The sequence below is a fragment of the Streptomyces sp. MNU76 genome, from assembly GCF_020982545.1.
GTDB lineage: Bacteria > Actinomycetota > Actinomycetes > Streptomycetales > Streptomycetaceae > Streptomyces.
In genome coordinates this window covers 346,029-403,699 of record NZ_JAJKLK010000021.1, presented here as the reverse complement: position 1 = coordinate 403,699, position 57,671 = coordinate 346,029, and the positions used below count along the sequence as shown (strand labels likewise).

Genomic DNA, 57,671 nt, shown 5'->3' with positions numbered 1-57,671 from the left:
CGCCCGCAGGGCCCCAACTCCCCTGCACCGGACGGGGTTCGGGCGCCCCGGCCTCCTTGAGCGCCTGCCGCCAGCCGGCGGTACGGGCGCTGGTCCGCCGGGTGCTGGACGGGATCGCGACGTAGTGCACGGTCTCGTGACCGAGGGAGAGCAGATGGCGGGTCGCCTGGTAGGCGGCCTCGCGGTCGTCGGCCCACACCCAGGGGCGGTCGCCGCCGGGCGGGGCGGCCGGCGTCTCCACCACGCCCACGACCGGCAGTTCGGGGGGCACGGCCCCGAGGGCCGCGACACCGGCCGGATCGTAGGCGATCACGATGAGACCGCCGCCCACGTCCCCCGCGCGACGCACCTCGGCGGCGACGGCGGCCTCGTCCGCCGATTCCAGGACACCGATGCCGACCGCGTACGACGCCGACCGCGCCGCCTCCTCGATGCCCTGGAGGATCGAGGCGTAGCCGTAGTGCGTGGTGTTCGCGGTCAGGACCGTCACCGCCCGGCTGCGGCCGCTGGCCAGCGCGTGCGCGGTGGCGTTCCGCCGGAAGCCCAGCTCGTCGATGGCGGCCTGCACCCGCTCCCGGGTCGACTGCTTGACGCTGGGGTGGTCGTTGATCACCCGCGAGACCGTCTGGTACGAGACCCCGGCGGCGGTCGCGACGTCCCGGATGCTCGCCGGGCGCCTTGTGTGACCGGTCACATTCATGGCAGAATTGTGACCGGCCACACGACGGGCGTCAATAGAGTCCGACGACGTGGACTCGGGTGCGGACGACTTCGGCGGGGGCGGGCTGGAGAGCGGGCCGGAAGGTGGTCCGGAGAGCGGTGTGACCGGGTCGGGCCGCGCGGGCACATGCTTCGGATGGGGGCACCCGGCCGTCGAGAGCGTGTTCGCGACGGCTGCCGACGGGACCCTGCGGCCGATCCGGCTCGGGCCTTTCGCTGACACCGTGGATCCCGAAACCGCCCTCCCGCTCATCGAGTTGACCGCGTTCGGGCACGGCAGCGGGTGGTCGGGGCCGCGGTTCACGAGGACGGCGTTCGGGGCGAGGCTCGTGCACCGGGGGCACCGCACGGAGGTGGGCGTGGGTGCCGGCGCCGAGGACGGTGACGATGGCCATGGCGGTGATGGTGACGGCGACTGGGAGCGGCCGACCGTCGAACTCCATGATCCCGCGACCGGGTTGACCGCGCTCGTCGAGTTGTCCTCCCCCGCCGGGGTCGCCGTCCTGCGCTCCCGGGTGCGGCTGCGCAACGACGGTGCAGAGCCCCTCGTCGTGCAGTCCGTCAGCAGGCTCCTCCTCGGCGGGCCGCCCAGGACGGGCCATGACCTAGGGGGTGGGCCCGGGACGACCCGAGCCGGCACCGCGTGGGGCACGGCACCGGCTCGGACTCGTACGCGGGCCTGGCTACGGCCCGTTCGCCGACGACGTCCGCACGTCAGCTGCTGCTGACCGTCAGGTTGTTGGTGACGAAGTCCAGGCCGCCGGAGGACGAGGTGACCTCGAAGCCGAACTGGACGTCACCGATGGTCTCGTTGCCCATCCAGCCCTTGGTGTCCTTGATCCACTTGAGAATGGGGAGGATCTGGACCGTGCCGGAGTTCGAGTCCGAGGTGCGCAGGAAGGAGAAGACCTCGTTGGCCCCGTTGCTGCCCTTGTAGACGCTCCAGGTGTGGCCGCCGAGCGTGACGTTGCCCTGCGCGGTGCCGAGCGGACCGACGGCGCCGTTGTAGTTGACCCAGAGCATGATCTCGTAGTCGTAGTCCGTGTCCCAGATGTCGTACGACGAGTTGTACGCGCCCGACGACGGGACCGTGACGTTGTAGCTGCTGTTGAGCGAGCCGAGCGAGGTGATCGTCTTGTTGATCACCTTCTTGGAGTTGGGGTACGACTTGATGCCGCCGGTGTTGGGGTGGTTGGCCCAGACTCCCCAGTTGGTACCGGAGTTGGCCCAGATGCACTGGCTGCCGGCGCCGGAGCCCCAGATGTTGTTGTAGAGCGTGTAGCCGTTGAGGCCGGTGTTGCCCCACTGGTCGCACGAGTTCCAGACGGCGGCCGAGGCGGGGGCGGCGGCGAGGCCGATCGTGGCGCCGAGCGCGAGCGCGGGGGCGAGCAGGACCTTGCCGATCCGGCCCAGGGTGCGGGTGCGGGTGCGTAGTGCCATGGGTGTCGGTTCCTTCCATGGGTGGGGGACGTGCGGGGCGGGGAGCTACCGCGGACTCGTGGGGAGATCGCGGTCTTCTCCGGCGCCGGGGCCGATCACTGCGGGTGTCCGGCCTGCCGCGGCGCCGGGGGAAGTCATGAGCATGGTCACGGTCACGGCTTCAGCACCGCCACGCCGTGCCGGCCGAGCAAGAGCGACCCGGTGACGGTCGCCCCCGTCAGCAGGTCGCGATGGGTACCGGGCACGTCGACGGTGACCTCGTCGCGGCCGTGGTTGAGCACGAACAGCAGGTCGCCGCGGAGCACCGCCTCGACCCCGTCGGGCAGTCCGTCCAGCACGGGCCGTACCCCGGCGTCGGCGGCGATCCGCCCCAGCAGGGCCCGCAGTTCGGCTGGTTCGGGCAGCGTGGAGACGTACCAGACCCGCCCCTTCCGCAGCACCGCCGGGAGGCCGTCGAGTTCGCCGCCCTTGTAGGGGACGACCTGCTCCGCGTCCTCCGGCTCGATCTCCTCGGACCACAGCGTTCCCCGGAAGACGCCCCGGGCGCCGTCGCACTCGACCTCCTCCCCCGGGTCCAGCGGCCACCACTCGTGCAGGGTGCGGATGCCGAAGAGGTCGCGGAGCCGGGCGTCCATGCCGCCGGGGCGCACCCGGTCGTCCTCGTCGGCGACACCGGTCAGGAAGCCGCTGACGAGGGTGCCGCCACCCCGTACGTACGCGAGGAGGTTGTCCACGGCGACGTCCGTGAGCAGGTAGAGCTGCGGTACGACGACGAGCCGGTGGGCGGAGAGATCGTGCTCGGGGTGGGCGAAGGCGGTGGTGAGGTTGGCCTCCCAGAGCGCGCGGTGCCAGGCGCCCACGACCTGCGGGAGATCGACCTCGGACGACAGACGGCCGTCATGGGCACCGGCCCACCAGGAGTTCCAGTCGAACAGCACGGCGATGTCCGCCTGAACGCACCGGCCCGTCACCTCGCTGCCGATGGCCGCGAGTTCCTGTCCGAGCTGCTTCACCTCCTGGTAGGTGCGGCCCTGCTCGCCCGCGTGAGAGACCATGCCCGAGTGGAACTTCTCCGCGCCCTGCCGGGACTGCCGCCACTGGAAGTAGCAGACGGCGTCCGCGCCCCGGGCCACGGCCTGGAAGGACCACAGGCGGTTGAGCCCGCGGGGTTTGGGGTGGTTGACACCGCGCCAGTTGACGGGTCCGGCCGCCTGCTCCATCAGCATCCAGCGGCCGCCGCCCGCCTGGGAGCGGGTCATGTCCTGGACCAGGGCGCCGTTCTGCGCGCCGAGCGGGTCACGCGGATCCGGGTAGAGGTCGACCGAGACGACGTCCTCCTCCTCGGCCCACCGCCAGGCGTCCTGCCCCACCCACATCGGCATGAAGTTGGTGGTGACCGGCAGGTGGGGGGTGTGCCGGCGGACGATGTCGCGCTCCATGACGTAGCACTCCAGGAGCATGTCGCTCGTGAAGCGTTTGAAGTCGAGCGCATGGGCGGGGTTGCGCAGGTAGTGGGCCCGGCGCGGCGGGAGGATCTCGTGCCAGCCGTCGTAGCCCTGGCTCCAGAAGGCGGTGCCCCAGGCCTCGTTGAGCGCTTCGAGCGTGCCGTACTTCCGCCGCAGCCACGCCCGGAAGGTGCGGGCCGCCTCGTCGCCCCAGTCGTAGGTGCAGTACTCGTTGTTGATGTGCCACATCGTGAGGGCCGGGTGGTCGGCGTAGCGGGTGGCGAGCTCCTCGGTGATGGCTGCGGCGTGACGCCGGTAGATGTCGCTGGAGTGGGAGAAGTGCTGGCGGGAGCCCCACCACTCGATGCGGCCGTCCTCGTCGCGCGGGAGGGTCTCGGGGTACAGGCGCCCCATCCACGGCGGCGGGGAGGAGGTGGGGGTGGCGAGGACGACGCCGATCCCGCTCGCGCGCATCAGGTCCATCAGCCGGTCCAGCCAGCCGAACTCTCGCGCCCCGGGCCGGGGTTCGAGCTTCGCCCAGGAGAAGACACCTAGGGTGACGGAGTTGACGCCCGCCTCCCGCATCAGGCGTACGTCCTCCTGCCACACCTCCTCGGGCCACTGCTCGGGGTTGTAGTCGCCGCCGAAGAGGATGCGGCCACGGGTGGCGTCGGCCAGGGACGGTCCCGTCAGCCGCGCGGGCCCCTTCAGCCCTGTCGACCCTGTCGGTCCCGTCGACCCTGTCGGCCACGTCGACTCCGTCGGTCCCGGCATCAGATCGGCTCCCCGTACTGGATGCCGCGCCCGTTGGTGGCCAGGTACACACGGCCGTAGACGCGCGGGTCGCCGACGATGACCTCACCGGTCCAGCCCCACTGGTGGGCGTCGTCGTTGATCCGGGTCCAGGTCTTCGCGCCGTCGTCGGAGCGGTGGACGACGGTGCGGGTCTCCGTCGAACCGACCTGGTAGATCGCCGGGTAGTCGGCGCCCGGGGCCGCCTTGCCGAAGCCGAGGGTGTACGAGGCCCGGCAACTGTCGACCTTCGAGAAGGCCGCCCCCGCGTCGGTGGACCGGTACAGCCCGCTCGTCTTCGCGCTCAGCCACAGGTCACCGGTGCGTCCGGGGGCCGCGACCAGCTTGAACTGGCTGTCCCCCGCGGGCAGTCCGGTGGCCCGGGCCGAGAAGGAGGCACCGCTGTCCGTGCTCGCGTACAGCGTTCCCGTGTCGGTGTCGTAGGCGTAGAAGCGCGCGGGGTCGACCGGGTCGGCGACCGGCGTGGCGCCCTTGGGGAAGGAGGGGACCTCGGCCCAGGTCGCGCCGTTGTCGGTGGAGCGGTGGGCCACGTACTTCGTGCCGTCCCAGTGCACGAAGGACCACACCAGCACGCTGCCGTCGGCGTTCACAGCGATCGGTCCCGGCGCGTCCTTCGCGATGTCGGGCTGGGCCCCGAAGGGCTCCCAGGTCCGGCCACCGTCGTTCGAGCGGGCGCCGTTGCCGTGGTCGCCCCAGCCGGTGCGGACCACGTACGACGGCTTCGCCGCGGCCTGCGCGAGTCCGGTCGCCGATCCGAACACGGGGTTCGACGCCATGCCGCGCGACGGGGAGGCGGTGAGCCGCTCGTGGTACATCGTCCCGATGTCCCCGCTGCCGCTGATCAGGTGCGCCTGCCCGGTCGGGGGCGAGATCAGCTGGCGTACCGACGTCTCCTCCAGGCCCCTGATCTGCGGGGCCCAGTTCTTCAGGTCCCGGGTGCCGTAGAGGGTCGCACCGGTGCCGTAGACCAGGTGCTTCGAGTCGTACGGGTCGAGGGCGAGCGCCTGGATCCACCAGCCGAACTTCGGCTTGTCGGCGCCCCACTTGAGATAGGGGGTCTCGGACACGTCGAGGACTGCGGAGTCCTTGAGGGACGTCCAGGTGCGGCCGCCGTTCGTGGACCGGAACAGGGTGTCGATCTCCGCCCAGCGGTTGTTGGTGGACACGACCACCGTGCCCGGGCGGCGGGCGTCGACGGCGACTCCGCCGTAGCCGAAGGCGTCGGTGCCGCCGTCGGTCGTGGTGCCGCCCGGCTTCACGGGGGTCACTTCGGTCCATGTGCCGGTGGTGGTGCGGAGCTTGTGCACACTGCCGTCGGACTGGCCGTTGGGGCCGGGGGCGTTCGCGTACGTCACGTACAGCTCGCGGGTGTGCCGGTCGTAGGCGGCGCGGATCGGGACCTTGACGGCGACGCCGGTGGGGCTGCCGGGGACGGCCTCCCAGGTGGTGCCGTCGCTGGTGCGGTAGAGGTTCGCCGTCGCGGAGGTACCGTCGGCGTCGCCCCAGCCGGCGTACACGGTGCGGCCGGCGGCCACGAGCAGGGTGATGCCCTGGCCGGAGGCGCTCGGGGTCGCCGGGAAGCCGCTCGCGGGCGCCCAGGTGGCGCCCCGGTCCGTCGACCTGAGCAGACCGTCGTGCCGGGTGCCCAGCCACAGGGTGTCGCTGTCGCGCGGGTCGACGAGGAGCCGCTCGCCCGCGCCCCGGCCGTCCTCGTTGGCGCCGAGCTGCACGGTCAGGTCGCTGCGGGTCCAGGTGGCGCCGCGGTCGTCGGAGCGCAGGATCGCGCCGTTGCCGGCCCAGGGCTGGGTGTAGGTGCCGAGGGCGAGGTAGACGCGGTCCGGGTGGGCGCGGTCGAGGGCGATGGCCTCCACGCCGAGGAGGTTCCAGTCGTCCCAGCCGAGGTGGTCGGTCAGCGGGGTCCAGCGGGCCTTGTGGTCGTCCCAGCGGTAGGCGCCGCCGATGTCGGTGCGGGCGTAGGCGAGGCCGCGTCTGGCCGGGTGGAAGAGGACGCCGGTGACGAAGCCGGTGCCGCCGATCACGGCGTTGCGCCACCGGTAGCCTCCGGTGGTCGAGCCGCTTCGGACCTCGGTGGCGTGGGCCTGGGCCGTCAGTGCGGGGAGGGTGGTGAGGGCCGCGGCGGCTGCGGTGCCGCATGAGTACGGTGCGGCGGGTCGGGTGGGGGTGCGCATGACATACCCCGTCTTGTACGGGGAGGGTGGGGGTGGGTGGAGCGCCCACGAGCTCGGGGTTTCGGGTGCGTGGGCGAGTGCAGGTGGTTCGTGGCCTACCGCGCAGTTCCCCGCGTCCCTGAAGGGCCTACGGCCCCTTCGGGCTGAGAAGCATGGGGCGCAGCCCCTGCTTCTCAGGGGCGCGGGGAACTGCGCGAGAAGCCCCACGCACCCGCAGCCGCACCCGAACCCCCGAGCTGTCAGGCGCTCCGGTCAGCCCTTGATCGCGCCGGTCAGCATGCCCTTCTTGAAGTGCTTCTGGACGAAGGGCGAGAGCACCGCGACCGGCAGCAGGGCCATCACCATGACCGCCATCTGGATGGCCAGCCCGGACAGCTGACCGGTCCTGATCGCCTGGCTCAGTCCGACCGGCGCTTCCTGCTTCTGCACGAGCTGGATCATGACGTTCTGCAACGGCATCATGTCCTGGTCGTTCAGGTAGATCGACGCGTTGAACCAGGCGCTCCAGTACCCGACGGCGTAGAACAGCGTGATCACGGCGAGGACCGCCCGGGACAGCGGCATGACGATCTGCCAGAGGATCCGGAGGTCACCCGCGCCGTCGATGCGCGCGCTGTCGATGAGTTCCTGCGATATCCCCATGAAGAAGCCGCGCAGCACGAGGATGTTGAAGATGCTCACCGCGCTCGGCAGGATCAGTGCGAGATAGGTGTCCATCAGTCCGAGGGACTGCACCAGCAGGTAGGTGGGGATGAGCCCCGCGCTGAAGAACATGGTCGCCAGCAGCGTCATCAGGATCCAGCGGTGCCCGAAGGATCCGCTGCGCGACAGGCCGTAGGCGCACAGGACGGACACCGCCATGGAGAACAGGGTGCCGACCAGGGTGATGAGAATGCTGATGATCGCGGCGCGGGTGACCTGACCGCCGCTGAGCAGTTCCTCGTAGGCGATGAAGGTGATGCCCTTGGGCACGATCACCAGGCCGCCCGCCTCGTCGATGGTCCTGCGGGACGACAGACTGGTGACGACCACGATCCACAGTGGGAAGAGGACCGCCAGACAGGCGAACGACAGGGCGATCCCCTTGCCCGCCAGGCCGGCCTTCGTGGGCTCCTCCTCCCAGGCCGGTCGGGGCGGGGCCTGCCACCAGCGGGGGGTCCTCTCCCGCCGGTCCGGCTCGGTGTCCTGGCGCGGGCGCGCCATCACGGACGTCATTTCCTGTACACCCCCTGCTCGCCCATGAGATGGGCCACCTTGTTGGCGGCGAGCACCAGGCCGATGCTGACCACGCCCTTGACGAGGCCGGCGGCGGCCGCGTAGCCGAAGTCCTGGTTGCGTACGCCGTTCCACCACACGAAGGTGTCGAGGACCTCGCCCGCGCCCGGTCCGACGCCGTCGCGTTGCAGCAGGATCTGTTCGAACCCGACGGTCAGGGCGTCGCCGACGCGCAGGACGAGCAGAAGGGCGATCACCGGACGCAGGGCGGGAAGCGTGACGTGCCACATCCGGCGCCATCGTCCGGCACCGTCCATCGCGGCGGCCTCGTAGTGGTCCGAGGGCACCGAGGCCAGCGCGGCGAGGAACACGATGATCCCCCACCCGGCGTCCTTCCACACGCTCTGCGCGGTGATCAGGAACGGGAAGGTGTCCGGGTTGGTCATGATGTCGAGGCCGTCGTAGCCGTTCTGCCGCAGCAACTGGGACAGCATCCCGGCGCCGCCGAACATCTGCTGGAAGACGGCGATGACGAGCACCCAGGAGAAGAAGTGCGGCAGGTAGAGCACGGCCTGGGCGACGGCCCGCACCCGGGGCCGGATCACGCTGTTGATGAGCAGCGCGAGCAGGATCGGGATCGGGAAGAACAGCACGAGCTGGACGAAGAACAGCACCAGCGTGTTCTCGACGGCGTTCCAGAAGGCCGAGTCCTCGAAGATCCGCTGGAAGTTCTCCAGGCCCACGAAGGGGCTGTTCAGCATGGACACGATGCCGTTGTCGCTGATGTAGGGGTCGTAGTCCTGGAAGGCGACCACATTGCCGAGCACCGGCAGGTAGTTGAAGACCAGGACCAGCACGACGGCCGGCAGCGTCATCAGGAGCAGGACCCGGTCGCGTCGGAACCTGAGCCGCAGGCTCAGCTTCTCCGGGGGGCGTTTCTGGGGGGAGCCGGTGGTGCCGTCGGATGTCACCCGGGTCTTCACCGGCGTGCTGGCCTCGGTCTCGCTGCGAGGCACCGTGCTGTGGGACACAGCCGCTCTCCTTGCCTCAGAGCCCGGTCAGCTCGCCGCCGAACCGTTCTCGTCGAGGAGCTTCTTGTACCAGTCGCGCAGCTTGTCGCCGCCCTTGCTCTTCCAGTCGGACACGGCCTGCTGCATGTCGCTGATCTTCTTGTGCCCGCGGATGATGTCGTCCTCGAGCTGCTCGAAGTCGTTGGCGAGGTTGGTGTAGCGGGAGGGCTCGGTGATCTGCAGGCCCCAGAAGGACGACTTCTTGGTGAAGGCGCCCATCCGCTGCTGCCATTCGACCTGGGCCTTGGTGTAGTCCGGGAGGTCGGGGTGCGCGATGGTCGGGGCAGGGCTCGCCACCATGACGTAGGCGTTGATGACCTCGTTGTTGCCCTTGTCGTTCTTGACGGGGACGCCGTCCTTGAGCGTGTAGTGGGTGCCCTCGACGCCGTAGTTGGTCATCATCCACTCCTTGGTGCCGTACGGCGCCGCGGTGACGTTGGCGACCGCCAGCACGTCGCGGATGACGGACTCGGAGACCTTCTTGTTGACGAAGGCGAAGATGTTGGCCGGCATCGTGGCGTACAGCGTCGGGTCACCGCCGTCGTGGCCCCAGATGTCCATGCCCCAGACCTTGACGTCGGGGTTCTGGGTCGAGAAGGAGGCCTGGTGCCCGTACCAGCCGGACATGTCGGTGTTCCAGATCAGGAACTCGCCGGCGGCGAACTTGGGTGTCGGGTCGGCGATCTGGCTCTTGCCCAGCTTGAAGTTGGGGTGGACGACTCCGGCGGCGAACAGCTTCCGCGTCCACTCGATGGCTTCAAGGTACTCCGGGGTCTCGATACGGTTGATCAGCTTGCCGTCGACCAGGTTCCACCAGAGCGGCTTCTCACCGCCCCCGAGCACGCCGAAGTTGCTGAACGCGGTCCACTTCATGTCACCGCAGGCCCACCGCTTGGCTCTGGGGTTGGTGATGTCCTTGCACAGGGCCATGAACTCGTCGGCGGACCGAGGGATTTCGTAGCCCTCCTTGTCGAAGATGTCCTGGCGGTAGAGCGGCACGATGTTCCCGACGTACCCGGCGGGCATCGGCAGGCCCATCAGCTTGCCGCCGAAGATGGAGCGCTGCCAGGCATCGCTGGGGATCGCCGCGAGGTTGGGATACTCCTTGACCTTGTCCCCGGACAGGTACGGGCCCAGGTCGGCGAACTTGCTGATGATGGCGCTGGGTATCTTGCCCATCATGTTCCAGCCGGGGATGACGACCACGTCCGGGACGTCGCTGGAGGCGAGGACCGCGCCGAGCTTCTGGTCGTAGGTGCCGCCGTCCTGGTTGCGCCACTGGACGTCGACGCCGATCAGGTCGTTCATCGACGTGTAGTAGGCGTTGTCCTGCTTGGGCGGCGAGCCCCAGAACGGCGACATGATGGTGACCTTGCCGCCCTTGCCGAGCTTCTTGGTGACCGACGTCCTGAGGTCGGCGCTGTCGAGCTTGGCGGTGAAGCCCATCGACGAGCCGTTCTTCGCCGGGATGTCCGGCTTCACCACGTCGCTCGCCACGTATGCCGGGAGGATCTTCTTGGCGTCCTTGCCCGACGTGGTGCCCTCGCGCGAGCCGCTGTCCGAGCCGCCGCAGGCGGACAGCAGCGGCAGCCCCCCGGCGACCGCTGCGGTGGCGACCGCCGTGGAAGCGAGGAAACTTCTCCGGCTCGGGGCGGGGGTGGCGGAGTTCGGCGTCATTGCGTCAACCCTTCATGGCGCACACCAGGACACCCGGCGGTGGCCGTCGGCTGCGGTGTCTGTGAGGAACTGGCTGTGCTGAAGCGGTGAACCCTCGAGCGACGGAGGGAGGTGAGCACGCGAAGCGTTGCCCTCCACAGTCGAAGCGCTTCGATGTTGCTGCGAGGTTAAGTGAACGACCGGGGGTGCACAAGGGTCGATTCCCAGATTCCTCGGCGGTGCGGCCGACCGGAACACCCCACTCCGACCTTCGTTGTCCCGGGCTGTATGTCGGTGCGGAAACGGATCTGTTGCGCCTCGGTCTCTTGACACCCGCCCTACGGTCGAATGAGCATCGAAGCGCTTCGAAAGCTCCCCGCCCGTTCATCGCAAAGGGATCCCCAACGTGACCGCACAGACGACGCCCACGCCGCCTTTTCGCGATCCGCAGCTGCCGCTCGTGAAGCGCATCGACGATCTGCTCCAGCGGCTCACCCTGGACGAGCGGGTCGCCTTCCTGCACCAGTTCGCCCCCGCCGTCGACCGTCTGGGGGTGGCCGCCTTCCGCACCGGCCAGGAGGCTCTGCACGGGGTGGCCTGGATGGGCCCCGCGACGGTGTTCCCGCAGGCCGTGGGCCTTGGCGCGACCTGGAACGAGAACCTCGTCCGCCGCGTCGGCGAGGCCGTCTCCACCGAGGTGCGCGCGATGCGCGCCCGCGACGACCGCGTCGGCCTCAACGTCTGGTCCCCCACGGTCAACCTGCTGCGCCACCCGCTGTGGGGCCGCAACGAGGAGGGCTACTCCGAGGACCCCAGGCTGACCTCGGCGATCGCCACCGCGTACACCCGCGGTCTGCGCGGCGACCACCCCACGTACTGGCGTACGGCCCCCGTGCTCAAGCACTGGCTGGCGCACAACAACGAGACCGACCGCTCCACCACCTCCTCCTCGGTCCGCCCGCGCGTCCTGCACGAGTACGACCTGCGCGCCTTCCGCGAGACCGTCGAGGCGGGCGCCGTGGCCGGGGTGATGCCCGCGTACAACCTGGTCAACGGCCGCCCCAACCACGTCTCGCCCCACCTGGCCGAGCACCTGCGGCGCTGGACCGACGAGCACCTGCTGGTCTGCTCGGACGCGGGCGCGCCGTCGAACCTCGTCGACTCCGAGCACTACTACGCCACCCACGAGGAGGCGACCGCCGCCTCGCTGCGCGCCGGAGTCGACAGCTTCACCGACCACGGCACGGAGAGTTCGACGATGATCGGCCGCATCCGGGGCGCCCTGGACAAGGGCCTGCTGACGGAGGAGGACATCGACCGGGCGGTCCGCCGCCAGCTCTCGGTGCGCTTCCGCCTCGGCGAGTTCGACACCGAAGCCGACCCGTACGCCGCCGTCACGGACTTCGACACCCCGGCCCACCGCGCCCTCGCCCAGGAGGCCGCCGAGCAGGCGGTCGTACTGCTGAAGAACGAGGGAGAACTGCTGCCGCTCGCGGCCGACACCCGGATCGCCGTCGTCGGGCCGCTCGCCGACGAGTGCAAACTCGACTGGTACAGCGGCACCCTTCTCCACCGCTCCACCCCGCTCGAAGGCCTGTACGACCGCTTCGGCGCCGAACGGGTGACGTTCGCGGAGGGCGTGGACCGCGTACGTCTGAGGGCGCTGTCCACCGGCGCGTTCGTGTCCGTGCCCGAGGCCGCCGAGGCCGCCGACGAGGTGCGCGGCGCGGAGGGCGCCCTCGACCCGGCGCTGCTGGCCGGCCGCACCGACCTCCCTCCGCTCACCACGGACCCGGACGGCACCGAACTGGCCCTCGTCGACTGGGGCGACGGCGTCCTCACCTTCCGCGCCCCCGACGGCCGTTACCTCTCGGTCGCCGACGACGGATACCTGCGCGCCTCGGCGGACCAGCCGGGCGGCTGGATCGTGCAGGAGACGTTCCACCTGGAGCCCTCCGGATCCCACGGGAACGGGCACCTCCTCAAGCACGCGGGGACAGGCCGGTACGTCACTGTCGGCCCCGACGGCGTGAAGGTTGCCGACAAGAATCCGGAAACCTTCGAACTCGTGGTGGTGCAGCCCGGCGAGGAGGCCGTGGCCAGGGTGGCCGCCGAGGCCGACGTGGTCCTCGTCGTCGCGGGCAACGACCCGCACATCAACGGCCGCGAGACCGAGGACCGCACCGGCCTCGCGCTCCCCGCCCACCAGGAGCGCCTGCTGCGCGCGGCCCGCGCCGCCAACCCCGACACCGCGCTGGTCCTGGTCTCGGCCTATCCCTACGCGGTCGACCCCGCCGACCTGCCCGCCGTCCTGTGGACCGCGCACGGCGGCCAGGCCGCGGGCACCGCCCTGGCCCGGGTCCTCGCCGGCGACACCTCCCCGGCCGGGCGCCTCCCGCAGACCTGGTACGCCGCCGACGCCGACCTCCCCGGCCTCCTCGACTACGACGTGATCGGCGCCCGTCAGACCTACCTCTACTTCGAGGGCACCCCGCTCTTCCCGTTCGGCCACGGCCTGACGTACACGGAGTTCGCGTACGGAGACCTGGTCGCTCAGATGGGTGACGACGCCCTGACGGTCTCCTTCACCGTCACCAACACGGGCGCGACGACGGCCGACGAGGTCGCCCAGCTGTATGTCCGCGCCGAGAACCCGTCGGTCCCGCGCCCCCGCCGCGAGCTGGTCGGGCACCGCCGGGTCACGCTCGCGCCGGGCGCCTCGTCCGAGCTGACCTTCCGGCTCCCGCTCCGCGTACTGGAGTTCTGGGACGTGGCCCACGGCACCTGGCACCTGGAGCCCGGCGCGTACGAACTCCTCGCCGGCGCGTCGAGCGAGGACATCCGTCTCCGTACGACCGTCACCGTCGAGGGCGAACCCGTGGCTCCGCGCGCGGTCGTCACGCACGGCCTGGACGCGGCGGACTTCGACGAGCAGCGCGGCACGGAGATCGTCGACCGCACCAGGGAGTCGGGCGACGCCGTGACACCGACGGGCGGCGGTGCCGGTGAACTGCTCTTCCGCGACTGCGACTTCGGCGCCGGGATCACCGGGGTCGAGGTGGAGGTGTCCGGGGAGGGCACCGTCGAGTTCTCCCTGCTCGGCGGCCCGGTCCTCGCGACGCTGACATCGGACCGCCCCACCGGCGACCCGTACACGTACACCACGCTGCGCGCCGACCTGACGGCCGTCGGCGTGCACGACGTCCACCTGGAGCTGCGCGGCCCCCTGCGGCTGGCGCACGTCGGCTTCTCCGGTTGAGGGTCCGGAAGCAGGCCGACGCACAGAAGGGGCCCGGCACCGGAAGGCATCGGTGCCGGGCCCCTTCATCCCGGGATCTGACCCCAGGCTACCTGAAAACGATTGTCAGAAGCTAGGGGTGGGACGGGAGATCTCAGTGGGGCGTCAGAGCTGGAGCCCCGTCAGGACCATGACCCGCTCGTAGGTGTAGTCGTCCATCGCGAACTTCACGCCCTCACGCCCCGTCCCGGACTGCTTCACGCCGCCGTACGGCATCTGGTCGGCGCGGTAGGACGGCACGTCGCCGATGATCACGCCGCCGACCTCCAGCGCGCGGTGGGCACGGAAGGCGGTCTGCAGGTCGTGGGTGAAGACGCCCGCCTGGAGGCCGTACTTGGAGTCGTTGACGGCGGCGAAGGCCTCGGCCTCCCCCTCCACCTTCCGTACGGTGAGGACGGGTCCGAAGACCTCCTCGCAGGAGACGGTCACGTCGGCGGGTACGTCGGCCAGGACCGTCGGCGCGTACGTGGCGCCGTCGCGCTTGCCGCCGGTGAGGAGGGCGGCCCCGGCGTCGACCGCCTCCTGGACCCACGCCTCGACCCGCTTGGCGGCGTTCTCGTCGACCAGCGGTCCGACGTCGGTGGCGCCGTCGGACGGGTCACCGGTCACCTGGGCCTCGACGGCGGCGACGATGCGCGGCAGCAGCCGCTCGTACACGGACGCGTCCGCGATCACCCGCTGCACCGAGATGCAGGACTGGCCGCCCTGGTAGTTCGAGAAGGTCGCGATACGGGTCGCGGCCCAGTCGAGGTCCTCGTCGCTCGCGTAGTCGGCCAGCACGACCGCCGCGCCGTTGCCGCCCAGCTCCAGGGTGCAGTGCTTGCGCGGCACCGAGTCCATGATCGCGTAGCCGACCTTCTCGGAGCCGGTGAAGGAGATCACGGGCAGCCGCTCGTCCTGGACGAGGGCGGGCATGCGGTCGTTGGCGACGGGGAGGATGCTCCAGGAGCCGGCCGGAAGCACGGTCCCGGCTCCCGCGCCTGTCGCGGTCGCCGCGTGGGCCTCGGCCTCGGCGAGCAGCTCTCCGATGATCAGACCGGAGAGAGGGGTGGCCGGGGCGGGCTTCAGGATGATCGGCACACCGGCCGCGATCGCCGGGGCGATCTTGTGGGCGCAGAGGTTGAGCGGGAAGTTGAAGGGCGCGATACCGAGGACGGCGCCCTTGGGGAAGCGGCGCGTGAGGGCCAGCCGCCCCTGACCGCCGAGGTCGGTGTCGAGCCGCTGCGCCTCGCCGCTGTTGAACCGCCGGGCCTCCTCGGCCGCGAACCGGAACACGGACACGGCCCGGCCGACCTCGCCCCGCGCCCACTTGATCGGCTTGCCGTTCTCGGCGGAGATCAGCTGCGCGATCTCCTCGGTCCGCTCGGCCAGACTCCGGCTGACCCGGTCCAGGACCGCGGCCCGCACATGCGCGGGCGTCGCCGCGAACTCGTCCCGCACGGCGTACGCGGCGGCCACGGCCTCCTCGACCTGCTCGTCCGTCGGCACACTCACGCTGCCGACCGAGCGGCCGTCCCAGGGCGACGTCACATCGAACGTGGTCTCACCGGTGGCCCGACGGCCGGCGAGCCAGAAGGCGTGAGTGGCGGTCATAGTCGTTCCCGGCCCTTCGATAAGTGACACTTCGGCTTCCGCTCCACGGTAGGGCCGGGTCGCCGAGGGGTCGTTTGTCCGGCACGTATGAGTACGGCCGGGGGTTGCGCCGGATTGGACGAGTGGGGCACCGACACCGCCGGAATCAGGCCCATCGGACCCGACCGGAGCGCCGCCTGCGAGGATCCCCCCCCATGAGCTACGACCTCGCGGGGTGGGACGGTGCACGCCCACTCGACGACGATCAAGCGTGCTCGGTCCACGACGAGCTCCATGCGCGCCACCTGGAGTCGGACGAGGTCACCGCGCCCCCGACCCCGGCCATCGCGGCCTACGTCGAGGCACTCCTCCAGCGATACCCGGACGACATCGACGGCGACACCGTCCGGGCGTCGCCCCCGGTCGTCGACGAAGCCTCGGGGCCGATCGTCCACCTGGTCATGTCCTATCGCGCGGCCCAAGAGGTCCTTGATCACGCCGCTTCACTGGCCCACGAGCACGGGCTCGTCTGTTACGACCCACAGGTGGCGTGCCTGCGGGCGTGAGCCACGTGCGCAGGCGGGCTCAGGCGAGGGCCGCGACCAGCAGGGTGAAGGCGGCGATGATGACGGCGACGCGGGCGTAGTGGAAGCGGTCCCAGCGGTTCGCCTGCTCCTTCCAGTCCTCGGGTCGGGTCTCGGGCGTCCAGGTCTTGCCCCGGTTGTTGATCGGGACGAGCAGCAGAAGCGACATGATCACGCTGACGACCAGCAGAACCCCGGCGGTCACCACGAGACCGGTGCCGCGGTGCTGCCATCCGGCGACGGCCCAGACCGCGACGAGCACGAGCGACGTGATGTACCAGACCGGCATCGCGGCGCCGAGCATCCGGCCCCCGCGGGCGCGACCGAGCACGGCACTCTCCTCGGGCAGTCCGTTGAGGATCGGGTTGATGACGAAGGCGACGGAGAACTCCACCCCCACCATCAGGCCGATGACCACCGTGGTGAACACCTCAAGTGCGTCGAGCATGATGACCCTCCAGGAATCTAGCGTCGCTAGCTGATGAGGCGACGCTAGACCTTCCACCGCTCGATTGTCTAGCGATGCTAGGATCGAGACATGTCGGTTCAGGAACGCAAGGAGCGCGAACGGGCGGTCCGCGAACGCCTCATCGTGGCCACGGCCCGCGAACTCGCCGAGGATCAGGGCTGGGACGCGGTCACCACCCGTCGGCTCGCGGAGCGTATCGAGTACAGCCAGCCCGTCCTCTACAGCCATTTCCGCGGCAAGCGCGAGATCATCGGAGCCGTCGCCCTGGAGGGGGCCACCGAGATGGCGGCGGCGCTACGGGCCTCGACCTCGGCCGCGGAGGGCCCCCGCTCCCGGGTCACCGCCCTGGCCCGCGCCTACCTCGACTTCGCCGAACACCACCCGGCGGTCTACGACGCCATGTTCCGGCTCGACGGCGGCCTGGCGTTCGCCCACGAGGACACCCCCGAACCGCTGAAGGACGCCTTCGCCGCCCTGCTGGAGAACCTCGACGAGGTCGCCGGGGAGGGCGTCCACCCGGGACTGTTCACCGAGGTGTTCTGGGCGGCCCTGCACGGACTCGCCGGCCTCACCCGCGCCCGACGGCTCCCGCCGGAGGACACCGAACGCAGGGTGGAGCTGCTGGTGGACCGGCTCGCCATCATCTGAGGAGGCCTCGGCGGGCCCGCAGCCGCACGGGCAGAGACAGGTACGGGCAGTCGGGTACGGGTACGCGGGTACGGGTACGGAAGTGCGCCCTACTCCCCGGCCGCCGCCGTGGCCTTCAGCGCCAACCACAACTCCATCCGCACGTCCGGATCGTCCAGGGACCGGCCGAGGATCTCCTCCACCCGGCGCATCCGGTACCGCAGCGTGTGCCGGTGCACTCCCAGGTCAGCGGCAGCCGCGTCCCACTGGCCGTGGCGCGACAACCACGCCCGCAGCGAGGCCACCAGATCCCCCCGCCCCGTCGCGTCGTGCTCACGCAGCGGGCGGAGCAGGCTGTCGGCGAAGGCCCGCACGGCGTCGTCCCCGAGCAGCGGCAGCACGGACCCCGCCGCCAGCTCCTCGTGCTCGACCAGACAACGCCCCCGGCGCCGGGCCACGGACAACGCCTGCTCGGCCTGTTTGTACGCGGCCGCCGCGGCGATCGGCCCGGCCGGCGCGGACAGCCCGACGACGAGTTCCTCCTCCTCGACGCCCCCACCGACTGCCGCGGAGCCGGAGGCGCCGGCGGACACCGGGTCCCGCCCCGCCGCCCGAGCCGTCTCCAACGCCACCGCGAACTCCCCGCACGCGGCCACCGCCGCGCCCCCGTCGACGGCGAGCACGACGAGCCGCTCCCCGTCGGGCACCACCAGCACCGCCTCCCCGGCGCGCGCCGCTGCCGCCTCCACCACCTCGACGAGCTGCCCGAGCGGTTCCCCACCCGAGTCGCCACCGGCTGTCCCGCCCGCCGGGGCCCGTACGACTTCGGCGGTAACGCCCCGGCCGCGCCCGCCGCCGCGCGCCCGGACCCAGCAGCCCCTGCGCGCCCCAAGCCCGGACCGAGCCCCGTCCCCGACCCCGCGCACCCTTCGGAGGCACGCGCGCCCCCGGCCGAACTCACCGGCCCGGCCCCGACCGCCTCCTCCACGGCGCCCGCCGTCCCCACCGCACCGACCGCCCCCTCCATCCGCGCCCGCGCGGCCGAAGCCGACGCCGCCTCCGCGAGATCAGCCGGAACGGGGCGTCCAAAAGGCCCCCGTACAGATCCCCGGCGACGGCGCGCGCGTGGTCGCACTCCCCCGCCAGCAGCATGCGCAGCACCGCCGCGCCGATCCGCTGCTCGGCGGCGTGCAACGAGCCCGACCGTTCCGTGGTGAGGGTGAGGAGCGCGATCGCGGAGTGCACGGCGTACCGCTCGGCCGTACCGAGAGCCGCCGCCGTGCCGACGGCGAGGGCGGCGCGGGCCCGGCGGCCGGTGCCGAGGGAGTGCAGTTCGACGCGGTCCTCGCCGCCGACGACCGCGCTGGCCGGAGCGGGCCGGTCCCGCAGCCGTTCGACGTCGGCGACGAGCCGCCCGGCCCGCCGCTCCGCCCACTCGGGCGCCACCGCGACGACCGCGCCGGAGGCGTCGTACAGGGCCGCCCACCCGTCGACCTGCCCGGCGAGCGCGCCCAGCAGCCCCTCGGGTCCGGCCGCCAGGGCCTGCCGGGTGAGTTCGCGCTGCGCGGCGAACCCCGCCGTCACCGCCCGGTACTGTTCGGCGGCGATCGCGGCGGACACCGCCTTGCTGATGGCGAGGAAGGGCGTGCGCCGGGGGACTTCCAGCAGGGGCAGTCCCTCCCCTCGGCCGCGTCGACGAGCGCCTGGGGATGTCCTCGTAGTGCACCCCGACGGCGAACCCGAGCCCGACCACCCCGGCCCCCACCAGCCTCCGTACATAGCGCCGCATCGCCTCCGGATCCTCCGCGTCCAGCTTCAGCGCGGTGATCAGCAGCAGCTCCCCGCCCTCCATGTACGGCACGGGGTCGGCGAGCTCACTGGCGTGCGCCCAGCGCACCGGCACGTCGAGGCGCTCCTCGCCCGCCCGCACGGTCAGCTTGAGCGCGGAGTGGTGGACGAGCGAGGCGAGCGTCGGGGGCATGGGACCTTCAGGTCGACGTCGGAGGCGGGAAGAGGACCGGGCGGGGAACAGACAAGGCCTTTTGGCCGCCGCGTATGAACGGCCTGTCCCGATTCTGCCTCACCGTACGATCACAAGTCCCACGCACCGCACACCGAATGGCTCGAATCGAACGCACCCGACGACCCCACGAGCGGTCCGCCGACGATCCCACGGACGTCTCCCGACAGCTCCCCTCGGCGCGCGCCCCTCAGCCCCGCAGGTCCACCAGCAACGGCGGCGCGTGCTCGCCCCGCACGTTCGTCAGGGAGAGCACCGCGTGCCCCGGCGGCACCCCGTGCGCCAGTTCGGACGCGGACCAGCGTTCCCGCTCCACCTGCCGGACGGTGACGGCCCGAGCCGTGGGCGCGTGGCCGGTCATGACCCGGCGCAGCGCGTGCCAGGCCTTGCCCGCCGGGGAGTCGGCGATGATCTGCCGGTCGGTGACGTCCCTGGCCTCGGTCCACTCCTTGCCCCACACCTCGGCGAAGTCCTGCCCGTCCCACGGGGTGAGCCCGGACAGCGCCATCCGGCAGCCGGTGGCGCCGAGGAGCGGGCCGCGCAGCGGCCGGGGCACGTCGTCGAGGGTGCGCAGGGTGAGGACGGCCCCCGCGTTGGTGGACCGCAGCCGCTGGATGCCGCGTACGGCCTCCGGCGTGACCACGCCCGTGGCGTCGTCCAGCACGAGGCAGGCGAACAGCGACCGGTCCTCCCGGACGGCGACGCTCGCGGTGAACTGCGCGAGCACCAGCCGCGCCAGGATGCGCGAGGCGTCGGCGTGACCGCGTTCGGGGAGGTCGATCCGGACCCGTACGGGGTGGTCGAGGGCCCGCAGCGAGAAGGGCCGGGACTGGCCGGATGTGTCGAAGAACGCGGCGAAGGCCGGCCGGTCGAGCAGGGCGACCCGGTCCGCCAGGACGCTCCCGACGTCCCCGGGGTGTCCGAGCTGGCGTTCCCGCGCGTCCAGCTCCCGCAGCAGCGACTCCTGCCCGGCGTCCTGGAGGGCCGCGCGCAGCTCGCCCAGCGGGCCGGGGGCGCCGTCCAGCAGCTGCCGCAGCTGCGGCACCGACGGGAACCGTCCGTGCACCGCCCGGAACGGGCCGAGCAACTGGGCGAGGACCGTGGTCGAGCGCCGACTGTCGCCGCCGGGGTGCGGGTCGGCCAGATCACCGACGAGCGCCTCCGCGAGGACGGCGGCCGCCTCGTCGGGATCGGTGGTCCCGCCGTAGAGGTCGAGGTCGTACACGGACTCCGGGTTCCCGATCCGCACGACGACGTCGTACGCGTCGGCCGGGCCGAGCCCCGCCCCCGCCGCGCCCACGACCACCACGGCGGCCCGCCCGGCGAGCGCGTGCAGACACAGCGACTCGACGACGGGCCAGACGACACTGCCGGTCTTCCCCGACCCGGCGGGCCCGACGGCCAGCAGGGACGTGCCGAGCAGTTCGGGGCCGAGGGCGAGGCCCGTGCCCCGGTAGGCGTACGGGTTGCGCGGGTCGTCGACGGTGCCGCCGAGGCGGACCTGCCCGGTGACCAGGTCGTGCCTGGCGAGCCGGGTGGGCAGGTCCCGCTCCCCGGAGGGGTGCAGGCACGCGGCCGCCCCGTCCTTCAGCACGGCGCCGGTGAACGTCGCCAGACTGTGGCGGCCGCTGCGCACGCCCTGCCACGCCCGCATGATCCGCGCGTGGTCCACGTCCCGCATCAGCCCGGCCCCGGCCTCGGCCACGAGCCGCTCGGCGGCCTCCCCGGCCCCGGCCTCCCGCAGCTGGTTCCACTGGGCGGGGTCGTCCTGGGGCGGCGGTACGACCTGCCGTTCCCGCGGCTGCCGGAGGCGCGAGGCACCGTAACGGCGCCAGATCTCGCCCCAGCGGCCGAGCCGTCCGACGCCGACCAGGATCGCCAGGGCGACGACGATGTACCAGACCCAACCCAGTACTGCTGCGGTGTAAGAGTTGGGGGGCGCCCAGGAGTCCGGCACCATCGCGTAGAGCGGGAGCAACCACCAGCCGCCGAGGTAGCCGTTCCAGAGCAGGGACCAGATCAGCCAGCCGACGAGGAAGGCGATCAGGGCGCCGCCCAGCAATTGCCGGGCGGGGACGGTCTCCGGCTCCTCCTCCGGCCGCGGCCGGTGGCCGAACCGCCACACTCCGGGGGCCGCGTCGGGCCGGGGCGTCCGCAGCCAGGACAGGAAGGCGTTCCCGTCCGGCCGGGGCGGCACGCCCGGCATGCCCGGTGCGCCCGGCGCCCCCGCGGGCATCGGCGGCACGGGAGGTGCGGCCGGCATCTCCGGCGACCCCGCCGGACGCGGCACAGGATTCGCATGTGTGCCCCGCGCGTCCCGCGTCCCGTCGCTGTTCATCGCGCTTGCCCCCTGACCAGCCGTTCCGTCCACCATCAGCGAGCCAATCTAACGCTCCCGCATGGGGAGTTCACCGTTTACGCGGCCGGGCGGACCCGTGTGCCCACCGTATTACGCGGCAGGGCGCACACCCGTGCCCCCGTTCCTCCATGTCCAACCCGGACAAGACGAACACCCGACAACGCCCACATGGAGCATGCCCACCCACCGGCCGTCGCCCTAGCCTGCGAGAAAAGAAGCCAAGACGTCCGTACCACCCCAGGAGCCCCACATGAGCGCACTTCCCCAGGAGCGCCGCGTCGTCACCGCCATCCCCGGACCGAAGTCCCAGGAACTGCAGGCTCGCCGTGTCGCCGCCGTCGCGGCGGGCGTGGGGTCGGTGCTGCCCGTGTTCACCGCGCGCGCGGGCGGCGGCATCATCGAGGACGTCGACGGCAACCGGCTGATCGACTTCGGCTCGGGCATCGCCGTCACGAGCGTCGGCGCGAGCGCGGAGGCCGTGGTCCGCCGGGCGACCGCCCAGCTCCAGGACTTCACGCACACCTGTTTCATGGTCACGCCGTACGAGGGCTACGTCGCGGTCGCCGAGGCCCTCGCCGAGCTCACCCCGGGCGACCACGCCAAGAAGTCCGCGCTGTTCAACAGCGGCGCCGAGGCCGTCGAGAACGCGGTGAAGATCGCCCGGTCGTACACCAAGCGCCAGGCCGTGGTCGTGTTCGACCACGGCTACCACGGCCGCACCAACCTCACGATGGCGCTGACCGCGAAGAACATGCCGTACAAGCACGGCTTCGGCCCGTTCGCGCCCGAGGTGTACCGCGTGCCCGTCGCCTACGGCTACCGCTGGCCCACCGGCCCGGAGAACGCGGGCCCGGAGGCCGCCGCGCAGGCGATCGACCAGATCGCCAAGCAGGTCGGCGCGGAGAACGTGGCCGCGATCATCATCGAGCCGGTGCTCGGCGAGGGCGGCTTCATCGAGCCGGCCAAGGGCTTCCTGCCCGCGATCAGCACGTTCGCCTCCGACAACGGCATCGTCTTCGTGGCCGACGAGATCCAGTCCGGCTTCTGCCGCACCGGCCAGTGGTTCGCGTGCGAGGACGAGGGCATCGTGCCGGACCTGATCACCACCGCCAAGGGCATCGCCGGCGGTCTCCCGCTCGCCGCCGTCACCGGCCGCGCGGAGATCATGGACGCGGCGCACGCGGGCGGCCTGGGCGGCACCTACGGCGGCAACCCCGTCGCCTGCGCGGGCGCCCTCGGCTCGATCGAGACGATGAAGGAGCTCGACCTCAACACCCGGGCGAAGAACATCGAGGCGACGATGAAGGCGCGCCTGACCGCCATGGCCGAGAAGTTCGACGTCATCGGTGACATCCGCGGCCGCGGCGCCATGATCGCCATCGAGCTGGTCAAGGACCGTACGACGAAGGAGCCGAACCCCGAGGCGACCGCCGCGCTCGCCAAGGCATGCCACCAGGAGGGGCTGCTGGTCCTGACCTGTGGCACCTACGGCAACGTGCTGCGCTTCCTGCCGCCGCTCGTCATCGGCGACGACCTCCTGAACGAGGGCCTCGACATCATCGAGCAGGCGTTCACTCGCATCTGACACACGTCAGAGAGGGCCGGACACCTGCGCGGGAGCCCGTTCTCCGCACGGCGCTCGCATACGGAATCCCCCATCCGTCCCCGACGTCCCACGCTTCCCGGAACCGGAATCCGAGCCCGGATTCCGGTCCCTGCGGACAAGCGTCAGAGGGCGTGAAGAAGGTGTGCAAGGTGCATGTCGGGTCGCGATTCCACCTGTCCTCGCCGCGCTCGCTGCCGTAGGTTCGGACGCAGATGAGAGATACACCCCGCCCACAGGGGACTGTGGGTGACACCGGGTCGGGGCCTCCCCAGCTTCGCCCTGGTCGTGCCCTCGCGCACACACTCGGAGCTTCCGGCTCCGGATCTCCTCACCGATCGGATGGCCGCCCGCCCCAAACCCCCCGGGGCGTGCGGCACACCGATCCGGACGGCCGTCCTCGAACCACCCCCCCTGTTCGAGGACGGCCGACCACCCCCTCGGGCCGCAGCGCCGCCCGCCTCCTCCTTCTCGGCGGCGCCCCGGCCCTTCTCTTCGCGCTGATCACCTGGCAGGTCCTCGCGCGCGGCCCGCTGGCCCGCCTGGACGAACGCCTCAGCGACTCGCTCGTCCACCGGGGCGCCCCCACGCAGTTCCTCGCCGACCTCGGCAACATCACGGTCGCCGTCCCGGCCCTCGCCCTGGTGCTCCTGTTCGTCGCGTGGCGGGCGCGTGTCACCGGTCGGGACCACTGGTGGCGGCCGTCCGCCGCCGCGGCCCTCCTGATGGCCGCCGTACCCCTGTGGGTCGTCCCGCTGAAGGAACTCATCGCCCGGTCCGGCCCGCCGATCATGGGCCCTGGGACGGGTTTCTACCCCTCCGGCCACACCGCGACCGCCTCGGTCGCGTACGGCTCCGCCGTCCTGCTGCTGTGGCCCTGGCTGCGTGGCACCCTCGCGCGCCGCGCGGCCGTCGCCGTCGCGGTCGTCGTGAACATCGGGGTCGGCTTCGGGCTGGTCCGGCAGGGCTACCACTGGCCGCTCGACGTGGTGGCGAGCTGGTGCGTGTGCGCGCTGCTGCTCTCCTCGCTGTGGTTCGGGGTGCGGCGCCGTCCCGGGTGACGTGCGCGCTCCGTTCGACACGTGTGGGTCGGATCGACTCGACACTCGTGGGTCATTTCGACGTCCGTTCGACATCTGTTCGGTGTCCGCTTTCGCGTCGGCCGCACGGGCGGCCGACGAGAGCGGGTTGCGGCCGGGGGACGGCCGCTCGTCACGACACGGGGCGGTCGGCCCCGGCTACCGGTCTTCGTCCCTCGCCAGGCTCGCCGCCGCCTCGTGCATGGCCAGTTCGAGGAGAGCCGGGTCGATGAGGGTGCCGCTGCCGTCCGGTGGGACCAGCCAGCGGACGCCGCCGGTCTGCCGGCCCGGGTACGGCACCACGATCCAGGTGCCGCCGCCCGCGCTGCGCACCCCCGTGCCCAGCCACCGGGACGCCGTGCCCGGTGGTACGAAGAACCCCATGCGGTCGTCGCCGAAGTCGGCGAGCACGGGCCCGGTTTGATCGATGATGCGGGTCAGGACATCGAGCGTGGGATAGCCGAGTTCACCCGGCAGGATCAGCACGTCCCAGGCCCTGCCGGCCGGAAGCAGGGCGACCCCCAGGGGGTTGCGCTCCCACTCCCAGCGACAGGCCTCGGGATCCGGTGACACGGATGCCAGCCACTCGACCGCCGTCTTGGCCCCAGTCATGACAGGGACCTTCCTCTCCTAGAGCTCCTGCGGACGCGGTTTCGCGTCAGGAGCACAGACAGAGGTTCCGGCCGGGCATTACGCGGGTTCTGGCGATTTCTTGGTGGTGAATGGCGTAAGACGGTCGGGCAGGGCGCACGCCTGTCGATCACGAGTGCGCCCGCACGCCCTCTCGACCACGGGTTCCGGGTGCCCGCTGCCTCAGCTGTCGAAGCCCAGCCCGAGCCGGTCCATGGCCTTCAGCCACAGGTTGCGGCGGCCCGCGTGGGAGTCGGCGCGGGCCAGCGACCACTTGGTGAGGGCGATACCGGTCCAGGCGAACGGCTCCGGCGGGAAGGGCAGCGGCTTCTTGCGCACCATCTCCAGCTCGGTGCGCTCCGTGCGCTCCCCCGCGAGGAGGTCCAGCATGACGTCCGCGCCGAACCTGGTGGCCCCCACGCCGAGCCCGGTGTAGCCGGCCGCGTAGGCGACTCTGCCCTGGTGGGCGGTGCCGTAGAACGCGGAGAAGCGGGAGCAGGTGTCGATGGCCCCGCCCCAGGCGTGGGTGAAGCGGACGCCCTCCAGCTGCGGGAAGCAGGTGAAGAAGTGGCCGGCCAGCTTGGCGTACGTCTCCGGCCGGTCGTCGTACTCGGCGCGCACCCGGCCACCGTACTGGTAGACCGCGTCGTAGCCGCCCCAGAGGATCCGGTTGTCGGCGCTGAGCCGGAAGTAGTGGAACTGGTTGGCCGAGTCCCCGAGCCCCTGCCGGTTCTTCCAGCCGATCGACGCCAGTTGGTCGGCGGTGAGCGGCTCGGTCATCAGGGCGTAGTCGTAGACGGGGACGGTGTACGCGCGGACGCGCTTGACCAGGCTGGGGAAGATGTTGGTGCCGAGCGCCACCTGCCGGGTACGGACCTGGCCGTAGGGGGTGCGGACGGCCATGCCGGCGCCGTACGCCTTCAGGTTCAGCGCGGGCGTGTGCTCGTAGACCCGGACTCCGAGGTTCAGGCAGGCCCGCTTGAGGCCCCAGGCGAGCTTGGCGGGGTGCAGCATGGCCACGCCCCGGCGGTCGTGCAGGCCCGCCTCGAAGGTGGGTGAGGCGACCTGGTCGCGCACGGCGTCGGCGTCCAGGAACTCGATGCCGTCGGCGAGGCCCTTGCGGGCGATCTCGTCGTACCAGTCGCGCAGCTCCCAGGCCTGGTACGTCTCGGTGGCGACGTCGATCTCGCCGGTGCGTTCGAAGTCGCAGTCCAGGCCGTGGCGGGCGACCGCCGCCTCGATCTCGTCGAGGTTGCGGGCGCCCAGTTCCTCCAGCTTGTGGATCTCGTCGGGCCAGCGGGCGAGGCCGTTGGCCAGGCCGTGGGTGAGGGAGGCGGCGCAGAAGCCGCCGTTGCGGCCGGAGGCGGCCCAGCCCACCTCGCGGCCTTCCAGCAGGACGACGTCCCGTCCGGGGTCGCGCTCCTTGGCGTTCAGCGCGGTCCACAGTCCGCTGTAGCCGCCGCCGACGACCAGCAGGTCGCAGGTCTCGGCGCCGGTGAGCGCGGGCTCGGGGCGGGGCTTGCCGGGGTCTTCGAGCCAGAACGGGACCGGCTGTGCGTCGGAGAGGGACTTTGTCCAACGGTTCATGGCGCTCGGGGCCATGATTTCAACTCCCTACAGGGTCATCGAAACGAGCGGCGTCATGCCTTCTGCCGCTTTCTGCGATTTCCGATGGCCATTCCGGCCACGACGAACAGTACGGCGACCAGGAACATGGCCGTACCGACGACATTGATCTGGACGGGTGTGCCGCGTTGCGCCGAACCCCAGACGAACATGGGGAAGGTGACGGTCGATCCCGCGTTGAAATTGGTGATGATGAAATCGTCGAAGGAGAGCGCGAAGGCGAGCAACGCGCCCGCCGCGATACCGGGTGCGGCGATCGGCAGGGTGACCCGGACGAAGGTCTGGACAGGCCCGGCGTAGAGGTCGCGCGCGGCCTCCTCCAGCCTCGGGTCCATCGACATCACCCGTGCCTTGACGGCGACCACGACGAAGCTGAGGCAGAACATGATGTGGGCGATGAGGATCGTCCAGAATCCCAGCTGAGCACCCAGATTGAGGAACAGGGTGAGCAGCGAGGCGGCCATCACGACCTCGGGCATCGCCATCGGCAGGAAGATCAGCGAGTTGACGGCGCCGCGCGCGCGGAAGCGGTACCGCACCAGCGCGAAGGCGATCATCGTGCCCAGGGCGGTCGCTCCGAGCGTCGCCCAGGCGGCGAGTTGGAGGCTGAGCGAGAGCGAGCCGCACAGGTCGGCCACCCCGCACGGGTCGGTCCAGGCGGCGGTGGAGAATTCCTGCCACTCGTAGTTGAAGCGGCCTTTCGGCTGGTTGAAGGAGAAGACCGTGACGACGATGTTCGGCAGCAGGAGATATCCGAGCGTCAGCAGTCCCGCGATGACGACGAGTCGGCGCTTGAGCCAATTGACGAAGGCCATTTAAACCAGGTCCTCCGTCCCGGACTTTCGGATGTAGACCGTGACCATGAGGAGGATCGCGGCCATGAGAAGGAAGGAGAGCGCCGCCGCCGTCGGATAGTCGAGGATCCGCAGGAACTGGCTCTGGATGACGTTGCCGATCATCTGGGTGTTGGTGGAGCCGAGGAGTTCGGCGTTCACGTAGTCGCCGCTGGCCGGGATGAAGGTCAGCAGGGTGCCGGAGACGACGCCCGGCATGGAGAGCGGGAAGGTGACCCTGCGGAACGTGGTGAACGGTCGGGCGTACAGGTCACCGGCCGCCTCGTGCAGCCGTCCGTCGATGCGTTCGAGGGAGGTGTAGAGCGGCAGGATCATGAACGGCAGGAAGTTGTACGTGAGGCCGCAGACCACGGCGAGCGGGGTGGCCAGCACCCGGTCCCCGGCGGTGAGGCCGAGCCAGCTGGTGACGTCCAGGACGTGCAGCGTGTTGAGGGCGCCGACGACCGGGCCGCCGTCCGAGAGGATCGTCTTCCAGGCGAGGGTGCGGATCAGGAAGCTGGTGAAGAAGGGGGCGATCACCAGGATCAGGATCAGATTGCGCCAGCGACCGGCCCGGAAGGCGATCAGATAGGCCAGCGGATAGCCGAGGAGCAGGCACAGGATTGTCGCCGAGCCCGCGTAGAGCACCGAGCGCAGGAACTGCGGGTAGTACTCGCTCAGCGCGTCCCAGTAGGTCGCGACGTGCCAGGTGACCTGGTAGCCCTCCTCCAGCGAGCCCGTCTGCACGGACGTGGAGGCCTGGTAGACCATCGGCATCGCGAAGAAGACCAGCAGCCAGATCAGACCGGGCGCGAGCAGCAGGTAAGGCGTCCAGCGGCCCCTCTTGCGGGGCGGTTTCCCGGTGGCCGGGACCGGGGCGAGGGGTGGAGGTGCCTCGGCTTCGGCGAGGGTTCCGGTCGACATCAGACGGCCACCCCCTCGTCCACACCCGCGTCGATGTCCTGGGCGGCGTCCAGGCCGAACGTGTGCGCGGGGCTCCAGTGCAGGACGACCTCGGCGCCGGGGACGAGCCGGGTGTCGCGGTCGATGTTCTGGACGTAGACCTCGAACTCGGGGCAGACCGAGCTGTCGATCACGTACTGCGTGGAGACGCCGATGAAGCTGGTCGCGGCGATCTTCCCGGTGATGCGGTTGCGGCCGACCGGGATCTCCCCCGCGTCGTCCGCGTGGGTGAGGGTGATCTTCTCGGGGCGTACGCCGACGAGGACCTTGCCGCCGGTGGTCGCGGGCGCCGAACATCGGGCGTCGGGCAGGATCAGCTTGCCGTCGCCGGCCTTCAGCACTATGTCGTCGCCGCTGCGGGAGTCGACCTCGGCCTCGATGAGGTTGGAGGTGCCGAGGAAGTTGGCGACGAAGGTGGTCCGCGGGTTCTCGTACAGGTCGGTGGGCGAGCCGAGTTGTTCGACCCGGCCGCCGTTCATCACGGCGACCGTGTCGGCCATGGTCATGGCCTCCTCCTGGTCGTGCGTGACATGGATGAACGTGATGCCGACCTCGGTCTGGATGCGTTTGAGCTCCAGCTGCATCTGGCGGCGCAGTTTGAGGTCGAGGGCGCCGAGGGGCTCGTCGAGGAGGAGCACCTTGGGGTGGTTGATGAGGGCGCGGGCGACGGCGACGCGCTGCTGCTGGCCGCCCGAGAGCTGGTGCGGCTTCTTGCGGGCCTGCTCGCCGAGCTGGACCAGGTCCAGCATCTCCTCGACCTGCTTCTTCACGCTCTTGATGCCGCGTCGGCGCAGACCGAAGGCGACGTTCTCGAAGATGTCGAGGTGCGGGAAGAGGGCGTACGACTGGAAGACCGTGTTCACCGGCCGCTTGTACGGGGGCAGGTGCGTGACGTCCTGGTCGCCGAGTCGGACGCTTCCGCAGGAAGGTTCCTCCAGACCCGCGATCATGCGCAGGGTGGTGGTCTTGCCGCAGCCGGAGGCGCCGAGCAGGGCGAAGAAGGAACCTTCCGGCACGGTCAGGTCGAGCGGGTGCACGGCGGTGAAGGAGCCGTAGGTCTTGCCGATGCCGGAGAGGCGGACGTCGCCGCTGCCGTCGTCCGCGGCGTTCTTGCTGCTCTTCTTGCTGGTCATCGTCCTCGTCACGCCCCTGTCAGCTTCGCGAACTTCTCTTCGTACGCCGTCTCTTCCTTACTGCTGAGGGAGCGGAAGGCGTGGGACTTGGCCGCCATGGCCGCGTCGGGAATGATCAGCGGGTTGTTCGCCGCGTCCGGGTCGATCTTGGCCAGCTCCGCCTTCACTCCGTCGACGGGGCACACGTAGTTGATGTACGCCGCGAGTTCGGCGGCGGGCTTCGGCTCGTAGTAGTAGTCGATGAGCCGTTCGGCGTTGGTCTTGTGCCGGGCCCTGTTCGGGATCAGCAGGTTGTCGGTCGAGGTCATGTAGCCGCTGTCGGGGATGACGAAGTCGACGTCCGGGGAGTCGGCCCTGAGCTGGACGACGTCACCGGCCCACGCGATACAGGCCGCGAGGTCGCCCTTGGTCAGGTCGGAGGTGTAGTCGTTGCCGGTGAAGCGGCGTATCTGGCCCTTGTCGACGGCCTTCTGCAGGCGGGCGATCGCCGCGTCGTAGTCGTCGTCGCCGAACGTCGCCGGGTCCTTGCCCATGTCGAGCAGGGTCATCCCGATGCTGTCGCGCATCTCGGAGAGGAAGCCGATACGACCCTTCAACTTGGGGTTGTCGAGCATGTCGGAGACGGACCTCACCTCCTCGCCGTCCAGGGCCTTCTTGTTGAAGGCGATGACGGTCGAGATCCCCTGCCAGGGGTAGGAGTAGGCCCGCCCCGGGTCCCAGTCCGGGCTGCGGAACTGCTGGGACAGGTTCATGAAGGCGTTCGGCAGGTTGGACGCGTCCAGCTTCTGGACCCACCCGAAGCGGATCAGCCGGGCGGCGAGCCAGTCGGTGACGCAGATGAGGTCGCGTCCGGTGTCCTGGCCCGCGGCGAGCTGCGGCTTGATCTTGCCGAAGAACTCGACGTTGTCGTTGATGTCCTCGGTGTACTTGACCTTGATGCCGGTGCGCCGGGTGAACTGGTCCAGGCTGGGGTGGCGCTTGCCGCTGTCGTCGACGTCCATGTACTCGGTCCAGTTGGAGAAGTTGACCTCCTTCTCCTTGGCCGAGTGGTCCTCGGACGAGCCGCCCGAGGTGCTCTTCGCCGCGGGGATGCCGCAGGCGCTCAGCGCCCCGAGCCCGCCGACCGCGAGTGCGCCGCCCGTTCCGGCGCGCAGCAGCGAACGGCGGCTGAGCGCGGCGCGGCCGCCGGTGAGGCTGCGCCGTACGGCGGACTCCTGGGCCGGTGAGAGGCGGTCGGGCTCGTACTGCTCCATGCGCGTGGTGCCCTTTCGGACGTGCCCTTTCGGGAGGGTGGGCGGGGACCGGCCGGGGTCGGGCGGCCGGTCCCCGGGCTGACTAGCGGTCCCCGAAGATCGTGCGGTGCCAGTCCTTCCTGGCGGTCGCCGTATTGTCGAACATGACGTGCTTGATCTGGGTGTACTCCTCGAACGAGTACGCGGACATGTCCTTGCCGAAGCCGGACGCCTTGTAGCCGCCGTGCGGCATCTCGCTGATGATCGGGATGTGGTCGTTGACCCACACGCACCCGGCCTTGATCTCGCGGGTGGCGCGGCCCGTGCGGTACACGTCCCGGCTCCAGGCGGAGGCGGCGAGTCCGTACGGGGTGTCGTTGGCGAGCCGGATGCCCTCGTCGTCGCTGTCGAAGGGCAGGACCACGAGCACCGGGCCGAAGATCTCCGCCTGGACGATCTCGCTGTCCTGGGCGGCGTCCGCGATCAGGGTGGGCCGGTAGTACGCGCCGTTCTCCAGCTCTCCCCCGGGCGCTTCACCGCCGGTGACCACGCGCGCGTACGCGCGTGCCCGCTCGACGAAGGCAGCGACCCGGTCGCGCTGGACGTGCGAGATCAGGGGGCCGAGGTCGGTGCCCGGGGCGAAGGGGTCGCCGAGCCGGACGGTCTCCATCAGGGCGGCCGTCCGCGCGACGAACTCCTCGTAGAGGGGCCGCTGCACGTACGCGCGCGTGGCGGCCGTGCAGTCCTGGCCGGTGTTGATGAGGGAACCCGCGACCGCGCCGTGGACGGCGGCCTCCAGGTCGGCGTCGTCGAAGACCACGAACGGGGCCTTGCCGCCGAGCTCCAGGTGGATGCGCTTGACGGTGGCGGTGGCGATCTCGGCGACGCGCTTGCCGACGGCCGTGGACCCGGTGAAGGAGGTCATGACCACATCGGGGTGGCCGACGAGGTGCTCACCGGCCTCCCTGCCGGTGCCGGTGACGATGTTGATCACGCCGTCGGGGAGGCCGGCGTCCGTGGCGGCCTGCGCGAAGAGCAACGAGGTGAGCGGGGTGAGCTCGGCGGGCTTCAGGACGATCGTGTTGCCCGCGGCGATCGCCGGGAGGATCTTCCAGGCGGCCATCTGCAGCGGGTAGTTCCAGGGCGCGACGGAACCGACGACGCCGATGGGTTCACGGCGTACGTACGAGGTGTGGTCCCCCGAGTACTCGCCCGCCGACTGGCCCTGCAGGTGACGGGCGGCGCCCGCGAAGAACGCCGTGTTGTCGATGGTGCCGGGCACGTCGAACTCGCGCGTCAGCTTGAGCGGCTTGCCGCACTGCAGGGCCTCGGCCCGCGCGAACTCCTCCGCCCGGTCGGCCAGGACCGCGGCGAGGCGGTGCAGCGCGTCCGACCGCTCGCCGGGCGTGGTGGCGGCCCAGCCGGGGAACGCAGCGCGGGCGGCGGCGACGGCCGCGTCCACGTCGTCGGGTCCGGCCAGCTCGTAGGTGAGGACCTCGTCGCCGGTCGCGGGGTCGACGACCGCGTGGGTGCGGCCCGACGTGCCCTTGGTCGGGCGGCCGGCGACGAACTGCGCGCCGACCGCGAAGCGGTCCTGTGCGGGGAATCGTTCCGGGGTGGCGGTGCCCGGGTTCTGCATGTCGCTCTCCTCCGCCGGTGCCCCCTCTGTCCCTCGGGGGCGGGTGGCGTAGCTCCAGCTCGATTTGAGTGCCGATCCTGACAGAGCTGGGCGGCACCAACAAGTGATTCCGTTGTTGCCTTTTGGTTACGCGACGGAATCTGTCGACCAGGTGTCCAGTCGGCACAGGAAAACGAGGACGGTCTGTCAGTGGTTCCTGCCAGACTCGTCGGCATGGAGAAGATCGATTCTTGGGACACGCTGACGCAGGCGGTCCGCACGGGGGCGAGGGTCAGGTACCTGCACTTCTGGGGGCACCGGCCGCTGCCGGACGGCCGGATCGGCGCGAGCTGTCTGAGCCAGTGGTGGCCGTCACCGTTCACGGTGGACGGCGTGGAGTACGCGACGGCCGAGCACTGGATGATGGCCTCGAAGGCCCGTTTGTTCCAGGATCCGGAGGCGGAACGCAAGGCCGTGGCCGCGTCGAGCCCCGCGCAGGCCAAGAAGGTCGGGCGGCTGGTGCGCGGCTTCGACGAGGAACTGTGGGAGCGGGAGCGCTTCGGCATCGTCGTCGAGGGAAGCTTCCACAAATTCGCCGCCCACGCCGACCTACGGGGGTTCCTCCTGGGCACGGGCCACCGGGTGCTCGTCGAGGCCAGCCCCGTCGACCGGGTCTGGGGCATCGGGCTCGCGGCGGACGACGAGCGCGCCATGGACCCCGCGCGGTGGCGGGGCCCCAATCTGCTGGGCTTCGCGCTGATGGCGGCCCGGGAGAGACTGGCGAGCGGGGACGCTCCGCTGTCTGCCGGAGGCGCCGTCCGGGGGTGACACGAAGGGCGGTGGGCGGCTGCGGGCGCGTCGTGGCTGGTCGCGCAGTTCCCCGCGCCCCTGACGGGGCGCTCTTTCGAGGCGCCTACACGCCGCCTTCCCTCACCGGCAGCACCAGGGACAGCGACGTCGAGTAGCTGTCGTCGAAGGGGTCGGTGTCGGAGTCGTAACCGTCGTTCTCCGACGCCAGGACGATGAGGACGATGAAGCCGATGCCGAGCAGGATGCCGACGGCTCCGCAGATGATCCCGGCCAGGGCGTGCCCCGGGTTCGTCGCCTCGCCCCGGCGTGCCTTGGCCCGGCCGACGAAGCCGAAGATCATGGCCATGATCCCGAGCAGGATCGCGAACGGCCACAGACAGAACAGCACGGCGGCGCAGATGCCGAGCACCATCGCCGCGATCCCGATCCCGTTGCTCGGCGGTGGCGCCAGGACGGGCCAGGCGTAGCCCGCTCCCGGGCCGGGGTAACCGGCGCCGGGGTGGGCCTGCGCACCCGGATACCCCGGGTACTGGGGGTATCCGTACGGAACCTGTCCCGGCCCTTCGGGGCCGATGGGCGGAGGTAATGGCGAGCCGGGGCGCCGTAGGGCGCGGAGGCCATGGGCGTCGGGTAGGAAGCGTGGGGCGCGGGTGTGGCTTGATGTGCCTCGGTCGCGCCGGGCGCGGGCGGGGCGAAGGGATTGGGGGCCGGGCGGGCGATGGCGTCGGCTGCCGGTCACCCGGGGTGCGAACGCGCCGGAGCGGACAGCACCGTCATCTGGTCGTGCGGCGAGGGCGCGGGAGGGAGGGAGGGTAGGAGAGGCGGCAGGGTTGCCCTGCGCCGGGTGTCGGCCTACGCGGCCCAGGGATCGTACGGAGCCTGAGGCGCGGGTACGGAGGACGCGCCCGGAGCCGACCACGCGGGCGGAACCGGGGCCGCGGTCTCGGCGGAGCCCGCTGCGTCGGCGGAGTTGGTGGAGTGGGCGGAACCGGTGGACCCCGTCGGCGTGCTCGGCTTGTCGAGGGCGACCGTCGGAGTCGGTACCGCGTCCTCCGTCACCGTGGGGAGCGTGGCGCCGTCGACCACGGTCGGCGGGGCGGCGTCGTCGGTCACCGTCGGCAGCGTCGCCCCGTCGACCACGGTCAGCGGGGCGGCGTCGTCGGTCACCGTGGGGAGCGTGGTGCCGTCGACCACCGTCGGCGGTAGCGCGGCGTCGCCCTGTGGCGACGCCCACGGGGCCGGCTGTGGAGCGGCCGGTGTTTCCGGAATCGGTGCCTCGTCGGCTGACATGAGCGGGTCCCCCTGTGACGTTCCGTGCCGCTCCGCGTCGTTTCTCCGTCGGACGCGTTCATCGGACACGTTCAGCTGTACGTTCGGTCATGCTAAGGCCCGGGGTTCGATGTGTGGACGGCCGCCTACGATGATCCCCGAGTCACCGATCAGCCGATCACCCGCGTCCCCCGCAGCAGACCACGGTCCGGGGCGGACGCCGTTCCCGGGGAGAAACCTTGACCGACCGCCGCACCCCGCAGGGCGTGCCCCTGAGCCCCGCCGTCGCCGGCACCGCCGCCGCCCCCGGCGCCCGCGACCTGCACGCCTTCATCGCCGGTCTGCCGAAGGCCGAACTGCATGTGCACCACGTCGGCTCCGCCTCCCCGCATCGTCTCGGAACTGGCCGCCCGCCACCCCGACTCCCAGGTGCCCACGGACCCCGAGGCCCTCGCGGACTACTTCTCCTTCACTGACTTCGCCCACTTCATCCAGGTGTACCTGTCCGTCGTCGACCTCGTCCGCACCCCGGAGGACGTCCGTCTGCTGACGTTCGAGGTGGCCCGGGACCTCGCCCGGCAGCAGGTGCGGTACGCCGAGCTGACGATCACCCCGTACTCCTCCACCCGTCGCGGGATCGAGGAGCGGGCGTTCATGGACGCGATCGAGGACGCCCGGAAGGCGGCGGAGGCCGAGTTCGGGACCGTCCTGCGGTGGTGCTTCGACATTCCCGGCGAGGCGGGACCCATCGCGGCCGAGGAGACCACGCGGCTCGCCACCGACGACCGGCTGCGCCCCGAGGGGCTGGTGTCGTTCGGCCTCGGCGGACCCGAGGTCGGCGTGCCGAGGCCGCAGTTCAAGCCGTACTTCGACCGGGCGATCGCGGCCGGGCTGCACTCCGTGCCGCACGCCGGCGAGACCACGGGGCCCGAGACGATCTGGGACGCGCTGAACGAGCTGCGCGCGGAGCGCATCGGCCACGGCACCAGCGCGGCCCGCGACCCGAAGCTGCTGGCCCATCTCGCCGAGCGGCGGATCGCCCTGGAGGTCTGCCCCACCTCGAACATAGCGACCCGAGCGGTCCGCACCCTCGGCGAGCACCCCATCAAGGAGTTCGTGGAGGCCGGTGTGCTGGTCACCGTCAACTCCGACGACCCGCCGATGTTCGGCACCGACCTGAACACCGAGTACGCGGTGGCCGCGCGCCTCCTCGACCTCGACGAGCAGGGGGTGGCCGCGCTCGCGAAGAACGCGGTGGAGGCGTCCTTCCTCGACGAGCCGGGCAAGGCCCGGGTGACCGCCGAGATCGACACCTACACCTCGACCTGGCTGACCCCCTGATCCGATCGGCACCGGGATCCACCACCATGCGCACCGTGACAGCCGTCGCCCATCGCGGCGCCCCCTACCGCCACCGCGAGAACACGCTCGACTCCCTGCGGGCCGGGCTCGAACTGGGCGCGGACGTCGTCGAGTTCGATGTACGGACGACCCGTGACGGGGTGCCGGTCCTGCTCCACGACTCGACGCTGAACCGCCTGTGGGAGGTGGACCGGCCGCTGGCCGCGCTGTCCGCCGCCGAGCTGCGCGGGCTGACGGCCGACGGGGTGCCGACACTGGCCGACGCGCTGCTCGCCACCGAGGGCAGCCGCGTCATGGTGGATCTGCCGGGTGCGGTGAACCCGCGGGCGGTGCGACAGATCCTCGGCGTCGTGCGGGAGTGCGACGCCGAGGCCCGTGTCTACTACAGCGCCGACCCGCGGACCGTGCTCGCGGTCCGCGCCGCCGCTCCCGCGGCCGAGCTCGCCCTGACCTGGAAGACCTCCGCACCGCCGCGTCCCGCCCTGCTCGACGCCATCCGTCCGCGCTGGCTGAACTACCGCTTCGGCCTCCTCACCCGCCCCCTGGCGGACCGTGTCCACCGGGACGGCTATCTCCTCTCCGCCTGGACCCCGGACACCCGACGCTCCATGCGCCGTCTGCTGTCCTGGGGTGTCGACTCGATCACCACCAACCGCGTCGACGCCCTGTGCACCCTCAGAGCGAGCGGTGAGGGCTACACCTCGGACCGCTGAGGCACGGTCGCCGCGTCCGCCGGCCTCTCCCGTGTGACGTACTGCGGCACCGGCGCCGAGTCCTTGCCGTCGTCGCGGACGAGGCCGAAGCGGATGGCCCCCCGGTCGGGGCCGATGGCGATGTCCTCGGTCACGGCGTCCCAGGTGGAGGGGGCGACGGTGATGTTGTAGTCGGCACCGCGTTCGTTCTGGGTGAGCGTGACCGTGCCGTCGAGGTAGAAGTACTCGTTCTGCCACATCTGCTGGGTGCCCTCGGGCAGGACGGTGTAGCCGGTGTCGGGGCCGCCCATGCTCGAGGTCCTGCCGTCGGCGGAGGTCGGGTCGTCCATGCGGCGGCCTCCGCCCGAGGCGACGTGGAAGAGCTTGCCCTCCAGACCGGTCCAGGCCGGCATGACCAGTCCGCCCGGCCGGTACTGGGGCAGGATCTGCCAGCGGACCAGGACGTACCCCCGGCCCGTGAACGTCACGTTGTCGCCCCGGTGGTTCATCGCGGTCCGCGGGCCACCGCTGCTGGTGATGCCGGACTCGGGCCGGCGCGGGAGGGCGGCGGGCGGAGTGTCCGGGTCCGGCGCCCGGTCCGCCACGTCGACGACCGTGCCGTACAGGGTCTTCGGCTCCTTCTCCTTCTCCTTCTCCTTCTTCGGCGACGGGGAAGCCGAGGGGGACGGTGAGGACGACGGCGACGGGGAACGCGACGGGGTGCGGGGTGCCGGGGGCGCGGGCCCCCGGGCCGTGCTCAGCGCGGTCGGCGCGGCCTGCGTGGGCCGGTCCTCGGGGGGTTGCGTCACCACGTACGCGCCCCCGGCGACCATCGTCGCGCTCGCCGTCACCACGACGGCGGGCTTGGCGAGGGCACCGATCACCTTGGCGGACCAGCTCACGGAGGCGGTCGCGGTCGTCGCCGCCACGGCCGTCTTGCCGCCGAACGCCAGGGACAGGGTGAAGCCCACGGGGACGGGGACCAGGGCGAGCCCGACGAGGAGCCGTTCGGCGGGGACGACCTCACCGGGGCGGCCGTGGCCGTCGCAGCGGGCGCAGCCGCGGATGTGCCGGGCGATGCGCTTGCGCCACACCGAATCGGGCTGCCCGCTCCAGTGTGCGGTGACCCGGCCCAGGTCGGAGCAGGAGGCGTCGAGGGCACGGACGATGCCGCGCGCGGTCTCCAGCCGGGCCTTCATCCGCTGGACGCGGACGGCGGCGTGCTGCCTGCTGATGCCGACGGCGGCGGCGAGTTCGCGCCGGGTGAGTTCACCCGCGACCTCCAGCCACCACAGCGACAGCAGTTGCCGGTCCTCGTCGTCGAGCCAGCGGACCGCTTCCGCGACCTCCTTGCGTTGCCCTTCCAGCTGCAGTCGCAGCACGGTCAGTTCGGCGAAGTCGGCGGCGCCGTGGGCGTCGTGGTCGTCCATCTGGTCGGCGGTGCGGCGGCGCGCCCGGTCCCGTATCTGCCGCATCGCGATCGCGACCAGCCAGGAACGGAAGCTGTCCGGATCGCGCAGCGTGTCGAGGTTGTCGACGGCGCGCAGCATGGTCTCCTGCACGACGTCGTCGACGTCGGCGTGGCCGTTGAGGGCCCGGCCGACGATGTTGTAGACGAGCGGCAACCAGCCCTCGACCAGCTCGTCGAGGGCGCGCCGGTCCCCCGCCTGCGCGGCCGCGATGGTGGACCGCCACTGCCGCCCGTCCACGTACGTCCCCTTCGATCCCGCTGGGCTCACCCTGTTCACTCGGCTGTGTTCCGTACCTTCTCAGCCATCGCTGCGGCTTGGGGAACCTCCGAGGCGGAGATCACACCGCTCACACTGCTCATACGGCTCGCTCCTGCATGTGGGGAGACAGGGGTGCCTACGGAGACGGTGTGGAGACGGCCGGGATAACAGTTTTTCGGTCCCATCCACCGGTGAGGGCCTCCAGCCGCTTGACCCGCCGCCGTACGACGTGGAGCGGGATGATCCCGAAGACCCCGAACGACATGTCGATCACGGTCCACCAGAAGGGGATGTCGCGGATCGGCCCGCAGATCAGGGCCAGCGGGATGATGCCCGCGCAGGCGATCATGCCGACCTCGATGACCCAGATGTTGCGGACCGGGTCACGGTAGGGGCCGTAGAAGGACACCGCGATCACCAGGTGCGCGAAGGCCAGCCAGTCCGTGCCGTACAGGAGGAACGGGTAGGTGGCGTCGGCCTCGACGAGTCCCGCCCGCACCCGCTCGATCCACTCCACGAGCGCCGGCAGGTACTCCCCGACGGACAGCGACCGCAGCAACTCCTCGGTCCAGCGCAGCTCGTGGACCAGCGGGAAGGCTGTGGCGCCGCTCAGCACCAGACAGACGACGAAGAAGACCAACCACGCACGGATACCCTTCAACAGGGCGGCTCTGTCGCTCACGCCGTGAGCGTACGCCCCCGCTTGAACGTGTTCAAAAATGGGGGCCCGACAGATGTCGGGCCCCCACGGGAGCACGGGTTCGCGACGGACCGTCAGCCGCCGGGGGCCGAGCGGATCGCGGCGATGTCGAACTGCAGGCGCACCTTCTCGCTCACCATGGCGCCGCCCTCCGCGAGCCGTTGGTTGTAGGTGAGGCCCCATTCGGAGCGATTGATGGTGGTGGTCCCGTCGAAACCGACCCGCTCGTATCCGAACGGGTCCATGACGTGGCCTATGTAGGTGAGTTCCAGATCGACGGGACGGGTGGTGCTCTTGATCGTGAGCTCACCGGCCATGCGGTAGACATCGTTGCCCACGAGACGCACCGCCGTACTGACGAAGCGCATACGTGGATAAGTCGCGGCATCCAGGAAATCGCGACCCATCAAATGGGCATCACGTTGTTCCACCCCGGTATCGACCGACGTGGTGGACAGCACTATCTCGGCCCTCGAACGCGAAGGATCACGGCCGTCGAAATAGAGTCGACTCTGATACTCGGTGAACGCGCCTCGCACGGTCGTGACCAGGGCATGCCGGACGGAGAAACCGATACGGCTGTGCGCCGCGTCGATCATCCATTCGCCGGTCAGCATCGTGAGGGCGGGGTCGGACGTGCCGTCGGGAGCGAATGCCCCGGACTCGTGGGGGAGTCGCGAGGCTGTGGGGGCTGCCGGGCGGCGCAGGGACGCAGCACGGGTGAACAGGTTCATGATTCACGTAACTACGGCACGACGAGATGCGCCGCAACCCTTGGTCGATGAATCCGCCCGGTGCGAATCGACTACGAAAGGCCGATAAAACGCCACCACGCGCCGGACCGTTGCATTATCTCCACAGGGTCGCCACGAATTCGCTCGCCCCAATTACCCCCGGAACGGCCTGAAGAGAAAGGAAGTCAGGCGTATTCACCCAAGTCCGCACAGAGTCGTACGGAGTCATTACCGAGTCACTACGGAGTCATGTGGTGCTCTTCGGCAGCAGTCCACGGGCGAGGATGTCACGGGCCGCCGCCAGGTGCCGTCCGGCCCGCGCGAGCGAGATCTCGTGATGGCCGGGGAACAGCGCGTCCACGTCCAGCGCGGCCAGCCGGGTCAGACTGGCGGCGTACTCGGGGACCCGGCAGTCGTGCAGGTTCTGCAGGGAGACGCGTCCCCCGGTGAAGACACAGTCCCCGGAGAAGAGTGCCTGGTGGTCGGGGGTGCGCAGGTGGTAGCAGAGGTGGCCGTCCGCGTGCCCGGGCGTAGCGACGGCCCGCAGGACCACGCCGCCACCGAGGTCGATCTCCACGCCGTCTGCCAGCGCCTCGACCCGGGGGCAGGGGGCGAAGGTGTAGTCGGCCGGGTAGTACCCGGAGGCCTTTCCGCGGTCCAGGCTGACGCCCGCTTCGTCGCCCGTCGCGATCCAGCCCGTGGCTTCGGCGCCGGCCAGCACGCGCAGTCCGGGCAGCCGTTCGGCGAGCGCGGCGGCTCCACCCGCGTGGTCGGCGTGGCCGTGGGTGAGAAGGAGATGACCGGGGTCGGCGCCGGTTGCACGCACCGCGCGCACGATCGCCTCGGCGGACCGGCCCGCTCCGGCGTCCACGAGCGCACTGTGCCGGGCGCCCCTCACCAGATAGACGTGGCAGTCCGACGCGTCGCTCAGATCGAATCCGTACGCTCCGCTGGCGACGAGCGTGACATGGTCGGTCAGCCGCATGACGGCCCCTCCTGCTCTCGATACCGACGAGGTCGGAGAGGACCACCCGACGGTTCGGCCGCACGACGGCCCTCCCCCGCCTTCCCCAACGCCGGTACCGCCCCGGAGGCGACCCCTCAGCGGCACACCGCCCGTCCCTAGAGCCCCACGATCCCGTTCCACCGCCGGGCGAACTCGCGCCGCTCCCCGGAGGTGATGTCCCGGGCGACCGCGAGCCGGGCGCGCATCACGTCGTCGGGGAAGATCAGGGGGTCCTCGGCGAGGGCGGCGGTCTCCCGGTCCTTGGCCGAGGCCAGGACGTCGCGGGCCGCCGGGACGGGGCACACGTAGTTGACCCAGGCGGCGAGCTCGGCGGCCACCTCGGGGTCGTAGTAGTGGTCGACGAGGCGCTCGGCGCTCGCCTTGTGGCGTGCGAGGTTGGGGATCATCAGGGACTCGGACCAGAGTTCGGCGCCCTCCTCGGGCACGACGAACCGGATGTCCGGGTCGTCGGCCTGGAGTTGGATCACGTCCCCCGAGTAGGCCTGGCAGGCGAGGACGTCCCCGCTGGAGAGGTCCTTGATGTAGTCGTTGCCCGTGAGGCGGCGGATGTGGCCGGCCCGGACGCGGGAGGCGACCTGGTCGCAGACGGTGTGGAAGTCGTCCGCCGTCCAGCGGGTCACATCGACCCCGTTGGCCTGCATCAGCAACGCGAACGCCTCGTCCGGACCGGAGAACAGGGTGACCCGCCCCTTGAGGTCGTCCGCCCACAGGTCGGCGACCCGGCGTATCTCGCGGCCCACCTTCCGCCGGTTGTACGCGATACCGGTGATTCCCGACTGCCACGGCACCGTGCAGGCCCGGCCCGGATCGAAGGCGGGCGACCGGAGCTGCGGATCGAGATGGCGGCCGACGTTGGGCTGCCGGGCCCGGTCCATCTCCTGCACCCAGCCGAGCCGTACGAACCGCGCGCACATCCAGTCACTGACGACGACGAGGTCACGGCCGGTCTGCTGATGGTTCATCAGAGCCGGGCCGATCTTGCCGAAGAACTCGTCGTTGTCGTTGATCTCCTCGACGTAGTCGACGGCGATCCCGGTGCGCTCCTCGAACGCCTCCAGCGTCGGCCGCCGTGTGTCGTCCTCGTCGTCCGTGTCGATGTAGAGCGGCCAGTTCGACCAGCTCAGCCGCTTGTCCCGGGCCGAGAGGTCGACCCCGGCCCGGTCCCCGGGCGCCACGTAGGCGGCGGGCACACCGCACCCGGCGAGTGCGCCGAAAGCCGCCCCCACACCCAGCAGGGAGCGACGCGTGAACATACGGGCCCCCGCGCCCCGATGGGCCGAAGGCCCTACGAGGGCGCGGGGAACTGCGCGATCAACCACGACGAACCCTCAGCCGACAACCGAACCCTCAGTCCAGCGACGTCATCACGTGCTTGATCCGCGTGTAGTCGTCGAACCCGTAACCCGAGAGGTCCTTGCCGTACCCGGACTTCTTGAACCCGCCGTGCGGCATCTCCGCGACCAGCGGGATGTGCGTGTTGATCCACACACACCCGAAGTCCAGCGCCTTCGACATCCGCATGGCCCGCCCGTGGTCCTTCGTCCACACCGACGAGGCCAGCGCGTACTCCACGCCGTTCGCCCACTCGACGGCCTGTCCCTCGTCGGAGAAGGACTGCACGGTGATGACCGGCCCGAAGACCTCCTTCTGGATGATCTCGTCGTCCTGCTTCAGCCCGGAGACGACGGTCGGCGCGTAGAAGTACCCCTTCTCACCGACCTGGTGGCCACCGGCCTCGACCTTGGCGTGGGCCGGCAGCCGCTCGATGAACCCGGCGACCTGCTTGAGCTGGTTGGGGTTGTTGAGCGGGCCGTACAGCACGTCCTCGTCGTCCGGCTGCCCGGTCTTCGTCTCGGCCGCCGCCTTCGCGAGCGCGGCCACGAACTCGTCGTGGATGCCCTCCTGGACGAGGACACGGGTCGCGGCCGTACAGTCCTGCCCGGCGTTGAAGAAGCCCGCCACCGAGATGTCCTCGACGGCCTTGGCGATGTCGGTGTCGGCGAAGACGACGACCGGCGCCTTGCCGCCCAGCTCCAGGTGGACCCGCTTAAGGTCCCTGGACGCGGACTCGGCGACGGACATGCCGGCTCGCACGGACCCGGTGATGGACGCCATGGCCGGGACCGGGTGCTCGACCATCAGCCGGCCGGTGTCACGGTCGCCGGTGATGACGTTGAAGACGCCCTTGGGCAGGATCGCCCCGATGATCTCGGCCATCAGGACGGTCGACGCGGGCGTCGTGTCCGACGGCTTCAGCACGACCGTGTTGCCCGCGGCGATCGCCGGCGCGAACTTCCACACGGCCATCATCATCGGGTAGTTCCAGGGCGCGACCTGGGCGCAGACACCGACCGGCTCACGGCGGACGATCGAGGTCATGCCCTCCATGTACTCTCCGGCCGAGCGGCCCTCCAGCATCCGCGCGGCGCCCGCGAAGAAGCGGATCTGGTCCACCATCGGCGGGATCTCCTCGGAGCGGGTCAGCCCGATCGGCTTGCCCGTGTTCTCCACCTCCGCCGCGATGAGTTCCTCGGCCCGCTCCTCGAACGCGTCGGCGATCTTCAGCAGGGCCTTCTGACGCTCGGCCGGGGTCGTGTCCCGCCAGCCCGGGAACGCGGCCTCGGCGGCGGCCATCGCCGCGTCGACATCGGCCTGACCCGACAGGGGCGCGGTCGCGTAGGCCTCGCCCGTCGCGGGGTTGACCACCTCGGTGGTCCGTCCGTCGACGGCGTCACGGAACTCCCCGTCGACGTAGTTTCGTAGCGTGCGCAGTCGACCCAGCTCGGTGCTCACTGCCGGCCCTCCAGGTTCGGTGTCCAGGTTGGGGTGTCCATCCCTTGAGACACCACCCTAATCCGCCGCCCCACGTTTTCAACACCCCTGACACCTCGCTGACTGCGAAATCCGCAAGCTACGACCTCGTAAACAACGAATTTCATCGGTTCAGCCTTGCGGAACTGTCGAGACGTCGTGCACAGTGTGCCCGTGGCCAGTCGAAGCTCAGAGCAGAAGGACTCCAAGGACTCCAAGGAGCCCAGGAACGGCACTCCCCAGTTGGACGCCGTCTCCCTCGCCATCGTCGAGCAGCTGCAGGAGGACGGCCGTCGGCCGTACGCCGCGATCGGCAAGGCCGTCGGCCTCTCCGAGGCGGCCGTGCGCCAGCGCGTCCAGAAGCTGCTCGACCAGGGCGTGATGCAGATCGTCGCCGTCACCGACCCGCTCACCGTGGGTTTCCGGCGGCAGGCGATGCTCGGCATCAACGTCGACGGCGATCTGGATCCCGTGGCGGACGCCCTGACGGCCATGTCGGAGGTCGAGTACATCGTGATCACCGCCGGCTCCTTCGACCTGATGGCGGAGGTCGTCTGCGAAGACGACGACCACCTCCTGGAGGTCATCAACAAGCGCATCCGGACCCTGCCCGGCGTGCGCTCCACCGAGAGCTTCGTCTACCTCAAGCTCAAGAAGCAGACCTACATGTGGGGAACCCGATGACCGTGAGGACGGATAAGCCGTGAGCCCCAAGGACCTCAGCCAGACCGCGTACGACCACCTGTGGATGCACTTCACCCGCATGTCCTCGTACGAGAACTCCCCGGTCCCCACCATCGTCCGGGGCGAGGGCACGTACATCTACGACGACAAGGGCAAGCGGTACCTCGACGGTCTCGCCGGTCTCTTCGTGGTCCAGGCCGGCCACGGCCGCACCGAACTGGCGGAGACCGCGTTCAAGCAGGCGCAGGAGCTGGCCTTCTTCCCGGTGTGGTCGTACGCCCACCCGAAGGCCGTCGAGCTGGCGGAACGTATCGCCTCCCATGCGCCCGGCGATCTGAACAAGGTCTTCTTCACCACCGGCGGCGGCGAGGCGGTCGAGACGGCCTGGAAGCTCGCCAAGCAGTACTTCAAGCTCCAGGGCAAGCCGACCAAGTACAAGGTCATCTCCCGTGCCGTCGCCTACCACGGCACCCCGCAGGGCGCCCTGTCCATCACCGGCCTGCCGGCCCTGAAGGCCCCCTTCGAGCCGCTGGTGCCGGGCGCGCACAAGGTCCCGAACACCAACATCTACCGCGCCCCGATCCACGGCGACGACCCGGAGGCCTTCGGCCGCTGGGCCGCCGACCAGATCGAGCAGCAGATCCTCTTCGAGGGTCCGGAGACGGTCGCGGCCGTCTTCCTGGAGCCGGTGCAGAACGCCGGGGGCTGCTTCCCGCCGCCGCCCGGCTACTTCCGGCGGGTCCGCGAGATCTGCGACCAGTACGACGTCCTGCTGGTGTCGGACGAGGTCATCTGCGCCTTCGGCAGGCTCGGCACGATGTTCGCCTGCGACAAGTTCGGCTACGTCCCGGACATGATCACCTGCGCCAAGGGCATGACCTCCGGCTACTCCCCGATCGGCGCCTGCGTCGTCTCGGACCGCATAGCCGAGCCCTTCTACAAGGGCGACAACACCTTCCTGCACGGCTACACCTTCGGCGGCCACCCGGTCTCCGCGGCCGTCGGCCTCGCCAACCTCGACCTGTTCGAGCGCGAGAAGCTCAACCAGCACGTCCTCGACAACGAGGCGGCCTTCCGGTCCACCCTGGAGAAGCTGCACGACCTGCCGATCGTCGGCGACGTCCGCGGCAACGGCTATTTCTACGGAATCGAGCTGGTCAAGGACAAGGCGACGAAGGAGAGCTTCGACGACAACGAGACCGAGCGGATCCTCTACGGCTTCCTGTCGAAGAAGCTGTTCGAGAACGGCCTCTACTGCCGGGCCGACGACCGCGGCGACCCGGTCGTGCAGCTCGCCCCGCCGCTGATCTCCGACCAGTCGACCTTCGACGAGATCGAACAGATCCTGCGCGCGACGCTGACGGAGGCGTGGACCCTGCTGTAGGCAGCTTGCCGTCTGCGATCTGGTGCGGGCGCCGCACCCGTCACACCCCACCGCCGCGGTCTCCGGCCTCGTCGCCTTCCGGCGGTGGGGCGCGAACCGCCCGTCTCGCGGCCCGGGGCGCCCCCATCCGAGTGAGATGGGGGCGCCCCGGGCCGTGTGCTGTCCGCCCCCCGCCGCCCCGACTCCCTAGCGTGCCTCTGTAACCGATCGGCCCTGCCTTCGTTCCCCCGGACGGGGGGCTCCCCCGGCAATCCTGATCCGAACCGAGGTGTACGCCCATGGTGGCCCCGCCGGACAACGACGTGCTCTGGGCACGTGGTCTGACCTACGCGCACGACGGCACGCCCGCCCTGCACGGTGTGTCGATGGGGGTCCGGGAGGGCGAGATCCTCGCCGTCACCGGCCCGCGCGGCAGCGGCAAGACCACGCTCCTGCGGTGCCTGTCCGGACAGTTGCGGGCCCAGCGGGGAGAGGTGTGGTTCAACAGCGTCCCCGTGCACACGATGGGGGCGCTCGCCCGGGAACGGCTGCGGCTCGACCGCTTCGGGTGGATCGACCCCGAGCCGGTCCTCGTCCCCGAGCTGAACGTCTGGGAGAACACCGCCCTGCCGCTCATGCTGCGCGGCACCGGGCGTCGGGCCGCCAAGGCCGCCGCCCTGGAGTGGCTGGAGCGCCTCGACGTTCGCGACCTGGCCCGCAAGCGCCCGCACGCCCTCCGCCAGTCGGAGCGCCAGCGCGTGGTGGTGGCCCGCGCCCTCGTCTGCGCCCCCACGGTCCTCTTCGCCGACGAACCGACCGCCCCGCTGCACCGCGCCGAACACACCCACGTCCTGCGCACGCTCACCACGGCGGCCCGCTCCCACCGGATCACGGTCGTCCTCGCCACCCACGACCCCGACACGGCGGCCCTGGCAGACCGCACGGTGTCCCTCCTGGACGGCCGCCAAGTGAAGACGGTTCACCTGCCCGCCACCACGCCCCCCGAGCCCCGCACCGACCGCCGCACCCCACCGGCCCCCCTCCCGCGCCGCCCCGCACCGCCTCGGCCGAACCCAGTCACCACGACACCGAACGGGCCCACCCCCGACACGACAACGCCCCCACCCCGGCGACCCGCCCGAGGCCACGGCCCCGAAGCCTCCCTCCCCACGCCGGAGGCGGCCCCGCCCGCAGCCGAGGGGATGCCCGGCCACCCGCCGAAGGGAAAGCCCGACCCACGCCCCAAGCCGCCGACGAACAACCGCCCCCACCGCAGAAGTCGTACGCCCCGCCACCGAAGGAGAAACCCGGCCCCCGCCGAAGGGGAAGCCCGGCAGTCCGGCGGAGCCGACGGTCGCCCGGCCCTCGCCATGGATGCCGACCGCCCCGCCACCGAAGTGGTTCGCCCCGCAGCCGAAGGAGAGGCCCGGCCGCCCACCGAAGGACAAGCCCCGTCACCCGCCGAAAACGCCACCAGGCAGCCCGCCCAAGCCGACGAACAACCGGCCCCCACCACAGAAGTCGTACGCCCCGCCACCGAAGGAGAAACCCGGCCCCCCGCCGAAGGGGAAGCCCGGCAGTCCGGCGGAGCCGAGGGTCCGTCGGCCGGGGCGGCGCGGCCCTCCGCGGCCGACGGGGAAGGCCGGGCAGCGTGCTCGCTCTCCGTCTAGCCCGCCGGGCCCACCCCGTGGTCCAGCTCCGCCGGCTCCTGGTGGCCGCGGCCGCCGGCGGCACCGGCTTCCTGCTGCTCTGCGCCCTCGGCCACGCCATGGCCCACCCGCACGCCCCGTCCGGCCGGTGCCCGCCTGGCCTGGTGCGTGGCGCCCGCCGCCGCCACTGTACTTCGCGGTGACGGTCGCCCGCACCGACCCTGGCACCCGCCCCGCCCCGGCTCTCCGCGATCGGCCTCGGCCCCAGCCACTTCATGGCCATCTCCGCGGTCACCACGGCCCTGTCCACCGTCCTCGGCTCCCTCCTCGCCCTCCTCTTCTTCCTCCATCTGCGCGGCGACCTCACCGGCCTCCCCTTCGACGGCGCGGCCATGGACGTCCTCGCCGCCGGACGGCCCCTGCCCCTCCCGGCCGCCCTCACCCTCCTCAGCGTCGTCCCGGCCGCCGCCTCCGTCACCACCGCACTCGTCCTGCGCCCCAAGGACACCAGGACCCGGCCCACCGGCCCCCGAACCCGCTTCATGGCGTACGACACCTTCGCCATCGGCCGGCGCACCGCGCCCCCGGCGGGCGCCACGAGGTACGAGGAGGAGCCGGACAACGAGGAAGGGACCGTCTCCGAGACCGCTCATGAGCCGACGGAACCGCCGGCACCGCGACCGGCCCCCGGCGGCCTCCCCTGGGGCATCACGGTGCTCGCCGTCGGCCTCGCCCTGGAGACCTACGCCGGCCGGTCCGGCGAACACTCCGGCCTCACCCTCCCCGGCGGCTTCGCCGACAGCCCCGCGGGCGTCCTCGGCGGCTGGCTGCTCACCGCCCTGGGGCTGGTCCTCACCGGGCCCGGCCTCACCCACCTCACCGGACGCCTGCTCCAGTCCGTACGCCCCGGCGCACGGCGGCTCCTCGCCGGGCGCGTGCTCCAGGAGGAGGCCCGGCGCATCGGTCGCCCGCTCGGCGTGGTCTGCGCGGTGGCCTCCGGCGCGTACGCCATGGTGACGCTGGCCTCAGGCGTACGCCCCACGGTCGGCCCGCTGACCCTGTTGGGCGCGCTCGTGGTCGCCGGCTGCGCCGTGCTCACCCTCGCGACAGCCGCCGTCGAGGCTCGGCGGGCCCGCGCGGACACCATGGCCGCGCTGGTGCGGCTGGGGGCGCCCCGCGCCCTGCCCCGGCAGGCGGCCCTGCTCCGCGCGGGCGCCCTCCTCGCCGTGTTCGGCACCCTGACCTGGACGATCGCCCAGGTCGCGGCGCTACCGCTGGCCGCCTGAGAACTCGTACGAAAAAAGTTCGCGCGCGGCGATGAGTTTCGCCGGGGCCCTCGGTCTACCCCTCCGAACGGACCGAAACGGATACGACGGATACAGGAGCGACCCCGCCATGTACCAGCAGATGATCTTCGTGAACCTGCCCGTGAACGACCTCGACGCCTCGAAGAAGTTCTTCACGGAGCTCGGCTACTCGCTCAACCCCCAGTTCAGCGACGAGAACGCGGCCTCCGTCGTGATCAGCGACACCATCGTGGCGATGCTGCTCACCAAGCCGTTCTACGCGACCTTCACCAAGAAGGAGATCGCGGATGCCTCGAAGACCAGCGAGGTGCTGCTCTGTCTGAGCGCCGAGAGCCGCGCGAAGGTCGACGAACTGGTCGAGAAGGCGGTCGCCGCCGGCGGCACCGCGTCGGAGAAGGTGCAGGAGATGGACTTCATGTACGGCCGCGCCTTCGACGACCTCGACGGCCACACCTGGGAGGTCGTATGGATGGACCCGTCCGCGATCGAGGGCTGAACGCTCCGCCGGTCCACCCGACGCGTACCCCCGCGCCCGTCAGGGGCGCGGGGAACTGCGCGAGCCCCCACCCACGCGCACCCGCCACACCTGATCGCCCCCGACCCCTGGGCACCCCGGCCAACCCGGCGGAGCGACCTAGCATGGACGGGTGCAGACGCTGCCCGCCCACGCGGCCCACCACGACGACCACGAGATCGAGACGATCGAGGAGTTCGACGCGACCGTCTCGGCACGGGGCACCCTCGCCGGATTCCGCGTCCAGGCCGTCGATCTGACGGACCGTACGCGTGAACTGCTCGCCACCGACACGGCGGAGGCCGTCTTCCTCGGCTGCCCGATGCGCCCGGAGGCGGCGGCGAAGATACGCACGGACGGCGCCCTGGTCTTCCCACCCGTCCCCGGTCTGCCCTTCGACCCGTACCGGGGCCTGCTCTACTCCCCCGACGAACTCTTCGCGTCCCTGTCCGACGGCGGCTACGAGGCCACACCCGACGCCCGCGCGTACGCCTGGTTCCAACGCACCAAGGCCGACCGGGACGTCTACGCCTCCATGCTGCGCGCCGTCCACGACGACTCCGTCTCGGACGCCCTCGACGAACTCCTCTCCAAGGCCCGGGTGGTGGGGGTGATGGGCGGCCACGCGATGGCGCGCGGCGCCGAGGAGTACGAGGGCGCCGCCCGCCTCGGCCGCACCCTGGCCCGCTCGGGTCTCACGGTCGCCACCGGGGGTGGTCCGGGCGCGATGGAGGCGGCGAACGTGGGCGCCTACGCGGCCCCGTACGGCGACGAGATGCTCACCGAGGCGCTGCGACTGCTGGCGAAGGCACCGATGTTCACGCCGTCGATCACCGACTGGGCGAGCGCCGCCTTCGAGGTGCGCACCCGCTGGCCGAGGGGCGGCGCCTCCGTCGGCATCCCCACCTGGTTCTACGGCCACGAGCCGCCGAACCCGTTCGCCTCGCACATCGCCAAGTACTTCGCCAACGCCACCCGCGAGGACGGCCTCCTCGCCCGCTGCGGCGCCGGCGTCGTCTTCCTGCCCGGAGCCGCCGGAACCGTTCAGGAGATCTTCGACAACGCGACCCCCAACTACTACGAGTCACGCGGCGAACCGACCCCCATGGTGCTCGTCGACCGGGCCCACTGGACGGAGAGGCTGCCGACCTGGCCACTGCTGCGATCGCTGGCGCGGGGCCGTTCGATGGAGGCCCGGATCGCGTTGGTCGACCGGATCGAGGAGGTGCCGGAGGCCTTGGCGCGTCTCGGGGACCGTTCAAACACTTCTGGGGACCGTCCAAACACTTCTTCGGATTGACATCGCTTATGGCGCGCTTATAAACCTGTGAGGCACATGGGGAAGCCGCTCCCCCAGCGGCCCTCCGTCACCCCCACTCCCCTGTGCTTCCCTTGAAGGGCAAACGTGTCCATATCTCCCCGTAGCGCGCGGACTTCGCGCTCCATCGGTGTTGCTTTCGCCGCCGCCGCACTCGTGCTCGGTGTCGCGGGCAACGCCATGGCATCCACCATCAAGGACTTCTCCGCGGTCGCCGAGTGCGAGGGCGACACGGGGGTCATCCGGGTGACCGACGTGGACCCGCTGGGCGTCAAGGCCGAGATCAGCGTCTACCTGGAGAACAACGGGGCCGACCTGCGCATGGTCGGCACCCGGACGATCGTCGACTCCACCGCCAAGGGCGTCACCGTCACCTTCGACGAGGACTGGGAGCCGAACGCCGAGTACCGCATCCACGTCAAGGCGGAGGACTACGTCGACGAGGACCTGCCGATCCTGGTGGCCCCCGCGGAGGCCTGCCCGGCCGAGGCCATCACCCCGCCGGCCGCCGAGAAGGCCCCGAAGAAGCCCTCGACCGACGAGAAGACGGACAAGGACAAGAACAAGGACAACGGCAAGGACGGAGACAAGGAGACGGGCAAGGAGACGGGCGGGGACGAGGGCGAGCCGTCCCGGACCAAGACGTCCCCCACCGCGTCGGAGTCCGAGGGCACCGCGACCGCGGGTTCGGACGGCGACAACGCCCCCTCCCCCGAAGGCGACTCCGACCTCGCCGAGACCGGCGCCGACTCCAACACCGGCACGATCGCCGGCGCCGCGGCCGCCCTGGTCGCCCTCGGCGCCGGTGCCGTGTACTACAGCATGCGGCGGCGTGGGGCCTCCACACGCTGATCCCTGTTCCCCAGGGCAGTGGCCCGTGCCCCTTCACCACGGGGTACGGGCCACCCGCCGTTCCGGGGCGCGCTCACCCGAACGTGGCCCGCTCCAGCCAGAAGTCCAGCAGCTCCCGGTCCCCCAGCACCTGCAACTCACCACCGTCCGGCGGTAGTCGGCGGTAGAAGGCGAGCAGTACCTCGGTCAGCGGGCCGCGCAGCGCGACCGTCGCCTTCTCATGGCCGCGCCGCCAGCGCACCACGTCCTCGGTCAGCTCGACCACCCTCCCCCACCCTTCGGGCGAGGGGACCCCCATCTCGCTCCGCTCGGCGCCGACCTCGGCGGAGGTGTCGGTGGCGTGAAGGTGGATGCTGCGCCCCGGACCGCGCAGTTCGGCCGCCTCGTCGTGCGGCATGGTCCGCTGCACGAACTCCACGATCTCCAGCCACTCGTCGATCGCGTCGGCGGCGATCTCCGGTGCCACCTCGACCGCCCGTCCGACGGTGAGCGCGGCATCGGCTCCGTGGACGACCTGCTCGTGGGCCATCCTGCGGGCCCAGAACCCCGCACTGTGCTCCCACCCCCACGACCACACGGGCGCCTCGGGGCCCGCCTCGCGCAACGTGGCCACGGTCATCTCGCCGGTCTCGGCCAGCCAGGCGTCCAGCGCGGCCGGGTCCCCCTGCCGCTCCGGTCCGTCGTACAGCGGGACGTCCGCCTCCGGGACCTCCTCCTTCGCCCGGGTCCGTACGTTCAGTTCGACCCAGCGCAGGGCGCCGCCGGTGTGCCGCAGCAGTTGTTCCAGCGACCAGTCGGGACAGGTCGGCACGGTCGCCGACAGATCCGCGCCGGAGGTCACCAGGTCCCGCAACTTCCTTACCTGCAGCTCGATCTCGGCACAGTAGCGCTCATGCCGCGCCCGGGGTTCTTGCGTACGCATCGCCATGGTGCCGCACCTTATGCGGCGGGACCGGCCCCCAGCACCACGATTTCGGCCGCGTCGAAGCGCACGCCGACCTCGTCCCCGGGCTCCGGCGCGTCCCGCAGCGCGCACGCCGCCTCCAGCCGTGGTGCGCCCTCCGGCTGGAGGTGCAGGGCGACATGCGTGCCCCGGAACGTGCGCGCGGCCACCGTGCAGCGCAGCCCGTCCGCCACGTCCACCAGTCGTACGCCGGCGGGCCGCACGAGCAGCGCGCACGCCCCCTGCGATGAGCCCTCCGGGACCGGTACCTTGCCCCACGCCGTGTCCGCCGCCTGCCCGGTCACGGTCGCGTCGACCACGTTGTCGAAGCCGAGGAAACGGGCCACGAACTCGTCGGCCGGTCGCCGCCACACCTCGAGGGGCGTACCGGACTGGGCGATCCGCCCGTCCCGCATCACCACGACCCGGTCGGCCAGCGCGAACGCCTCGCCCTGGTCGTGCGTGACCGCCAACACGGTGGTCCCCAACTCGCCGAAAAGCTCCCGGAGTTCGACGACCAGACGCTCCCGCAGCGATCGATCCAGCTGGCCGAGGGGCTCGTCGAGCATCAGCAGCCGGGGGCGCGGCGCGAGGGCCCGGGCCAACGCCACCCGCTGCTGCTCGCCCCCGGACAGCTCCCCGACGCGCCGGCGCGCGGCCCCGGGCAGCCCGACCAGCTCCAGCAACTCCCGTACCCGTACGGCGCGTTCGTCCTTCGCCGCGCCGTGCATTCGGGGTCCGAAAGCGACGTTGCCCGCCACGTCCCGCTGCGGGAAGAGCTGGTGGTCCTGGAACATCAGGCCGACACCGCGCTTGTGGGCGGGCACGCCGCGCTGGTCCTGCCCGTCGAGCGAGACCCGTCCGCCGTCGAGGAGCTGGAGCCCGGCGACCACCCGCAGCAGCGTCGACTTGCCACTGCCGCTGGGCCCCAGCACGCACACGATCTCGTGCTCGGCGACCTCCAGGTCGACCGCGTCGAGCACGGACCGCCCGTCGAACCGTACGGTCGCGTCCTCAAGCCTGAGCAGCACCATCAGAACTCCCCCGTCCGATCGGTACGGAGGCGTTCCAGCACCAGCAGGGCCACCGCGCACACCACCATCAGAATCGTCGAAAGGGCCATCGCCTGGCCGTAGTTGAGCTCGCCGGGCCGTCCGAGCAGCCGTGCCACGGCGACCGGCAGCGTCGGATTGTCGGCGCGCGCGATGAAGACGGTCGCCCCGAACTCCCCGAGCGACACGGCGAAGGCGAACCCGGCCGCGACCAGCAAGGCCCGCCGCACCAGGGGCAGGTCGACCTCGCGCCACACCCGCCACGGCGACGCCCCGAGCACGGCCGCCGCCTCCCGCAGCCGTTCGTCCACCGCCCGGAGGACGGGCAGCATGGTCCGCACCACGAAGGGGACGCCGACCAGGGCCTGGGCGAGCGGTACCAGGATCCAGGACGACCGCAGGTCCAGCGGCGGCTCGTCCAGCGCGATCAAGAACCCGAAGCCGACGGTCACCGCGGACACCCCGAGCGGCAGCATCAGCAGCGCGTCGAAGCCCCTCACGAGCCGGCCCGCCCGCCGGGTGAGCGCGGTGGCGGCGAGTCCGCCGACGAGCAGGGCGATGGCGGTCGCGGCGGCCGCGTAGCGCAGCGAGTTCCCGACCGCTTCGATCGGCGGGACCAGGAAGATTCCGCTCTCGTCACTGGTCAGCGCCTTGTAGTAACCAAAGCCGGGTGCGTCGAGCGACCGCTCCACCAGCACGCCCAACGGCAGCAGGATCAGCACGACGACCGTCACGAGGACCACGCCCAGCAGTGCCCACTGCCCGGCCCCGCGCGGTCGCCGGGCGGTGAGCGAGGCGTCCACCAGACGCAGGGCGGTCTCCCGCCGCCGGACGGTCCAGGCGTGCACGGCGAGGATCAGCCCGACCGCGGCGAACTGCACCAGCGTCAGCACGGCGGCGGTGGACAGGTCGAAGATCTCCGAGGTCTGCCGGTAGATCTCCACTTCGAGGGTGGAGAACGTCGGCCCGCCGAGGATCTGCACCACCCCGAACGAGGTGAAGGTGAAGAGGAAGACCATCAGCGCGGCGGCGGCCACGGCGGGCGCGAGCGCCGGGAGGGTCACCTTGCGCCAGGCCGCGAACGGGGACGCGCCGAGCATCCGCGCGGCCTCCTCCTGCCGCGGGTCGAGCTGCGACCAGAGCCCGCCGACGGTCCGGACGACGACGGCGTAGTTGAAGAACACATGCGCGAGGAGGATCGCCCAGACCGTCGTGTCCAGCCGTACGCCCCACAGCTCGTCGAAGAGCCCGCCGCGCCCGACCAGCGCGAGGAACGCGGTCCCGACGACCACGGTCGGCAGGACGAACGGCACGGTCACGACCGCCCGCAGGAGTTCCTTGCCCCTGAAATCGAAGCGCGCGAACACATATGCGCCGGGGAGCGCGATCGCCAGCGTGAGCGCGGTCGAGACGAGCGCCTGCCAGGTGGTGAACCAGAGCACGTGCCGGATCCCGGCATCCCCCAGCACCTCCCCGATCCGCCCGAGGTGCCAGGTGCCGTCCGCCTTGAGCCCCCGGACGACGATCGCGGCGACGGGGTAGGCGAAGAAGACCCCGAAGAACACGACGGGCACCGCCATGAGACCGACCCGAGCCGCCCCGCCCGACCGACCGGGACGGGGTGAATGGGGTGAACGGGGTCGACGGGACGGACGAGATCGACGCGCTGCGGCTCGGACCGACCCGACGTCCCCAGCCGAACCGGCGCCCTCGGCCGTCTCGGCTGACTCAGCCACCTTGGCCGCCTCAGCCGCCTTGACTGCCTCAGCAGCCTTGACTACTTCAGTACGAGGGAGGTCCACGACTTGACCCACTGGTCACGGTTCTCGGCGATCTTCTCCGGCGCCATGCTCTCGGGGTCCTTCGCCGCGGGCCCGTACTCGGTGAACTCGGCCGGCACGGACGCGCCCTCGACCACCGGGTACACGAACATGTTGAGCGGCATGTCCTCCTGGAACCGCTTCGAGATCAGGAAGTCGATCAGCGCCTTGCCGCCCTCGGCGTTCTTCGCGTTGCTCAGCAGCCCCGCGAACTCGATCTGCCGGAAGCAGGTCCCCTCGGCGACCCCGGTCGGCGCGGTCTTCGGGCGCGGGTCCGCGTAGACGACCTCGGCGGGCGGCGAGGAGGCGTACGAGACGACGAGCGGCCGGTCACCCCCGGCCTTCCTGCCGTCCGTCGATCCGGAGAACTCCTGGTAGTACGCCTGCTCCCAGCCGTCGACGACCTTCACACCGTTGGCCTTGAGCTTCTCCCAGTAACCCTCCCAGCCACCGTCGCCGTACTTCGCGGCCGTACCGAGGACGAAGCCGAGCCCCGGCGAGGATGTGGAGGCGTTCTCGGTGACGAGAAGGTCCTTGTACTCGGGCTTGATCAGATCGTCGAAGGTCTTCGGCGGCTCGATCTTGTTCTTCTCGAAGTACGCCTTGTCGTAGTTGACGCAGATGTCACCGGAGTCGATGGGTGTGACCCGGTGCTCGTCCTTGTCCAACTGGTACTCGGCCCCGACCTTGTCGAGCCCCTTCGCCTCGTACGACTGGAAGAGGCCGTTGTCGAGCGCGCGCGAGAGCAGCGTGTTGTCGACGCCGAAGAAGACGTCGCCCTGCGGGTTGTCCTTGGTCAGGATGGCCTGGTTGACGGCCTGCCCGGCGTCGCCGCTCTTCAGCACCTTGACCTCGTACCCGGACTCCTTCTCGAACGCCTTCAGCACGTCCTTGGAGTAGGCGAAGGAGCCGTGGCTGACGAGGGTGACGGTCTTGGAGCCGCCGGCGCCGGTGTCGTCCGAGGACGAGCCGCACGCGGACAGCGTGACGAGCCCGAGGCCGACGACGAGAACCGTTGCTCTCCTGGTGATGCCCACTGAATTCAATCCTCCTGGAGGTGACCAGGAAGAGACGCGGCCCTGCCCGGGACCCTCGTCGCTTCGAGGGCTCCCGGGCAGGGCGCAACAGCTTGAGTGATGACCGAACTTCCTACCCAGAATGACCTGGGCGAGGTTCAGAGGGTCTGCGGCCCGGATGCCGCACTCTCAGCGCTGTGGCGCTCCCCTGTCGGAATATGAATATGTACGTACGGGTCTCAGACTACCTCTCGGTCGCCGCGAGCTGACCGCACGCCCCGTCGATCTCCTGGCCCCGGGTGTCCCGGATGGTCACCGGCACGCCGTGTGCGGCGATGGCCTCGACGAAGGCCTTCTCGTCCTCGGGCCGGGAGGCGGTCCACTTGGAGCCCGGAGTCGGGTTCAGCGGAATCAGGTTCACATGCACCGGCTTGCCCCTGAGCAGCCGGCCCAGCCGGTCACCGCGCCATGCCTGGTCGTTGATGTCCCGGATCAGCGCGTACTCGATGGACAGCCGACGCCCGGACTTGGCCGCGTACTCCCACCCGGCGTCCAGGACCTCGCGCACCTTCCACCGGGTGTTCACGGGGACGAGGGTGTCGCGCAGTTCGTCGTCCGGCGCGTGCAGGGAGATGGCGAGCCGGCACTTGAAGCCCTCGTCGGAGAACCGGTGGATGGCGGGCACCAGTCCGACCGTGGACACGGTGATCCCACGCTGCGACAGCCCCAGCCCGTCTGGCTCCGGATCGGTGAGCCGGCGAATGGCCCCGACGACCCGGTTGTAGTTGGCGAGCGGCTCGCCCATCCCCATGAAGACGATGTTGGACAGCCGCGCGGGCCCGCCGGGAATCTCACCGTCCCTGAGCGCCCTCATCCCGTCCACGATCTGATGGACGATCTCGGCGGTGGACAGATTCCGGTCCAGCCCGGCCTGCCCGGTCGCGCAGAACGGACAGTTCATCCCGCATCCGGCCTGCGAGCTGATGCACATGGTGACCCGGTCCGGGTACCGCATCAGCACCGACTCCACGAGCGTCCCGTCGAACAGCCGCCACAGCGTCTTGCGCGTGGTCTCCTGGTCCGTCGACAGATGCCGCACGACCGTCATCAGCTCCGGAAGCAGCGCCTCCTGGAGCTTCGTCCGCGCACCCGCGGGGATGTCGGTCCACTGCTCCGGGTCGTGCGCGTACCGCGCGAAGTAGTGCTGCGACAGCTGCTTGGCGCGAAACGGCTTCTCCCCGATCGCGGCAACAGCCTCCTTCCGCTCCACAGGCGAAAGATCAGCAAGATGCCGCGGCGGCTTCTTGGCTCCGCGGGGGGCGACGAATGTGAGTTCTCCGGGCTTCGGCATAACCCACCCAGTGTCGCAGATCAATTCGTATGGCCCCGGCCAGTCGTCGGCTCAGAAGATTCCGCCCACCACGCTCACGACCCACGCGCCGTAGGTCTTCCAGCGATGGGACATACGGCAGTACAACCGCGGCTTGCGTCGGCCCGCCTGGTCGATGAGTGCCTTGCACCAGCGGCACTGCAGATCGCCGTGATACCTGCCGTCGTCCCCCACTCGCGCTCTCCCCATGGACAGGAACCCTATCGACGTCTGCCGCTCTCGCGAGGGGCTACGGCAATGGGCCCCGCCCTGGAACCAGGACGGGGCCCACTCACCTCAGCAGGTTCGACCGACGATCAGCCCGAGCCCACGAACAGCACCAGCAGCAGCCAGACCACCGGGGCCGTCGGGAGCAACGAGTCCAGGCGGTCCATGATGCCGCCGTGGCCCGGCAGGAGCGTGCCCATGTCCTTGATGCCGAGGTCCCGCTTGAT

45 protein-coding genes, 5 pseudogenes and 1 riboswitch (2 of these 51 cut by a window edge) are annotated in these 57,671 nt (G+C 70.9%); of the genes and pseudogenes, 16 read left to right on the top strand and 34 right to left on the bottom strand.

Going from position 1 to position 57,671, the window contains the following annotated elements; genetic code table 11:
• Nucleotides 1-700, bottom strand: partial view of a LacI family DNA-binding transcriptional regulator gene (locus E4N62_RS34770; RefSeq protein WP_230220860.1) — the 5' portion only. The gene continues 485 nt to the left of window position 1, outside the view; the window shows 700 of its 1,185 coding nt (coding positions 1-700); it begins with the start codon at nt 698-700; its stop codon lies beyond the left edge, outside the window.
• 244 nt (nt 701-944) lie between these two features.
• On the opposite strand from E4N62_RS34770, the gene E4N62_RS34765 reads away from it, so the two are divergent.
• On the top strand, nt 945-1,448 hold the full coding sequence (locus E4N62_RS34765) for a hypothetical protein (protein WP_230220858.1): 504 nt from the start codon (nt 945-947) through the stop codon (nt 1,446-1,448).
• Here E4N62_RS34765 and E4N62_RS34760 read toward each other — a convergent pair.
• The 6 genes and pseudogenes from E4N62_RS34760 to E4N62_RS34735 all read right to left on the bottom strand — a co-directional run bounded on the left by E4N62_RS34760 (nt 1,435) and on the right by E4N62_RS34735 (nt 10,569).
• Entirely contained in the window at nt 1,435-2,160 is a 726-nt protein-coding gene (locus tag E4N62_RS34760; RefSeq protein WP_230220856.1) for a hypothetical protein, read from the bottom strand. The two genes, E4N62_RS34765 and E4N62_RS34760, sit on opposite strands and share 14 nt — an antisense overlap.
• 152 nt (nt 2,161-2,312) lie before the next feature.
• Nucleotides 2,313-4,379, bottom strand: a complete 2,067-nt coding sequence (locus tag E4N62_RS34755; RefSeq protein WP_230220854.1) for a beta-galactosidase — start codon at nt 4,377-4,379, stop codon at nt 2,313-2,315.
• Nucleotides 4,379-6,656, bottom strand: a pseudogene (locus E4N62_RS34750) (1,4-beta-glucanase). Before E4N62_RS34750 ends, E4N62_RS34755 begins: the two are co-directional and overlap by 1 nt.
• A 203-nt stretch (nt 6,657-6,859) precedes the next feature.
• A complete protein-coding gene (locus tag E4N62_RS34745; protein ID WP_230220850.1) occupies nt 6,860-7,822 on the bottom strand; it encodes a carbohydrate ABC transporter permease in 963 nt (320 codons plus the stop codon).
• Entirely contained in the window at nt 7,819-8,853 is a 1,035-nt protein-coding gene (locus E4N62_RS34740) for a sugar ABC transporter permease (RefSeq protein ID WP_230220848.1), read from the bottom strand. The genes E4N62_RS34745 and E4N62_RS34740 overlap by 4 nt, the downstream gene beginning before the upstream one ends.
• Nucleotides 8,854-8,880: 27 nt before the next feature.
• Nucleotides 8,881-10,569, bottom strand: coding sequence for an extracellular solute-binding protein (locus E4N62_RS34735; RefSeq protein ID WP_230220845.1), 1,689 nt, complete (start codon nt 10,567-10,569; stop codon nt 8,881-8,883).
• 385 nt (nt 10,570-10,954) lie between these two features.
• Between E4N62_RS34735 and E4N62_RS34730 the strand changes: the two genes are divergently transcribed.
• Nucleotides 10,955-13,807: a glycoside hydrolase family 3 C-terminal domain-containing protein gene (locus tag E4N62_RS34730; RefSeq protein ID WP_230220843.1), complete on the top strand. Its 2,853-nt coding sequence runs from the start codon at nt 10,955-10,957 to the stop codon at nt 13,805-13,807.
• A gap of 144 nt (nt 13,808-13,951) precedes the next feature.
• On the opposite strand, the gene E4N62_RS34725 is transcribed toward E4N62_RS34730, so the two are convergent.
• Nucleotides 13,952-15,439: an aldehyde dehydrogenase family protein gene (locus tag E4N62_RS34725; RefSeq protein WP_230220841.1), complete on the bottom strand. Its 1,488-nt coding sequence runs from the start codon at nt 15,437-15,439 to the stop codon at nt 13,952-13,954.
• A gap of 194 nt (nt 15,440-15,633) precedes the next feature.
• Here E4N62_RS34725 and E4N62_RS34720 point away from each other — a divergent pair, with 194 nt between their 5' ends.
• Entirely contained in the window at nt 15,634-15,984 is a 351-nt protein-coding gene (locus tag E4N62_RS34720) for a hypothetical protein (RefSeq protein ID WP_230220839.1), read from the top strand.
• A 19-nt stretch (nt 15,985-16,003) separates the two neighbouring features.
• Here E4N62_RS34720 and E4N62_RS34715 read toward each other — a convergent pair whose 3' ends face one another.
• A complete protein-coding gene (locus E4N62_RS34715) occupies nt 16,004-16,450 on the bottom strand; it encodes a DUF1772 domain-containing protein (protein ID WP_230220836.1) in 447 nt (148 codons plus the stop codon).
• 90 nt (nt 16,451-16,540) lie between these two features.
• Here E4N62_RS34715 and E4N62_RS34710 point away from each other — a divergent pair, with 90 nt between their 5' ends.
• Entirely contained in the window at nt 16,541-17,119 is a 579-nt protein-coding gene (locus E4N62_RS34710; protein ID WP_230220834.1) for a TetR/AcrR family transcriptional regulator, read from the top strand.
• An 89-nt stretch (nt 17,120-17,208) separates the two neighbouring features.
• Here E4N62_RS34710 and E4N62_RS34705 read toward each other — a convergent pair.
• Together E4N62_RS34705 and E4N62_RS34700 are read right to left on the bottom strand one after the other, a co-directional pair.
• A pseudogene (locus tag E4N62_RS34705) lies at nt 17,209-19,079 on the bottom strand (PucR family transcriptional regulator).
• Nucleotides 19,080-19,308: 229 nt separating this feature from the next.
• Nucleotides 19,309-21,456, bottom strand: a complete 2,148-nt coding sequence (locus E4N62_RS34700) for an ATP-binding protein (RefSeq protein WP_230220832.1) — start codon at nt 21,454-21,456, stop codon at nt 19,309-19,311.
• A 271-nt stretch (nt 21,457-21,727) separates the two neighbouring features.
• Here E4N62_RS34700 and gabT point away from each other — a divergent pair, with 271 nt between their 5' ends.
• Nucleotides 21,728-23,062 (top strand): 4-aminobutyrate--2-oxoglutarate transaminase, encoded by a 1,335-nt coding sequence (gene gabT / locus E4N62_RS34695; protein WP_230220830.1) that lies wholly within the window; start codon nt 21,728-21,730, stop codon nt 23,060-23,062.
• A gap of 389 nt (nt 23,063-23,451) precedes the next feature.
• Nucleotides 23,452-24,141, top strand: coding sequence for a phosphatase PAP2 family protein (locus tag E4N62_RS34690; protein ID WP_230220828.1), 690 nt, complete (start codon nt 23,452-23,454; stop codon nt 24,139-24,141).
• A gap of 177 nt (nt 24,142-24,318) precedes the next feature.
• On the opposite strand, the gene E4N62_RS34685 is transcribed toward E4N62_RS34690, so the two are convergent.
• The 7 genes from E4N62_RS34685 to E4N62_RS34655 form a co-directional block, all read right to left on the bottom strand.
• On the bottom strand, nt 24,319-24,771 hold the full coding sequence (locus tag E4N62_RS34685; RefSeq protein ID WP_230220826.1) for a hypothetical protein: 453 nt from the start codon (nt 24,769-24,771) through the stop codon (nt 24,319-24,321).
• 201 nt (nt 24,772-24,972) lie between these two features.
• On the bottom strand, nt 24,973-26,391 hold the full coding sequence (locus E4N62_RS34680; protein WP_230220824.1) for an FAD-binding oxidoreductase: 1,419 nt from the start codon (nt 26,389-26,391) through the stop codon (nt 24,973-24,975).
• 38 nt (nt 26,392-26,429) lie between these two features.
• Nucleotides 26,430-27,230 carry an ABC transporter permease gene (locus E4N62_RS34675; protein WP_230220822.1) on the bottom strand — a complete coding sequence of 267 codons (801 nt, stop codon included), beginning with the start codon at nt 27,228-27,230 and terminating at the stop codon, nt 26,430-26,432.
• A complete protein-coding gene (locus E4N62_RS34670; RefSeq protein ID WP_230220820.1) occupies nt 27,231-28,172 on the bottom strand; it encodes an ABC transporter permease in 942 nt (313 codons plus the stop codon).
• Nucleotides 28,172-29,344: an ABC transporter ATP-binding protein gene (locus E4N62_RS34665; RefSeq protein ID WP_230220818.1), complete on the bottom strand. Its 1,173-nt coding sequence runs from the start codon at nt 29,342-29,344 to the stop codon at nt 28,172-28,174. The genes E4N62_RS34670 and E4N62_RS34665 overlap by 1 nt, the downstream gene beginning before the upstream one ends.
• Before the next feature lie 8 nt (nt 29,345-29,352).
• Entirely contained in the window at nt 29,353-30,597 is a 1,245-nt protein-coding gene (locus E4N62_RS34660; protein WP_230220816.1) for a spermidine/putrescine ABC transporter substrate-binding protein, read from the bottom strand.
• Between the two features lie 82 nt (nt 30,598-30,679).
• Nucleotides 30,680-32,215, bottom strand: a complete 1,536-nt coding sequence (locus E4N62_RS34655; protein ID WP_230220814.1) for a gamma-aminobutyraldehyde dehydrogenase — start codon at nt 32,213-32,215, stop codon at nt 30,680-30,682.
• A 213-nt stretch (nt 32,216-32,428) separates the two neighbouring features.
• On the opposite strand from E4N62_RS34655, the gene E4N62_RS34650 reads away from it, so the two are divergent.
• Nucleotides 32,429-33,022, top strand: a complete 594-nt coding sequence (locus tag E4N62_RS34650; protein WP_230220811.1) for an NADAR family protein — start codon at nt 32,429-32,431, stop codon at nt 33,020-33,022.
• 85 nt (nt 33,023-33,107) lie between these two features.
• Here E4N62_RS34650 and E4N62_RS34645 read toward each other — a convergent pair whose 3' ends face one another.
• From E4N62_RS34645 to E4N62_RS49775, 3 genes are all read right to left on the bottom strand, one after another.
• The gene (locus E4N62_RS34645; protein WP_230220809.1) at nt 33,108-33,416 is read right to left on the bottom strand and encodes a DUF4190 domain-containing protein; all 309 of its coding nucleotides are present in this window, start codon (nt 33,414-33,416) and stop codon (nt 33,108-33,110) included.
• Between the two features lie 440 nt (nt 33,417-33,856).
• Nucleotides 33,857-34,294 (bottom strand): hypothetical protein, encoded by a 438-nt coding sequence (locus E4N62_RS34640; protein WP_230220807.1) that lies wholly within the window; start codon nt 34,292-34,294, stop codon nt 33,857-33,859.
• A gap of 149 nt (nt 34,295-34,443) precedes the next feature.
• Nucleotides 34,444-34,644: a hypothetical protein gene (locus tag E4N62_RS49775; protein ID WP_230220985.1), complete on the bottom strand. Its 201-nt coding sequence runs from the start codon at nt 34,642-34,644 to the stop codon at nt 34,444-34,446.
• On the opposite strand from E4N62_RS49775, the pseudogene E4N62_RS34630 reads away from it, so the two are divergent.
• Nucleotides 34,546-35,614: pseudogene (locus E4N62_RS34630) on the top strand (adenosine deaminase). The gene E4N62_RS49775 and the pseudogene E4N62_RS34630 overlap by 99 nt on opposite strands.
• A 26-nt stretch (nt 35,615-35,640) precedes the next feature.
• Nucleotides 35,641-36,348, top strand: coding sequence for a glycerophosphodiester phosphodiesterase (locus E4N62_RS34625; RefSeq protein ID WP_230220805.1), 708 nt, complete (start codon nt 35,641-35,643; stop codon nt 36,346-36,348).
• On the opposite strand, the gene E4N62_RS34620 is transcribed toward E4N62_RS34625, so the two are convergent.
• The 6 genes from E4N62_RS34620 to E4N62_RS34595 all read right to left on the bottom strand — a co-directional run bounded on the left by E4N62_RS34620 (nt 36,330) and on the right by E4N62_RS34595 (nt 43,311).
• The gene (locus E4N62_RS34620) at nt 36,330-38,036 is read right to left on the bottom strand and encodes a sigma-70 family RNA polymerase sigma factor (protein ID WP_230220803.1); all 1,707 of its coding nucleotides are present in this window, start codon (nt 38,034-38,036) and stop codon (nt 36,330-36,332) included. The genes E4N62_RS34625 and E4N62_RS34620 overlap by 19 nt on opposite strands.
• Before the next feature lie 157 nt (nt 38,037-38,193).
• Nucleotides 38,194-38,739 carry a hypothetical protein gene (locus E4N62_RS34615; RefSeq protein ID WP_230220801.1) on the bottom strand — a complete coding sequence of 182 codons (546 nt, stop codon included), beginning with the start codon at nt 38,737-38,739 and terminating at the stop codon, nt 38,194-38,196.
• Nucleotides 38,740-38,831: 92 nt separating this feature from the next.
• Nucleotides 38,832-39,491, bottom strand: coding sequence for a YceI family protein (locus E4N62_RS34610; protein ID WP_230220799.1), 660 nt, complete (start codon nt 39,489-39,491; stop codon nt 38,832-38,834).
• 247 nt (nt 39,492-39,738) lie between these two features.
• Complete coding sequence (locus tag E4N62_RS34605) at nt 39,739-40,476, bottom strand: MBL fold metallo-hydrolase (RefSeq protein WP_230220796.1); 738 nt, start codon at nt 40,474-40,476, stop codon at nt 39,739-39,741.
• A 137-nt stretch (nt 40,477-40,613) separates the two neighbouring features.
• Nucleotides 40,614-41,771 (bottom strand): PotD/PotF family extracellular solute-binding protein, encoded by a 1,158-nt coding sequence (locus tag E4N62_RS34600; protein WP_230220794.1) that lies wholly within the window; start codon nt 41,769-41,771, stop codon nt 40,614-40,616.
• A 94-nt stretch (nt 41,772-41,865) separates the two neighbouring features.
• The gene (locus tag E4N62_RS34595; protein ID WP_184899909.1) at nt 41,866-43,311 is read right to left on the bottom strand and encodes a gamma-aminobutyraldehyde dehydrogenase; all 1,446 of its coding nucleotides are present in this window, start codon (nt 43,309-43,311) and stop codon (nt 41,866-41,868) included.
• 177 nt (nt 43,312-43,488) lie between these two features.
• On the opposite strand from E4N62_RS34595, the gene E4N62_RS34590 reads away from it, so the two are divergent.
• The 7 genes and pseudogenes from E4N62_RS34590 to E4N62_RS34560 all read left to right on the top strand — a co-directional run bounded on the left by E4N62_RS34590 (nt 43,489) and on the right by E4N62_RS34560 (nt 51,016).
• On the top strand, nt 43,489-44,013 hold the full coding sequence (locus E4N62_RS34590; RefSeq protein ID WP_230220792.1) for an Lrp/AsnC family transcriptional regulator: 525 nt from the start codon (nt 43,489-43,491) through the stop codon (nt 44,011-44,013).
• A gap of 19 nt (nt 44,014-44,032) precedes the next feature.
• Nucleotides 44,033-45,397, top strand: coding sequence for an aspartate aminotransferase family protein (locus E4N62_RS34585; protein ID WP_374117132.1), 1,365 nt, complete (start codon nt 44,033-44,035; stop codon nt 45,395-45,397).
• 278 nt (nt 45,398-45,675) lie between these two features.
• Nucleotides 45,676-46,389 (top strand): annotated as a pseudogene (locus tag E4N62_RS34580) (ABC transporter ATP-binding protein); the annotation flags it as partial.
• A 638-nt stretch (nt 46,390-47,027) separates the two neighbouring features.
• Nucleotides 47,028-48,311, top strand: a pseudogene (locus E4N62_RS34575) (hypothetical protein).
• A 109-nt stretch (nt 48,312-48,420) separates the two neighbouring features.
• The gene (locus E4N62_RS34570; protein WP_184899902.1) at nt 48,421-48,828 is read left to right on the top strand and encodes a VOC family protein; all 408 of its coding nucleotides are present in this window, start codon (nt 48,421-48,423) and stop codon (nt 48,826-48,828) included.
• Nucleotides 48,829-48,979: 151 nt separating this feature from the next.
• Nucleotides 48,980-50,146 carry an LOG family protein gene (locus E4N62_RS34565; RefSeq protein WP_230220790.1) on the top strand — a complete coding sequence of 389 codons (1,167 nt, stop codon included), beginning with the start codon at nt 48,980-48,982 and terminating at the stop codon, nt 50,144-50,146.
• A 105-nt stretch (nt 50,147-50,251) separates the two neighbouring features.
• Entirely contained in the window at nt 50,252-51,016 is a 765-nt protein-coding gene (locus tag E4N62_RS34560) for an LAETG motif-containing sortase-dependent surface protein (RefSeq protein WP_230220788.1), read from the top strand.
• A 73-nt stretch (nt 51,017-51,089) separates the two neighbouring features.
• Here E4N62_RS34560 and E4N62_RS34555 read toward each other — a convergent pair whose 3' ends face one another.
• From E4N62_RS34555 to E4N62_RS34525, 7 genes are all read right to left on the bottom strand, one after another.
• Nucleotides 51,090-51,944, bottom strand: a complete 855-nt coding sequence (locus tag E4N62_RS34555) for a maleylpyruvate isomerase family mycothiol-dependent enzyme (RefSeq protein ID WP_230220786.1) — start codon at nt 51,942-51,944, stop codon at nt 51,090-51,092.
• An 11-nt stretch (nt 51,945-51,955) separates the two neighbouring features.
• On the bottom strand, nt 51,956-52,990 hold the full coding sequence (locus E4N62_RS34550) for an ABC transporter ATP-binding protein (protein WP_230220974.1): 1,035 nt from the start codon (nt 52,988-52,990) through the stop codon (nt 51,956-51,958).
• A gap of 2 nt (nt 52,991-52,992) precedes the next feature.
• Nucleotides 52,993-54,591 (bottom strand): iron ABC transporter permease, encoded by a 1,599-nt coding sequence (locus E4N62_RS34545; protein WP_230220784.1) that lies wholly within the window; start codon nt 54,589-54,591, stop codon nt 52,993-52,995.
• A 197-nt stretch (nt 54,592-54,788) separates the two neighbouring features.
• Nucleotides 54,789-55,868, bottom strand: a complete 1,080-nt coding sequence (locus E4N62_RS34540) for a thiamine ABC transporter substrate binding subunit (RefSeq protein WP_230220782.1) — start codon at nt 55,866-55,868, stop codon at nt 54,789-54,791.
• Between the two features lie 91 nt (nt 55,869-55,959).
• Nucleotides 55,960-56,067, bottom strand: a riboswitch (TPP riboswitch).
• A 24-nt stretch (nt 56,068-56,091) separates the two neighbouring features.
• Entirely contained in the window at nt 56,092-57,198 is a 1,107-nt protein-coding gene (rlmN, locus tag E4N62_RS34535) for a 23S rRNA (adenine(2503)-C(2))-methyltransferase RlmN (RefSeq protein WP_184899894.1), read from the bottom strand.
• A 51-nt stretch (nt 57,199-57,249) separates the two neighbouring features.
• Complete coding sequence (locus E4N62_RS34530) at nt 57,250-57,426, bottom strand: hypothetical protein (RefSeq protein ID WP_230220777.1); 177 nt, start codon at nt 57,424-57,426, stop codon at nt 57,250-57,252.
• Nucleotides 57,427-57,533: 107 nt separating this feature from the next.
• Nucleotides 57,534-57,671, bottom strand: partial view of a phosphatidate cytidylyltransferase gene (locus E4N62_RS34525; protein WP_230220775.1) — the end only. The gene runs 981 nt beyond the window's last position; only the last 138 of its 1,119 coding nucleotides appear in the window; the start codon falls outside the window, past its right edge — the gene reads right to left on this strand; its stop codon occupies nt 57,534-57,536.

Excerpts from the sequence above, each read along its gene's own strand:
- E4N62_RS34760 (WP_230220856.1), bottom strand. The coding sequence starts at position 2,160 with ATGGCACTACGCACCCGCACCCGCACCCTGGGCCGGATCGGCAAGGTC.
- E4N62_RS34755 (WP_230220854.1), bottom strand. The coding sequence starts at position 4,379 with ATGCCGGGACCGACGGAGTCGACGTGGCCGACAGGGTCGACGGGACCG.
- E4N62_RS34745 (WP_230220850.1), bottom strand. The coding sequence starts at position 7,822 with ATGACGTCCGTGATGGCGCGCCCGCGCCAGGACACCGAGCCGGACCGG.
- E4N62_RS34735 (WP_230220845.1), bottom strand. The coding sequence starts at position 10,569 with ATGACGCCGAACTCCGCCACCCCCGCCCCGAGCCGGAGAAGTTTCCTC.
- E4N62_RS34725 (WP_230220841.1), bottom strand. The coding sequence starts at position 15,439 with ATGACCGCCACTCACGCCTTCTGGCTCGCCGGCCGTCGGGCCACCGGT.
- E4N62_RS34720 (WP_230220839.1), top strand. The coding sequence starts at position 15,634 with ATGAGCTACGACCTCGCGGGGTGGGACGGTGCACGCCCACTCGACGAC.
- E4N62_RS34715 (WP_230220836.1), bottom strand. The coding sequence starts at position 16,450 with ATGCTCGACGCACTTGAGGTGTTCACCACGGTGGTCATCGGCCTGATG.
- E4N62_RS34710 (WP_230220834.1), top strand. The coding sequence starts at position 16,541 with ATGTCGGTTCAGGAACGCAAGGAGCGCGAACGGGCGGTCCGCGAACGC.
- E4N62_RS34700 (WP_230220832.1), bottom strand. The coding sequence starts at position 21,456 with ATGAACAGCGACGGGACGCGGGACGCGCGGGGCACACATGCGAATCCT.
- gabT (WP_230220830.1), top strand. The coding sequence starts at position 21,728 with ATGAGCGCACTTCCCCAGGAGCGCCGCGTCGTCACCGCCATCCCCGGA.
- E4N62_RS34685 (WP_230220826.1), bottom strand. The coding sequence starts at position 24,771 with ATGACTGGGGCCAAGACGGCGGTCGAGTGGCTGGCATCCGTGTCACCG.
- E4N62_RS34680 (WP_230220824.1), bottom strand. The coding sequence starts at position 26,391 with ATGGCCCCGAGCGCCATGAACCGTTGGACAAAGTCCCTCTCCGACGCA.
- E4N62_RS34675 (WP_230220822.1), bottom strand. The coding sequence starts at position 27,230 with ATGGCCTTCGTCAATTGGCTCAAGCGCCGACTCGTCGTCATCGCGGGA.
- E4N62_RS34670 (WP_230220820.1), bottom strand. The coding sequence starts at position 28,172 with ATGTCGACCGGAACCCTCGCCGAAGCCGAGGCACCTCCACCCCTCGCC.
- E4N62_RS34665 (WP_230220818.1), bottom strand. The coding sequence starts at position 29,344 with ATGACCAGCAAGAAGAGCAGCAAGAACGCCGCGGACGACGGCAGCGGC.
- E4N62_RS34660 (WP_230220816.1), bottom strand. The coding sequence starts at position 30,597 with ATGGAGCAGTACGAGCCCGACCGCCTCTCACCGGCCCAGGAGTCCGCC.
- E4N62_RS34655 (WP_230220814.1), bottom strand. The coding sequence starts at position 32,215 with ATGCAGAACCCGGGCACCGCCACCCCGGAACGATTCCCCGCACAGGAC.
- E4N62_RS34650 (WP_230220811.1), top strand. The coding sequence starts at position 32,429 with ATGGAGAAGATCGATTCTTGGGACACGCTGACGCAGGCGGTCCGCACG.
- E4N62_RS34645 (WP_230220809.1), bottom strand. The coding sequence starts at position 33,416 with ATGGTGCTCGGCATCTGCGCCGCCGTGCTGTTCTGTCTGTGGCCGTTC.
- E4N62_RS34640 (WP_230220807.1), bottom strand. The coding sequence starts at position 34,294 with ATGTCAGCCGACGAGGCACCGATTCCGGAAACACCGGCCGCTCCACAG.
- E4N62_RS34625 (WP_230220805.1), top strand. The coding sequence starts at position 35,641 with ATGCGCACCGTGACAGCCGTCGCCCATCGCGGCGCCCCCTACCGCCAC.
- E4N62_RS34610 (WP_230220799.1), bottom strand. The coding sequence starts at position 39,491 with ATGAACCTGTTCACCCGTGCTGCGTCCCTGCGCCGCCCGGCAGCCCCC.
- E4N62_RS34605 (WP_230220796.1), bottom strand. The coding sequence starts at position 40,476 with ATGCGGCTGACCGACCATGTCACGCTCGTCGCCAGCGGAGCGTACGGA.
- E4N62_RS34600 (WP_230220794.1), bottom strand. The coding sequence starts at position 41,771 with ATGTTCACGCGTCGCTCCCTGCTGGGTGTGGGGGCGGCTTTCGGCGCA.
- E4N62_RS34570 (WP_184899902.1), top strand. The coding sequence starts at position 48,421 with ATGTACCAGCAGATGATCTTCGTGAACCTGCCCGTGAACGACCTCGAC.
- E4N62_RS34555 (WP_230220786.1), bottom strand. The coding sequence starts at position 51,944 with ATGGCGATGCGTACGCAAGAACCCCGGGCGCGGCATGAGCGCTACTGT.
- E4N62_RS34545 (WP_230220784.1), bottom strand. The coding sequence starts at position 54,591 with ATGGCGGTGCCCGTCGTGTTCTTCGGGGTCTTCTTCGCCTACCCCGTC.
- rlmN (WP_184899894.1), bottom strand. The coding sequence starts at position 57,198 with ATGCCGAAGCCCGGAGAACTCACATTCGTCGCCCCCCGCGGAGCCAAG.
- E4N62_RS34530 (WP_230220777.1), bottom strand. The coding sequence starts at position 57,426 with ATGGGGAGAGCGCGAGTGGGGGACGACGGCAGGTATCACGGCGATCTG.